The following is a 57,671-nucleotide window of genomic DNA, read 5'->3' as shown; positions in this document are numbered from 1 at the left end:
ATGGCTACGGCAACGGGACTTTATGCAGATATCAAAGGGCGCATGCCAGCGTTTGGTAGAAAGCCGGAGCATTTGAAAATCCTCCCGGCAGCCATGATCGTGATCGGCGACACTGTCGAGGAAGCCAAAGCCAAGCGCGCCAAACTCGACAGTCTGGTGCATTACGATAGCGCGATCGCCTCACTTTCGATTGCGCTTGGGCATGACGCATCCGGCTTTGATCCTGACGCCCCGCTACCGGAAATACCCGAGACCAATGCCAGCAAAACCGGGCAGGCCCAGGCGGTCCGTCTGGCGCGCGAAGAAAATCTGACGGTCCGTCAACTGGCCCAGCGATACGGCGGCTATGCCGGTCTCGCATTTGTTGGAACGCCACAAACCATTGCCGACGAGATGGAGACCTGGCTTGGTAACGCGGCATCGGACGGGTTCACGATCGTCTTTCCACATCTGCCTGCGGGCCTTGATGATGTGACGCAAAGGCTTGTTCCGGAACTGCAGCGACGCGGGTTATTCAGGCGAGATTACGAGGGCTCGACACTGCGCGAACATCTGGGACTTCCGCGGCCAGAAAACAGGTTTTTCGTTTAGGGCAAAACGATACTACGCCTCGCGCTATTCGGCTTCCTCTCGAACGTTGTTCACGACAACGATACCGTTGTGCTCTGGAAGTGGGGAGGGGTGTAGTAAAATCACTCGCCCCATCCATTTTTTGCTTGTAGCTCTAGTTACTAGAGGTCGTAAGGCTGGTCTCATGATGAGAAGGAGCGCCTTATGACTTTGCCGCTGAAGACCAAATTTCGGGTTGGGGGAATGGATTGCGCGTCTTGTGCCACCAAGATCGACACAGCTGTCCGCCGTATGCCGGGAGTGGAGGACGTGTCCGTTTCCGTCACGGCTGGCACGATGACGGTCAACCACCACGAAGGCAGTGATCTCTTGGCCATCGGCAGGAGGGTCAAAGGCCTCGGCTATGACGTCGTCGAGATTTCGGATGGTGAAGCACCGAAGCATCAAGATGATGCCGGTCATTGCTGTGGTGGTCACCACCACTCTCCTGCAGATCATCACCACAACTATTCGTCTGATGAAGCACCAAAGAACGTCAACACGGTCAAGGGGCTGCATGGTCACGACCACGGGCCCAGCACCGGGCCATGGTGGAGAAGTAAAAAGGGCCGGTTGACGATTGTCGCGGGTGCGGCGCTCCTCCTTGCTTATGGTATAGGGCACCTTTTCCCGGCTATCCAGCTTTACGCTTTCGCACTCGCCATGCTTGTCGGCCTCGTTCCGATTGCGCGACGGGCCATCATGGCCGCGTTTGCAGGAACGCCCTTTTCCATTGAAATGCTGATGACGATCGCTGCGATCGGAGCTCTCGTTATCAATGCGACGGAAGAGGCTGCGGCGGTGGTCTTTCTGTTTCTCGTCGGCGAATTGCTGGAAGGTGTCGCCGCAGGCAAAGCGCGCGACAGCATCACATCGCTTGCGGCACTTGTGCCGAAGACAGCCCTTGTCGAAGTCGATGGTGAGACCCGTGAAACTCCTGCGGAGAGACTGGTCGTCGGTTCTGTCATTCTCGTGCGTCCCGGTGACCGTGTTTCGGCGGATGGTGTCATTTTGTCCGGCGAAAGCGCGGTAGACGAAGCGCCCGTTACCGGCGAAAGCGTGCCGGTCACCAAGCGGGTGGATGACATCGTGTTTGCAGGCACCGTCAATGGTAACGCAGCACTGCGCGTGCGGGTCACGGCAGCGGCGCAGGACAACACCATTGCGCGTATCGTCAAGCTTGTGGAGGAAGCGCAGGAAAAGAAGGCGCCAACGGAGCGCTTCATCGACCGCTTTTCCCGGTACTACACCCCCGCCGTGGTTGTCGTGGCTGCGTTGGTGGCGATACTCCCGCCTGTCCTTTCCGGCGCGGACTGGAACGAGTGGATTTACAAAGGTCTTGCCATTCTGTTGATCGGCTGCCCTTGCGCGCTCGTGATTTCCACGCCTGCGGCCATTGCTGCTGCGCTTTCGGCTGGAGCCCGGCGTGGACTGTTGATGAAGGGTGGCGCCGTTCTGGAGGGGCTTGGACGTTTGACAGCAGTCGCCTTCGACAAGACCGGGACATTGACGGAGGGCAAGCCCAAGGTGACGGATATCGTCCCGCTCGCATTGTCAGAGGTGGATATCCTGCGATTGGCAGCAGCCCTTGAAACCGGATCGAGCCACCCTCTCGCCCTATCGATCCTTGCAAAGGCAAAGGAAACTGCCGTGGTCATTCCACTGGCGACCGAAGCCAAGGCGCTGGGTGGCAAGGGTGTTACCGCTATTGTGGAAGGGCAGGAGATTTTTCTGGGCTCACCGAAAGCCGCCGCAGACCGGATCACCATGCCAGAACACTATCTCAAGGCCATCGACGCGTTGAATGGTGAAGGCAAAACCGTGTCGGTTCTCATCGCAGGCAACACGCTTGCCGGTGCGATCGCCATGCGTGACGAGCCACGGGCTGACGCTGCACAGGGCCTTTTAACTCTCAAGCAGAGCGGCGTGAAAACCATCATGTTGACCGGTGATAATCGCCGGACGGCGGATGCGATCGGTCAGGCACTCGGCATCGAGGTGCGCGCCGAACTGATGCCCGAAGACAAGCAGCGCATCGTGCAGGATTTGAAAAGTCAGGGGCTCGTCGTCAGTAAGGTGGGAGACGGTATCAACGACGCGCCTGCTTTGGCTGCTGCCGATATCGGCATCGCGATGGGCGGCGGCACGGACGTGGCCCTGGAAACGGCGGATGCCGCCATTCTGCACGGGCGCGTCGGCGATGTCTTCAGAATGATCGAGCTTTCAAAACGAACGATGCGCAACATCTATCAGAACATCGCCATGTCACTCGGCTTGAAAGCTGTGTTCCTCGTTACGACCATCCTGGGCATAACCGGCCTGTGGCCTGCCATTCTGGCAGACACAGGGGCAACTGTTCTTGTGACGCTGAATGCCTTGAGGCTGTTGCGCGTCAAATCCGGTTGAACGCAGTGATCCGGTCCTGGCGGCTAGACGCTACGATGGCTGAAGGTTACGATCTTTCCTGCTTTCACCGGCACGCTCCAGCTCGAGCAGAAGTGCGCTTTCCGGTCTGAGCGTAGGCAAGGGCAGGCCGGCAATTCCAATGTCGGAAAGCGTAAATCCGACATCGCCAGCCAGAAGTTTCTTTTGCCCGTCGGAGATGCGAATGAATTCCGGCTTTGCTGGGAGTGTGTTGGTGATCGTCCATGCCCCACCGAGTCTTGCGACGCTCTCGGGCAATCGTAGCGGTGCGGGCTGTTCGCCAACCATCTGCGGTCCTTGAGCAATAATGAGCACGATCTTTTCTGGCGTGGCGGCACCCCACACATAGCGACCGTCGGTTGGTTGGAGATGGAAATTTGCGCCCGGGGCATGGAGAACGCCGCGCAGACGCTTGTAGGTTTCGATATAGAGCGCCAGTTCGGCGGTTTCTTCGCTCGTCAGTTCCAGTGGATTGAGTTCGACACCCAGATGATAGGCCATCGCCACCAGCGCCCGGAAAGCTAGACTGTGCTGTCGGCCCGTCTGGTGGTTTGGTGACGCGGAAATATGACTTCCGAGAATTTCCGGCGGGATAAATAGCGAGGCCCCACGCTGTATTTCCAGGCGTTCCAGCGCATCGGTGCAGTCCGATGTCCAGACGCGATGGGTGCGCTTCAAAACGCCGAAATCGATCCGCCCCCCGCCGGATGCGCAGCTTTCTATTTCCACGTTGGGATGGGCGGTGCGAACGCGGTCCATCAGAGCGTAGACAGCTCGGGTCTGTGCTGCGATCTTCGCCTTTCCATCGCGTCCGCCCGCATGTGTCAGGTCGCGGTTCATATCCCACTTGATGTAGGAAACATCGTGGTGGGCGAGAATGGTGTCGATTTTCGCAAACAGGTAGTCCGCAACATCCGCTTGCGTCAGATCAAGAACCAGTTGGGTTCGGGACTGGAGCAGCGGACGCCCTTCGACCTGCAGTGCCCAGTCGGGGTGAGTCTTGAACAGCTGGGACGTCGGGTTGACCATTTCAGGCTCGAACCATATGCCGAACTGCATCCCGAGTCCTGTAACGTGATCGACGAGCGGCGTCAGCCCTTGCGGATATTTGCGCGCATCGATATCCCAATCACCGAGGCTCGTGGTGTCGTCGTCACGCTTGCCGAACCAGCCGTCATCAAGGACAAAACGCTCGATGCCTATCTTGGCGGCGGCTGTTGCCTGCGCTTTCAGGGATGGCATTCGATGGTCGAAGTAATTGCCTTCCCACGTATTCAGCGTCACCGGTCTTGGTGACATGGCACCACCTGGCCAATCGAGAAGTTCCTCTCGGACGAAAGCGTGAAACGCTTCGGCGTCCGCTCCGGCATAGGCGACGGGGCTTTGATAGGTTTCTCCCGGGCCAAGAATGACTTCGCCCGGCTCAAACAGTTCTCCAAGATGAACCAGTCTGCGGCCATCGTCCGCGCGGTCGATGACCATCTGGTGATTACCGCTCCACCCGATCGTCACACCAAAACGTCGCCCGGCATTTTCGAGGAAGACAATCGGAAAACGGTCATGCGAGGTGCGGCCCCTGCGGCTTTCCTGTAACCAGATGCCGTTGCCGAGCGTTTCGCTGCGTGTCTGAAATTCACGCCCCCACATGCCGGTGAAGCTGGTCAACTCCGTTTGCCCCTCTGGAACGGGGAAGGTGGCGGCCATGCATCTGTCCAATTGGTACGGCGTCTCACTTTGATTGGTCAGCGCCGTGGACATGGAGACAAGACCAGGCCGATGGCTCGTCAGAGTGATCTCGATGCCGATCTTCGCTATGCCGTCGACGGCTCTCAGAACCGTCTTCTCCGTCGAACCCTCAACTGTCCATGCCCCGAACTGGAGTATGAAATCGCGCCCCTGACGATGTCCCACTATCGCTGGCCAGCCGAAAAAACCCATGCCGCCCGTTGGCAGCAGGACCGAGGCGGGAACGGCGACATCCATACCGTTCACGCGGCTGGAACGTTCGATGTCGAAAACTGCGCTTTGTGACACGGCCCGCGTCCCAAAGGAGAGTATCTCAGGCATTCCGAGCTCCGGGAGGCGGAGGTTGAGGGTAAAATCCCCTTGGCCGATCGTGAGTATCTGGCTCATTCGTAAGTCCTCCCAAACTTGCACGTCATCAAAATGTTTTATGAAAAAACGGTCGCGGCATGCGTCAATCAGCACGTTTCGCGACCAAAAGAAATCCAATAAACGAGGCGATCCGATGGCGGTGGCACCGCATAGTTTGTTGCTGGGAAAACATGGCAGCCGAAGTGATGTCAGTTTTGCTCGCTACGTCGCATCGGCATGCGATCTACGAGATCGAATATTTCGACATCGGTGACGATTTTCTCGCTACGAAGCTTCACGCCGCCGTCCTTGCCCACGAGAACGACATGGAAGCCATCGCCCTTGACGTCGACATCCTGTTTGAGGTTTTCGCCGTCCATGGCAGGCACGTCTCCGTACACCGTCTGAGCTGACTTTCCGGACACATGGATAACCACCATGTCCCGCTCTGCCAATTCCTCCTTCTGACGCTCCAGCAGCGAAATCTGTCTGGAGACAGTCTTGTCGCTGGCATCACCGAAGATTAGCACGACCCGGTTTTTCCAGTTCAGATCATATAGGCTGTCCATAGCAAACCCATGCGTTGCGGCTAGTGAAAGAAGAGATGTTAAAAGCACTCGTCTCATGCTTGGCCTCCTTCGTTCAAAAGATAACGCAGCTGTGGCACCATCGTTCATCCAATCACACAGCTTGTGATGACATTTCATTGAACTTGCGATGAAAGACATGACTTCTATTCGATCGCGGGCGTGCTTTCGAAGTCGTGCCGCTAAGACCACGTCTTTGGTGGCTTCCGACAAAATCCCTATGAGATTTTTATATCTTGGCTCGAGGCTCCGTCTCGAATTCCTATGTCATTTGTCGCCATATCGGTTCGTGCAGCATGCGTGACGTGGTGGTTACCACAACGCATGACCTGCCGATGTCCCAATTCAAAAGGAGACGAGACCGATGATGGATTTCCTTCTGCTCTTAATGGCGATGGCCTTCTTTGGCCTTTGCTTTGTCTATGTCCGCGCTTGCGAAACGTTGTGAGGCGCAAAATGTTTTTCGACTATGCGCTGAGCGGCGTCGTCACGGCTGGTCTCACCCTATACCTGATCTATGCGCTGGTTCGTCCAGAGCGGTTCTGAAACGAGCGCGCATGAACCTCACCACCGCTTCCGATAGCACCGGCAGCCCTTCGGGTTCCGGTATTTGAAAGTTTGCATCCATGACACTCAACGGATGGTTACAGATCTTTGCGTTCTGCGGAGTCCTGATTTTACTGGTCAAGCCGCTTGGCGCCTATATGACTCGTGTGTTTTCGGGAGAAAACACTTGGCTCTCTCCACTTCTCAAGCCGGTCGAACGGCGTCTCTACGCCTTGGCAGGCACATCCTCTGACGAGGAGCAGCACTGGGGCGGCTATGCTTTGGCAATGTTGGCCTTCAACCTCGCCGGCTTTTTGCTGTTGTACGGAATCCTCCGTTTCCAGAACATTTTGCCCTTCAATCCTGCTGGGATGGCTTCAGTCGCACCCGACCTGTCGTTCAACACGGCCATCAGTTTCGTCGCCAATACCAATTGGCAGAGCTACGGCGGCGAAAGCACGATGTCGTATTTTTCGCAGATGGCGGGCCTGGGGGTCCAGAATTTCGTATCCGCAGCAACCGGTATGGCGATAGCGATCGGCCTGATCCGCGCGTTTGCCCGGTCCTCCGGCAAGGCAATCGGCAATTTCTGGGTCGATATGACCCGCGCCACCCTCTACGTTCTGCTGCCGATCTGTATCGTGTTGACGATCGTCTACGTTGCTTTGGGTGTGCCGCAGACGCTGGGGCCGTATGTAACGGCGTCGACGCTGGAGGGTGCGCAGCAGACGATTGCTGTCGGTCCCGTGGCATCTCAGCTCGCCATCAAAATGCTGGGCACCAATGGCGGCGGCTTCTTCAACGCCAATTCGGCCCACCCGTTCGAAAACCCTGACAGCCTGTCGAACATGATCCAGATGCTTTCGATCTTCGCAATCGGAGCAGCTTTCACCAACGTCTTCGGACGCATGGTCGGTAATCAGCGCCAGGGTTGGGCGATCTTGTCGGCTATGGGCATTCTGTTCCTCGCTGGTGTGGCCATTGTCTACTGGGCCGAGGCTTCCGGCAATCCGATCATGCAGTCGCTCGGTCTTTCCGGTGGCAACATGGAAGGCAAGGAAGTGCGCTTCGGGGTCGTCTTGTCCTCTCTCTTCGCGGTCATTACCACTGCAGCATCATGTGGCGCGGTCAATGCGATGCATGGTTCGTTCACCGCGCTCGGCGGGCTCGTACCGCTGATCAACATGCAGCTCGGTGAGATCATCGTCGGCGGCGTGGGTGCGGGTTTCTACGGCATCATCATGTTCATCATCATCGCCATCTTCGTGGCTGGGCTGATGGTCGGTCGCACACCTGAATATCTCGGCAAGAAGATCGAGGCGAAAGAAATGAAGATGGCCGTGCTTGCGATCCTTTGCCTGCCGCTCGCCATGCTTGTTTTCACCGCCATCGCCAGCATTCTGCCCTCGGCAGTGGCGTCGGTGGGGACAGGTGGACCACATGGCTTCTCTGAAATCCTGTATGCCTACACGTCCGCCGCTGCCAATAACGGATCGGCCTTCGGAGGCCTGAGCGCCAACACCTCCTGGTACAATACGACCATCGGGATGGCGATGCTGATGGGCCGCTTCCTGGTCATCATTCCTGCTCTCGCCATTGCTGGGTCCCTTGCCGCGAAAAAGACCGTTCCGACGTCAGCCGGCACGTTGCCGACCGATGGTGGACTCTTCGTCGGCCTGCTCGTTGGATCGATCCTGATCATCGGTGGCCTGACGTTCCTGCCGTCGCTGGCGCTTGGCCCGATCGTCGAGCACTTCATGATGGCAGCGGGACAGACTTTCTAAGGTGAGCGAACGGGATATCCCGAGACCTGCCATGTCCACATCTTTACTTTCAATGTCCTACACGACCGACCCGATCTGCCAAAGCAGCCGTCGTCAGGTCATGCAGCTGGAGTCTCAATGATGAGCCAGTCTAGAATAATCTCTGCTCCCAAGTCCGTCGGCGTCAAGTCCGTTCCGATCTTGGATAGCAGCATCCTTCTTCCGGCATTGGGTGGTGCTTTTACAAAGCTCGATCCGAGGAAGCTGGTCAAGAACCCCGTCATGTTCGTGGTCGCCACCGTGTCGGTGCTCACGACCATCCTCTTCCTGCGCGATCTGGTGAAAGGAAGCGATAGTCTCGGCTTTTCCTTTCAGATCAACATCTGGCTCTGGTTCACGGTTCTTTTTGCGAACTTTGCCGAAGCGGTGGCCGAGGGTCGTGGCAAGGCGCAGGCAAACTCCCTACGAAAAACACGAACGGAGACACAGGCAAAACTCCTTTCAGGCCAGGACCGTAGCCAGTTTACGACCGTCCCGGGAACCAGCCTCAAGGTCAACGACATCGTCGTTGTGGAAGCTGGTGACATCATTCCTTCGGACGGAGAGGTGATAGAAGGCGTAGCCTCCGTCAATGAGGCTGCCATCACGGGGGAGTCCGCGCCTGTGATCCGGGAATCCGGTGGCGACCGGTCTGCCGTAACGGGTGGCACGCAGGTCTTGTCGGACTGGATTTGTGTACGCATCACCGCTGTTGCAGGCTCCACCTTCATCGATCGCATGATCGCGCTGGTCGAAGGAGCCGAACGCCAGAAGACCCCCAACGAAATCGCTCTCAACATACTGCTTGCGGGCATGACGCTGATCTTCGTTCTGGCTGTTGCGACCATACCGAGTTTCGCGTCTTATGCAGGGGGCTCTATCCCGATCATCGTGCTTGTCGCGTTGTTCGTAACACTCATTCCAACGACCATTGGTGCCCTCCTGTCCGCAATCGGCATTGCCGGCATGGACCGTCTGGTCCGTTTCAACGTGCTGGCGACATCGGGTCGTGCGGTGGAAGCAGCGGGCGATATCGACACCTTGCTTCTCGATAAGACCGGCACAATCACGCTCGGTAACCGTCAGGCTACGGAATTCCGTCCCGTTGGTGGCTTTACCGCAGAACAGCTTGCCGATGCCGCACAATTGGCCTCGCTTGCGGATGAGACGCCTGAAGGCCGCTCGATCGTCATCCTTGCTAAGGAAAAATACGGGATCCGCGCCCGCGACATGCAAAATCTGCATGCGACGTTCGTTCCCTTTACGGCACAGAGCCGAATGAGTGGGGTCGACCTCGACGGATCGTCGATCCGCAAAGGCGCGGTGGAGGCTATTCTCAACGATGTGCGTTTCGCACAGGACGGCGGTGTCAGTGCCCGGTCCGTCGAGGAAATACAAAACATCTCGCAGGAAATCTCCAAGCTCGGCGGCACCCCGCTTGCCGTGGCGCGAGACGGCAAGCTTCTCGGTGTTATCTATCTGAAGGATATCGTGAAAGGCGGAATTTTTGAGCGTTTCGCGGAATTGCGCAAGATGGGTATTCGTACCGTGATGATCACGGGCGACAACCCGATGACCGCCGCCGCAATCGCCGCAGAGGCGGGTGTGGACGATTTTCTCGCTCAGGCCACGCCGGAGATGAAGCTCGCCCTGATCCGTGAGGAGCAAGCCAAGGGCAAGCTGGTGGCCATGTGCGGAGACGGAACCAATGACGCGCCCGCTCTGGCCCAGTCGGACGTCGGCGTTGCCATGAACACCGGCACCGTGGCCGCCAGAGAAGCCGGGAATATGGTGGATCTGGATTCCGATCCCACCAAGCTCATCGAAATCGTTGAAATCGGCAAGCAGTTGCTGATGACCCGTGGCGCGCTGACGACGTTTTCGATCGCAAACGATATCGCCAAATATTTCGCAATCATTCCGGCGATGTTTCTGGCGTTCTATCCGCAGCTCAATGCATTGAACATCATGGGGCTTGCCACGCCGCAAAGCGCCATTCTGTCCGCGATCATCTTCAATGCGCTCATCATCATCGCACTCATCCCGCTGTCCTTGCGGGGCGTGAAATACCGCGCCGTGGGTGCGGGGTCGCTGCTGTCTCGCAACCTGCTCATCTACGGTCTGGGTGGCATCATCGTTCCGTTCATCGGGATCAAGGCCATCGACATGGCGATCACCGCTCTCGGTCTCGCTTAAGGAGTTCGAACATGTTCAAAATCATCCGCCCCGCTCTGGTCATGATCATCGCGACCACCGTCATAACCGGCCTGATCTATCCTCTCGCCATGACGGGCTTTGCTCAATTCGTTTTCCCATCGCAGGCCAATGGCAGCCTGATTGAGGCCAACGGCAAAGTCATCGGCTCCAGCTTGATCGGCCAAACTTTTACGGACGAGGGTCATTTCCACGGTCGACCTTCGGCGGCAGGGACTGGCTATGACGCGGCTGCGTCTTCCGGTTCCAACCTTGGGCCCACCAGCGCAAAGCTCATTGATCGCGTAAAGACCGATTTTGAGGTGGAAAAGGCGTCGAATCCGAATGTCCCGGTGCCGATAGAACTCGTGACGGCTTCCGGCAGCGGCCTTGATCCACATCTTTCTCCAGAGGCCGCGCTGTTTCAGGTGCCGCGTATCGCACGTGCCCGAAACATGGATGAAACCGTGCTGCGCGCTCTGGTGGAAGACCATGTCGAAGGACGCCATCTGGGCTTTCTGGGTGAGCCCGTCGTGAATGTGCTTTTGCTGAATATTGCGCTTGACGCCGCGCATCCATGAGGGCGATGACTGGGCTCGCCAACGAGTCCAGTCGTTCCATGAAGAGGTCACCTATGCCGGACGAGACTCGCGATAAGGAAACCAGGCCTTCACCGGACGCGCTTCTGGAGCATGCAGAGCGCGAGACGCGCGGACGGCTGAAGATTTTCCTTGGAGCGGCACCCGGTGTCGGCAAGACGTATGAAATGCTGCTGTCCGGTCACGCTCAAAAAGCGGACGGGCTGGATGTCGTCATCGGCGTGGTCGAAACCCATGGGCGCAAGGAAACGCAGGCGCTGGTCGAAGGGCTGGAAATCGTCCCGCGTTGCAAGACGGACTATCACGGGCATCTGCTGGACGAGATGGATCTAGACGGGATTATCGCTCGCCGGCCTGCATTGGTCCTTGTCGACGAGCTCGCCCATACGAATGCCATCGGCAGCCGCCATCCCAAGCGTTACATGGACGTGCAGGAAATCCTGTCCAAAGGTATCGATGTCTATTCGACCCTCAACATCCAGCACATCGAAAGTCTGAACGACGTCGTGGCGCAGATCACCAAGATCAGGGTTCGCGAGACTGTTCCCGATACGATCATCGACAAGGCGGATGATGTCGAGATCATCGACATCACACCGGACGATCTGATCAAGCGTCTCGCGGATGGCAAAATCTATGTGCCGACCACGGCCAAAAGCGCGCTTGAGAACTATTTCTCTCCCGGTAATCTGACAGCGCTGCGGGAGCTGGCCCTGCGCCGCACCGCCCAGCGGGTGGACGAGCAGTTGCTCAGCCACATGCAGGCCAATGCCATTTCCGGTCCCTGGGCGGCTGGCGATCGTGTTCTTGTCTGCCTCGATCATGGGCGCAACGGTGCAAGTCTCGTCCGCTACGCCCGGCGCCAAGCTGACCGCATGAAGTCTCCCTGGGCGGTTCTGCATCTGGAAATGCCGAGAACCGCGTTCCTGTCCGATCAGGAGAAGGATCGGCTTGCAGCCAATATGCGGCTTGCCCAGCAGCTTGGCGCCGAAACCGTGACCTTGCCTGCGCTTCACCCATCCAAGGAAATCATCGCCTACGCCAATTCCAAGAACTTCACGCATCTGGTTGTCGGTCGCCCGGAAAAACCGCGCTGGCGACAATGGTGGCAGGGATCGGTCACCCATGATCTGATCAATCACGCAGGCAATATCAGCGTTCACGTCATCTCCGGCGAAGACCGAAAGGACGAGCCGCAGTGGGCGGTCAAGACCGCAGCGCCGCCGACTCCGCTTAAACTCAAGCACTACATTCAAAGCGCGATCTTCGTAGGCCTGGCGGTCTGCGCCGGTATTGCGCTCGATCAGACGCTCGACGTGCGCAATCTGGCGCTGGTGTTCCTGATGTCCGTCATGGCATCTGCGGTTCGAGGCGGGCTTGGGCCAGGCCTCTTTGCCTCTTTCCTGGGGGCGGTATCTTTCAATTTCTTTTTTCTGGAGCCTCGCTACACGCTGACTGTCCGCGATCCCGAAAGTGTGGTCGCACTGTTTTTTTATCTTGGCATCGCCATCGTTGCATCGAACCTCACAGCCGCCGTTCAGCGTCAGGCTACTGCGGCGCGGCAGAGGGCTCGCACCACCGAAGACCTCTATCTGTTTTCCAAGAAGCTTGCGGGAACCGGCACGCTGGATGATGTTTTGTGGGTCACCGCATTTCAAATGGCGTCCATGCTCGGCGTGCGTGTCGTCATTCTCTTGCCGGAAAATGGAAACATCACGGTTAAGGCTGGGTATCCTCCTGACGATACACTTGTCGACGCCGACATCGTCGCGGCCAAATGGGCATGGGAGCATGATCGTCCGGCCGGTCGCGCCGCAGAAACCCTGCCAGGCGCGAAGAGGCTCTATTTGCCTTTGCGGACGGGTCGTGAAGCGGTCGGCGTCATTGGTCTCGACAACGATAAACAGGGTCCGCTGCTGACCCCGCAACAGCAGCGGCTGTTTGATGCATTGGCGGATCAGGCAGCACTCGCGATCGAGCGTGTCAGGCTCGTTTCGGATGTCGACAAGGCCAAACTGGCGGCGGAGACGGATAAATTACGTACCGCGCTGCTGACGTCGATCTCCCACGACCTGAAAACGCCGCTTGCCGCGATCATGGGATCGGCTGGAACCCTGCAGGATTTCGATGCGGAAATTTCACAAGAGGCCAAATCTGAACTGCTTGGCACGATCATCGACGAGTCCGAGAGGCTGAACCGCTTCATTGCCAATCTCCTCGACATGACCCGCATCGGCTCTGGCACGATGGAGCCGAACTACGCCCTGCATTTCGTCGGCGATATCGTCGGTACGGCGCTGGCCCGTGCGGCAAAGATCATGGCGGAGCACCGCCTGACAGTCGATATTCCCGACGATCTTCCGATGTTGAAGGTTGACCCCGTTCTGTTTGAACAGGTTCTTTTCAATCTTCTGGACAATGCTGCCAAATATGGTCCGCCGAAATCGGTGATCGGCATTCGCAGTTGGCATGATGATGGCTGGATTTTCGTATCGGTCTCCGACGAAGGCCCTGGCGTGCCGCCTGAGGACCTCGTTCGAATATTCGACAGCTTTTACAGAGCCAGGAAAACGGATTACGTTAGAGCCGGGACGGGTCTGGGGCTTGCTATCTGCCGCGGTTTCGTCGAGGCAATGGGCGGAACGATAAGCGCAAGAAATCGCAAGGATGATAGCGGAGCCATTTTCACCATCCGCATGCCCGCATCGTCTGCGCCACATTTGCCGAGAGAAAAAGAATGAGCACCACCGACGTCAGGGTCCTTGTTGTCGATGATGAGCCACCGATCAGGAAACTTCTCAATGTCGGGCTGTCCAGCCAGGGCTATGTCGTGAGCGAAGCGATGAATGCACGTGTCGCGATGCAGATGGTTGCAAACGAAAAGCCTGATCTCATCATTCTGGATCTGGGGTTGCCGGACATGTCTGGGCACGAGCTTCTCGCCAAGTGGCGGGAAATGGGAATAGACCTGCCGATCGTCATTCTTTCGAGCCGGACCGATGAAACCGGTATCGTTCAGGCGCTGGAACTCGGCGCTGACGATTACGTCACCAAGCCTTTCGGCATGAATGAACTCGTGGCGCGCCTGCGCGTCGCCCTTCGCCATCGACTTCAGGCACAGGGTGAGCGTCCGATTTTTCACAGCGGCGCACTCTCGGTCAATCTGGTGACGCGCACCGTCAAGGTGGCGGAGCAAGAGGTGAAGCTGACGCCTAAGGAATACGATATTCTGCGCCTTCTCGTTCAGTATTCGGGAAGGGTGCTGACGCACCGCTTTCTATTGGAACATGTCTGGGAAGGGATTGCCGATGTCCAGTATCTGAGGGTTTACGTGCGGCAGCTCCGCCAGAAGATCGAAGAAAGCCCGGACCAGCCCCGGTACATCCTGACCGAGACAGGTGTTGGATACAGGCTCGCAGAAATCACTTGAAGAGTTTATTTTTGTTTATTTGGTTCTGGTACTTACCGACATTTATTAAGACGTTGGTTCGTGAAATGGGCAGCGGTTGAACGTCGCCCGATATTCGGCAGAGTGACGGTATGTCTCTTTCCGTACCCTGTTGATGCTGCCCAACGGCTGGTGATCTGAAAGGCCCGTCCACACGCTGAAACGCATCTCCTCGTTCACCTGCTGCACCGTGTCGTCGCTCCAGCTATCCTGCGGCTGTGCAACGACCGTGGCGACGGTCACGAACGGGGAGTCGTCCTCTTTCCATTCGACCGTCGGGTCCTCGACTGGCTGTCTGTCCAGATCGCGACAGAGCTGAACCTGAAAATCCCATTCCCCGCGAGCCGTCTGCATTTCCGATTGGACAGTTTCGCGGATCGCATCTTCGCGGACGCTGACGTCAATCTCTTTGCCTGTGAGGCTGGTGAGATCGGGTGATGTCGGGACCAGTCTGAACTTTGCGATGTAGCAGCCATAGCGGAACGGGGTGACGGAAAAATAGGTCTCGCCTAGCGGATCAAGGTTCGGTGCGCCACCTAGAGCCTGGACAGTGGTACTGGAGACGCCTACGGCCTCCAGGCCTTTGTTGACCGTTTGAAGGACGCTGGACAGGACCGTTTTCGTCCCTTCCATCCTGTCGGTGGTTTTGGCGAGCAGCTTGAGGCTGGAAAGAAATTTCTTCGGGTTCGGTGCCTGGAACACCGGACCGTTCACCATCACGAAATCCTGCGTATCACCGTCGGCTCCTGAAAGTCTGTCGCCCTGCACACCCACGACCTTCAATGCGAGGCCTCTGGGAAGAGAAACGGCATCGGGGAGAATGTCGCCTGCATTTGTGGAAAGGCGCATGTAAACCGGATATTCTCCACCTTTGGAAAAGAGGCCCTGTGCCAGTTCTTCCGGCAAATTTTCCAGAACCGTCATCTTTCCCTTGATGATGCCATGGGCCTTTGCATGAACGGAGCGCACGGCGTGCCCATAGTCCTGCGATGTTTTTTCCAGAATGATATCAAACTGTTCGACCAGTCCCTTAACGGTCTCACCTTCGTCGGGTGCGATCTCTTCCAGGTCGGGGGCATAGCGGATTGGTGGGGCAATGTTCATTTTGCGCTCCTTGAACAGTGCGGGATTTAGTCGGTAAGGGCGATCAGTGAGGTTCGTGAGCTCACACCACTCCAGCTTCGGCGGCGCTGGTGCCAGCCAGATTTAGTCGTCCGTTGTCCTCTCCGTCCCAATATTCAATGGAACGTGCAGAGGCCTTGATGAGAACGATGCCGGGTGTTTCAATGCCGTCTGGAAACCATCGGTCGAGGTCTTTCACCCAATGCTTCTCGAATAGGGCCTTGTCCTGAACGAGGCTCGCCTCGCCGTCGACTGCGATGAAAATACCCGGCTTTCCCAACAGGCTTGGCGGTGCGGTGAAGGTCAGGGAAACGACATTATTGTCTCTGATTTCAGAGACTTTCTTTGTTTCTTCATAGGAGAAGAACCAGGAGTCTCCGTCGTACTCGACGTCTCCGTTATTGCTCATGGGCCGGCTGTTCAGCACTCCCGCCGCGGGGTTTGTCGTCAGCATGCAGAAGTCGATTTTGGCAAGCTTTTCTGAAAGGTCTTTTATCGTCATGGCCATGGTGTCTCTCCTGAAGCGAATGTAGAACCACAACCATCTGACGTGCTCAAAGTTCCTTGGAAGGCTCGAGTGTTCATGTGCTTGAACGCCTTTGATCTTCTCGAGATCAGTTTTCGGTAACGGCTTTAAAAGCTTGAGGAAATATGCGAGATTGTCACCTTGCTGAAACGGCCTTTGCCGGAGAGGATGATGATCGATGGATCAGCATGCCAGACCATCCACTCCCCTAGCCATATTGACCAAGGCTCTTGGCAAGGTCGCAAGGGCGCGAACCCGTGATGAAGTCGTAGCGACGATCCGTACGACGGCTCGTTCCTTGGTCGGATGCGAAGGCATCGCAATCATCCTTAAAGACGGCGATCTCTGCCACTATGTCGAGGAAGACGCCATCGGTCCGCTCTGGAAGGGGCAGCGCTTTCCGGCCTCCCTGTGCATAAGTGGTCTGGCGATGATGACCAGAGAGACAGTCGTTGTCCCCGATGTCACCAAAGACGAGCGTGTTCCGCAGGAATTCTATGCCGGAACATTCGTCCGCGCGATGGCGATGGTGCCCGTTCGTGTCGAGGAACCCTTCGCGGCGATCGGAGCCTATTGGTCGCAGCCCTATACGCCTGCCGGTTGGGAAGTGGAAACGCTGGAGGCTTTGGCGGACGCTGCCGCAACTGCCTTCGAGAATGCCGAGGTGATCGCGTCTCTGTCCAATCCCGTCGTGGCGATAGCGACACTGGCGACGGTGCCGGAACAATCCGATTTTGCGGCTGACATCGCTCGCGTTGGCGGTATATCGGCCGTACCGACGATACTCGACGTCGTCCTGCGCATGACCGGCATGGGCTTTGCGGCGGTCGCACGCGTGACCGATACGAGATGGGTTGCTTGCCAGGTTCTCGATCCTGTTCGCTTCGGTCTCAAGCCGGGCGACGAACTGCCGTTGGACAGCACGTTGTGCAACGAAATCCGGGGACATCGCCAGACGATCGTCTTTGACGATGCCGGGCAGGACCCGCAATATCGTGACCATCACACGCCCCGTATTTACGGCTTGAAGAGCTACATTTCCGAGCCGATCATTCTGGCGAACGGCTCGTTCTGGGGTACGCTGTGCGCGATTGATCCCAACCCAGCCAAGATCAAAAATCCGCAGGTGCTAGGGGCCTTCAAGCTATTTGCGGAGCTTATCGCTCATCATCTGGACGCCGATCTGAAGCTCAAGACCACGCAGGAGACGCTGGAGCGTGAAAAGGAGCTTTCAGAACTTCGCGAGCAATTCATCGCAGTTCTGGGTCACGACCTGCGCAATCCCATCGCGGCAATAGATGCAGGCGTCAACCGCCTGTTGAAAGAAGGCTGGACGGATAGAAGTCCACTCGTTCTGACCTTGATGAAGTCCAGCGTCACACGAATGTCCGGTCTGGTGGAAAACATCATGGACATGGCACGGGCAAGATTGGGTGGCGGCATAGGTCTGGCCTTGAACGAGGGCGATTTGTCCCAGACCATCTTGCATGTCGTGGACGAGTTGAGGGTCACTCACCCCGAGCGACAAATATCTGTCGAGTTGGATTTTCCGTTACCGCTGACTGTGGACCATCTGCGTATCGCACAGATGACCTCCAACCTTCTTGCCAACGCGATTACGCATGGCGACGCTTACCTACCCATAAAAATTTCCGGGTTCGTGGGCGGGGATGACCTGACGATATGCGTCATCAATGGTGGCCCATCCATCGGGTCAGAGCAGTTCGATAAACTGTTCCTACCGTTCCGGCGCGGCGATGGCAGGGCAGGTCGTCAAGGTCTTGGTCTCGGCCTTTATATTTCGTCCGAAATCGCCCAGGCCCATGGAGGACGCATCGACGTCCATTCGGAGAACGGCGAGACATCCTTTACCTTCAGGATGCCCCTCCGTTAACAGCCGATGACACGCCGATCTTACGCTGGTTCTATGCGCACTGGCACTGATTTTGCAGCTGGCGTCTTGCTCTCCTCGGCATATTGCCAGAGCGGGATCAATGCGTTGCATTCAGGATAATAGGCGGCGCAACTTCCGGACGGTATGTCGTAGTCGATGACTTCAAAGTTTGTCATGGTGCGAACGACGCCGTCATCAACCGCTGTCGTGATCCGTGCAAGGCCGTTTTTATTTATGCCGAAGCGGATACGGTCGTCAGCGTTCATCATGAGCACCATTCGCGATTTGTGGATCCCGCGCAGGCGGTCATCATAGCCATAGACTGTCGTGTTGAACTGGTCGTTCGACCGCAACGTGATCAGACGCAGAATAGCTCTGTCTTCACTCGCGGCAAAGCTGGAACAGAGGGACTTGGGCAGCTTGAAATTCGCTTTTTGCATCTCCGTTTCCCATTGTCTGTGACGTGCAGCGACCGGCCGAGGAAAGCCGCCGGGAATGTCCAACCGGCCATTGAAGTCATGGAACGGCTCGGGATAGGTCGCCGCAATGGCATCTCTGACCAGCGCGTAATCGCCCACCCAGTCATCCCATGGCACCTTGGGGTTCGGCGCAAGAGCGTGCTTGGCGATTTCCGCGACGATCTTCGGTTCTGAAAGCAGCATGTCGTGTGCCGGGCGATATTTCCCGCGCGATGCATGGATGCAAGTGGTTGAATCCTCCATCGTCACGATTTGCGGGCCGGAGAGTTGCTGGTCGATTTCGGACCGTACCAGCGTTGGGAGAATATAGGTCGTTCTGGCCGTGATGAGATGGCTGCGATTCAATTTGGTGGCGATTTGAACCGAAAGGTCCAGGTCACGCCACTTCAGTTCCATGAGATCCCGTTCAGGGATGGCGCGCACGAAATTTCCGCCAAGGCTGATGAAAGCCTTGACCGTTCCGTTCACAATTCCTTCACAGGCTTCGACGGTGTTCAATCCATCTTCCCGTGGCGGTTCGAAACCGTACAGCTCGGCAAGTTTATCCAGTGGCACGAGCTTCGTTTTCTCGGAAATGCCGACCGTTCGTTGACCCTGCACATTCGAATGCCCGCGCACGGGACAGATACCGGCTCCCGGCTTGCCGATATTCCCGCGCATCAACAGCAGGTTGATCAGCATCTGCACATTGCTCACGCCATAGCGGTGTTGTGTGAGACCCATGCCGTAAATTGCGATAACTGCGTTTGCCTTGGCATAGGTTTTTGCGGCGGCTTCGATGGCTGCATAGGACAGACCGGAGATTTCAAGGATTTCCGCCCAGTCTGCAGCCCGCACGGCAGCTTCGAATATATCGAAGCCATGGGTATGTTGCGCGATGAAGTCGACGTCCAAAACTCTTTTGGCTCCGGCAGTCTTCGCCTCGTCATCCCAGGTCAGCAGAAGCTTTGCCATTCCCATCATGACCGCGATATCGCCGCCCGCACTGACCTGATGATATTGAGTGGCGATCTGCGTCGCCTTGTTGGTCAACATCTGGCCCGGGCTTTGAGGATTGACGAATTCCTGCCACCCCCGTTCCTTCAGCGGATTGAAGACGACGACAGGCACGTCCCGCTGTCTCACCTCCTGAAGGCTGTGCAGCAGTCGCGGGGCATTGGTCCCCACGTTCTGACCGAAAGACAAGATGCAGTCGGTGTGGTCGTAATCTTCCAGAAGCACGGTGCCAACGGGCGTGCCGATGCTTTCAGGCAGGGCGACGGACGTCGTTTCGTGGCACATGTTGGAACTGTCGGGCAGGTTGTTGTTACCATAGAGCCGAGCCAGCAGCTGGTACATGTAGGACGTCTCCAGCGACGCTCTACCGGAGGCATAGAAAACGACCGAGGCTGGATCGTAGGACTTGAGGTGCTGGCCTATGTCGGCAAATGCCTGTTCCCAGGTCGTTGCTACGTATTTGTCGCTCGCGGCATCGTAGCGCATGGGATGCGTCAACCGGCCCTGATTTTCGAGGTCATAGTCCGGCCACTCCAAAAGTTCTCTCACCGTATGGCGGGAGAAAAAATCAGGCGTTGTCCGTTTCGACGTGATGTCCCAGAACGTCGCTTTGGCACCGTTCTCACAGAATTCGCCCAGATGCGGCTTGCCCGGCTTTGCCCATGCGCAGCTCGTGCACATGTAACCACCGACCTTGTTGTGATCTTTCAAAAGGCCCGGTGCTGTTTTAAGGGCACGCTGCTGGATGATATCCATCGCGACGGATTTCAGGGAACCCCAACCACCTGTCGGCATCGTGTAGTGCTTGTATCGAACTTTGTTTTCCACGCGCTTTTCACCTTGCTCTGTCACACAATGGAACCGCCCGCCTGATCATTGGTTCCATGGCGCAAGTTGTTGTGAACGCTCGCATCCTGTCTCCGACGGCTATGACGAAAACGTCATTCCGGTGCGCCGATCTGTGATCGGTTTGTGGCAGAGACCATGGAACCCCACCGGTGTCACTGCGTTCGGTTGCAAGGGACCGTGTGTGAGCAGCATGTGAAATGGGGGACGATTTGACGACGAAGCTAGATCCATATTGTGGTCCTGCGCCCATCCCGGAAAATGTTATATGGGCGTGGAATGGCGATGTCGTTCTCATGGCGATGATCGCAAGTGGCGTGGGGCTTCTTTACGTCGCTCAGTCTCCACGACAACCGGGACATATCGTTCTTTTAAGCGCTGTCCTAATCGTCGCTTTCATCTCTCCGCTCTGCGCTTTGTCGACTGCGTTATTTTCTGCCAGATCGGTGCACCATATTCTCGTCGGCACCGCCGCTGCGCCATTGATTGCATTGATGCTGCCGCAACTGGCGAAAAAGGCGTCGGCAGTCCCGCCCGAGTTGGTCTTTCTGCTTCACACTGCCGTTTATTGGGCATGGCACCTGCCACCCGGCTATTCCTTTGCCTTGGCTGGCACGCCTCAATATTGGCTCATGCAAAGCGCGTTCACTGCATCGTCGGTGTGGCTGTGGGCCATCCTGTTGTCGACCAACGCCACTGTCTTCACGTCCATGGGCCTTGCCGTCGGGACCATGGTCCAAATGGGCTTTCTCGGAGCCATTCTCACCTTCGCTCCGTCGCCCCTTTTCGAGGCGCATTTCTTCACCACACAGGCTTTTGGCATGACGCCGCTGTTCGATCAGCAGTTGGCAGGCATACTGATGTGGACACTCGGATTGCTGCCGTTCCTCGCTGCCGCGTTGTGGAGCATTCACACGCATCTGTCGCCGTCCACGCGGTACCAGGACAACAGACGATGATGGTGTTTGTAAAGTTCGCCCACATTGCGGCCATTTGCATCTGGGCCGCTGGACTTGTGAGCCTGCCCGGCCTTTACGTCCAGCGCGCCCATATCAAAGAGGATGACGACCTCTTTCGGCTTCAGAAAATCGTGCGGTTTTCCTATGTGAGGATTTTGTCACCTGCCGCCTTCATCGCGATCGCATCAGGCACAGGCTTGATCTTTCTTCAGGAGCCCTACAGCCCATGGTTCTCGCTGAAGCTGGTGTTGGTCGGCATCCTCGTGGTCCTGCACGTCATGACGGGGTTGGTTATCATCCGGTTGTTTGAAGATGGGGAGGTCTATCCCGTGTGGCGCTTCGTTGTCGTGACCGCGATAAGCAGTCTTCTGGTCGGCGGCATTCTCTTTGTCGTTCTTGCTCGACCGGACATTAATTTCAGCGTGCCGCCCGGTCTTTTCGAACCGGGCGGGCTGAAGACCCTCATCGCGGCAATCAGTCCTTGGGAGATACCATGAGGCCGATGCCGTGATCGAAGATAAGCTTACCCCCGTGCCAGCCCGCGAGACCCGTCAACACGGCTGCCAGCATCGAAAGCCCCAGACCGTGAGGAAGGGTCTGGATGGTCTCGGTGACGCGACCGCCCCAGTTCGCACCGGCCACACCGATCAGAGCCATGGCGGCAATTCCGTGAGCCCAGCTGGCGACACGGGCGCGAATTCCAGAAACGAACAGCAATTCCGCCGTTCCTATGAGACCTGCTGCCACACCGCTGAAGAACGCTCCGCCGGCGGACCACAATGCTGCTCGCTCCCAGAACGGGTCTCCGCTCCACCAGAACAATACGTCGGCTGCCAGGGTGGTGATCACCAAAGCAATGGGAAAGTGAACCGTCATGGCATGAAGAGGGTGCCCCGCAACGGCAACAGCCGAACTGGTGGTCTTCTCTTCAACCTTGGAAATCACCGGGTTGGAATTCTCAGTGCCTGTCATGCCGTACCTCCTGCTGGCGGGTCAACACGCAGGTCACCCCTCCGGTTCCTGCGGCTCCCGACGGTGTTATCGGTGTGCGTCGCGGTGTCGGGATGCTCAGGCGATCTCTCTGCTTTGGACCCTGCGGGGCCATCAGCCAGTGCAATCGCTATATTATGGTGGGCGATGCTGGCCGGTGCCGCCGGTATTTTCGGCCTTGTCATGGCGCTGTTTTGCATCGTGCTCTTTGCCCCGCGCTGGGTTGAGAATGTTCAACCCAGGCAATGGATCGTCTGGGGTGGGCTTGTCATGCCCATCCCCGTTCTCGTGGCGCTTTTGGGCTTCGCCTTCGTTCAGGGTGAAAAACTTTTTGGCGCGGCCACCTCTCAGCCGGACATCACGATTACCGCGACGTCGCGCATGTGGGGGTGGGAGTTTGCCTATGACCGTGATGGCGTGCGTGTACGCAGTCATGATGTGCTTCACATTCCGGTGGGCAAGGCGGTCAAGATCGATACGACAAGTGCTGATGTCATCCATAGTTTCTGGGTGCCGAGGCTGGGCGGCAAGATCGATTCCATTCCAGGGCAATTGAACAGCATGATCCTGCAGGCCGACATCGAAGGCTCCTTCGGCGGCATCTGCGCGGAATACTGTGGTGAAGGGCATAGCGCGATGAATTTTCGCGTGCTCGCCCACGATCTTCCAACATTTGAAAATACACTCAGGAATTTGAGCCCGTGACGGATCGAGAAAAGGTTTTACCAACACTGTCGCCTCTGGCCCTGCACAAACAGCTCGATGCTGTCTGGCGAACGGGCAAAGGCATGCAGCGGTTGGCTGCCGTCAATCATAACGTGATTGGCATCCGCTTCATGGTCACGGCTCTGGTATTTTTCGCCATTGGCGGTTTTCTGGGCATGCTGATCCGTACCCAGCTTGCGACAGCGTCCAATGCCTTCATGGACGCGGCGCAATATGCGCAGGTCTTCACCATGCATGGAACCGTGATGATGTTCCTGTTTGCAATTCCCTTTTTCGAGGGCTTGTCGATCTATCTTCTGCCCAAGCTTCTCGGTGCCAGAGATCTCGCTTTCCCGCGATTGTCTGCCTACGGCTATTGGTGTTACCTCTTCGGCGGGTCGATGCTGATCATTGCGCTGTTGGGTGGAGTGGCTCCGGATGGCGGCTGGTTCATGTACACGCCGCTCTCTTCGTCGAAATTCAGCTCCGGCATCAATGCCGATGTCTGGTTGCTTGGCATCACCTTCGTGGAAATATCGGCCATCAGCGCCGCCATTGAGATCATCGTCACCATCATCCGCATGCGTGCACCTGGCATGTCTCTGGTGAGAATGCCAATCTTTGCCTGGTACATGCTGGTCGTGGGCGGAATGATGCTGGTGGGTTTTCCTCCGCTCATTCTGGGCTCGATCCTGCTTGAAGCGGAACGCGCCTTCGATCTGCCGTTCTTCGACCCTGAAAGGGGAGGGGACCCGCTGTTGTGGCAGCATCTTTTCTGGCTGTTCGGGCACCCGGAGGTCTATATCATTTTCCTGCCTGCGGCGGGCGCTTTGTCCACCATAATCCCTGTTCTGGCCAGAACGAGATTGACCGGCTACCACATCATCATCGCCTCGTTGGTGGCCATGGCTTTTCTTTCCTTCGGGCTGTGGGTCCACCACATGTATACGGTCGGAATTCCGCATGTGGCGTTGTCCTTTTTCTCTGCCGCAAGCGCACTGGTCGCAATTCCAACAGCGATCCAGATATTTGCCTGGTTCGCAACCATTGCGCAGGGTCGTCCGCAGTTGAACGTCCCGATGATGCATGTCTTCGGGTTCTTCTTCGTTTTCGTGATCGGAGGCCTGACCGGCGTCATGCTGGCGATGGTTCCCTTTGACATGCAGGCCCACGATACGCATTTCGTGGTTGCCCATCTCCATTATGTTCTCGTGGGCGGCTTTCTCTTTCCGATGCTGGCCGGAATCTATTACTGGATACCGCACATCAGCGGCCGCCAGCCCGTACAGCACCTTTCTCGCGCGGCGTTCTGGATGATTTTTACGGGCTTCAACCTCACCTTTTTCATGATGCATCTGACCGGCCTGCTCGGCATGCCGCGCCGGACGTTCTCCTACCCCGAGGCTTCCCCATGGGAGTGGCTGAACCTTCTGTCATCATTCGGAAGTTTCATCATGGCCATGGGCTTCATGCTGGTGGCTCTGGATATCGTGCTGATATTCCTGTTCGGCAAAGCGTTCCGCCGAAACCCATGGAAAGCCGGTACGCTCGAATGGGCCATGCCGACACCGCCGCCCGCCTACAGCTTCGCCTCCATTCCCGAGATATCTTCCAGGGCAGACGACCTTCCCGTCGACACGCTGGGTGCAGAACTTGCCGCAGGAAAAGGCTATCTCGGATTTTCCCGTCATGGGTGGATGGAAACGATCGGTGTCGATGCCATTTCGGGCGAGGCCAACCAGATTATCCTCCTGCCGAAACCGACCTACCTGCCGCTCGCAACCGCAATCGCGACGGGTGGCGTCTTCGTTTGCCTGTTGTTCAAATTTTATGTCGCAGCACTGCTCTTTGCGCTGTTGACGCTGGGCATCTTCCTGGCCTGGACACGCAACGATGCGGCAAGGATCGACCGGGGACCTCTTCACGCGTCACAGGCGTCGTCGCTTCCGCTCCACTTTGAGAGCGCGGATGCGCCGAGCATTTTGGCCATGCGTCTCACACTTGTCGCCAACGCGACGCTGTTTTCATCCCTGCTGTTTGGTGGACTGTTTTTGTGGACGTCGACACCGCTCGGCTCTGATGTCGAGATCTCCGCGTCGCTGACAAAGGTGCTTCCTGCCATGGCGATAGCAGCTTTTGCGGCCATCGCCGGAGCGGTCGGCAGTTCCCGGGTGTCGAGACCGATGCCTCTTCTCGCGATCTCTTTCGCGGCCTACGGTGTGGCGGCGTGCATGTTCCTACTTGATCTTTCTGCGCGACCGGGCGCGACGGCGGCAGCCCTCGACGCCGTAGCATTCGCCGTGCACATCTATCTCTTCGTCCACCTCTCATTGGGCGCCGTCTTTTCGTGCTTCTGCGCGTGGCGAGTACGCAACGGATATGTGTCGGCGGTGCGTCGCAACGATGTGATGATCGCCAAGTTGTGGCACAGCTACTGCGGCTCCGTCGTCATTATCGTCGCCGGTTACTCCTATGTGCTTTCTGCATTGCAGTCGGGAGGGTAGTTCATGCGCTATCGGACCCTCTTCGCCATTGTTGGACCGCTCGTCCTGTGGGCTGCGTTCTTTACGCTGTTTTACTCGGTGCAGGCCGTTGGATGTCGGGCCGGTTGGGATGCGACACTTTTGGGCGGCGTGTCTTTCCTGCGTCTGGCGACGATTGTGCTGCTGGTGATATCAGTGATCGCAGCGGGTGCGCTTTACATTTACGCGCGGTCCTTGCCTGACAACGCTGGCGTCGCGTCTCTTGCACGATACAGCGCTCTGGCCGGGTTCTTATCGACGATCCTCGTTTTTTCCGGCGTCATCTGGCTTCAGCTTTGCTGAACATGGCAACGTCTAGTGTACAGCGTTCAGCCGCCTGCACCAGTCGGTGCGTCAGGTTGTAGATGTTCTGGATATTGTACGGTCTCGGCTGTGGCAACTTCGGGGTCGGGAGACAAAGCAAGCCGAACGCCGGGTCCTCCTGCTGCCGAGGTTTGCTCGTCGTCGATGAATTTGATCCCGGCTTGCTGAAGCGCGGCGATGACGGCACCGAATCTGTCCCCAGTCTCCTTGCCTTCTTCGACATTCTGGAGGTCGGAGGCTGATATATCCGCAAGCTGCGCAAGTTGTGCTTGATCGAGACCCACCAATGCACGGGCTGCAGCGATCTGCCGGCCTGTTACTTTCCTGATGTCGCTCATGTCCGTCCCTTCATGCTTCCTGAATTTCTAACACATTGAAGTCAACCCTGTTCCATCGTCTCGCCGCGCTAACATTTGCTTTGCGATCTAAGGCATGAGACAGGGACGGTTCGGTAGGTCATGTTGCACGACGCGTTATGGAGAAGATCCCTTGGTTCAAGAACCTCATACCACATTCGACGCCTTCCTTTTCGATATGGACGGCACGATCCTCGACTCGACTGCTGCATCCGAGCGTGTCTGGGGTGACTGGGCAAAGGAACACGGTATCCCTACACCGCCTTATCACGGCAGACGTGTCGAGGACACAATGGCTGATCTTACAGCGATTGGTATCGACGTTGAAAAAAGTGCCGCTGAGGTGAAGGCCCGCGAGCTTGTCGACCTCGATGGCGTGGTTGCCATTCCCGGTGCAATCGAGTTTCTGAAAATGCTCCCACGCGGAAGGTGGGCCGTGGTTACGTCCGCACCGAAGGAACTTGCGCTCGCCCGCATGCGTGCCGCCGGTATCCCCATTCCCGATGCCATCGTTGCGGCTGAAGACGTGCAGAACGGCAAACCGAAACCCGACCCGTTTCTTGCTGGAGCACGTCTGCTGTCTGTCGACCCTACTCGTTGCCTCGTTTTTGAGGATGCCGATGCCGGAATCCTGGCAGGCGAGGCCGCAGGCGCTTCCGTTGTCGTCATCAGCCACACAAGAGGCGCAACGCTGAAGGGCAGGGCGAGCGTCGAAGATTACCGCCAGCTATCGGTTACCACGGCCGATGGCGTGCTGGCACTCGGCTTCAAGGATGGCAAAGGTTTTGCCGCATCGTAAGGGGTTGTGGGTAACCTCTTCGTGATGAATGACAAAGCCCTGCAGGCAGATTATCAAAAGGTAGCAAACAGCAGCCTGCGCGCCTGGCGCAGGCGCCATGTCACATCTCGCCAGAAACGTCTCTGAGCGGGTCGCCGGGCCGCGTCAAGGGAGACGACAATGCGTGAAGGAAGAGGCTATTTTCCCCGCTGGACATTGAAGAGGCAGGGCGAGGTCATGCCGGACGAGCGTCTGCCGGCGGGACAGACCATCGTCCTTGGTATTCAGCATGTCGTGGCGATGTTCGGTTCGACGGTTCTTGCGCCCATCATCATGGGGTTTGATCCCAATGTGTCGATCCTGTTTTCCGGTATCTCGACGCTGATCTTCTTTATCGCCGTCGGCGGACGGGTGCCGAGCTACCTCGGCTCCTCCTTCGCATTCATCGGTCCTGTCCTCATTGCCACCGGGGCGGCGGCGGGGGCCGCTAATCCCAACATAGCCACGGCCTTGGGCGGGATTATCGGGGCGGGTATTCTCTACGCCATCGTCGGACTGGTCGTCATGGTGGCAGGACATCGCTGGATCGAAAGGCTGATGCCGCCGGTCCTGACAGGCGCGATCGTCGCGGCCATCGGTCTCGTGCTTGCTCCTGTCGCGATATCCAGCGCATCCGGCACCAGCCCGACGGATGCGGATGGCAGCCAGCTTTCACGCTGGATCGCCCTTTTGACGGTCGTTTCGGTCGGTGCTGTCGCGGTGTACGCACCGTCTATGGCGAGGCGACTGCCCATCCTGCTCGGTGGCGCCATTGCCTATGTCGTCTATCTCGTTGTTGCCAATGGCTTTGGTCTGGCGACGTCGGTAGATTTTTCCAGCGTTGCTGCGGCTGCGTGGTTCGGACTGCCCAAGTTCACGGCACCGGAATTTTCCGTGTCCTCTATCACGCTCATCGCGCCGGTCGTGGTCATTCTTGTCGCTGAAAATCTGGGACACATCAAAGCCATCGGTGCAATGACCGGTCGGTCGCTCGATCCCTATCTGGGTCGCGCATTCCTTGGCGATGGTATCGCAACCATTCTGTCCGGTGCGTTCGGCGGAACGGGCATGACGACCTATGCCGAGAACATGGGTGTCATGGCCATCACGCGCATCTTCTCGACACTGGTTTTCGTGGTCGCCGCTGCCGTCGCAATCCTGCTGGGATTTTCGCCGAAATTCGGAGCACTGATCCAGACCATTCCCGGGCCCGTCGTCGGTGGCCTCTCTATCGTCGTGTTCGGCCTGATTGCTGCCACCGCAGGCCGCATCTGGGTCGAAAATCGGGTCGATTTCTCACAACCCAGAAATCTGATCACAGTTGGTATCGCCCTCGTTCTTGGCGCGGGCAACTTTAAACTTCAATTGGGTGGCTTCACCCTTGATGGCATCGGCACGGCCACAATCGGGGCCATTGTCTTTTACCATCTCCTGGGGCTCCGCAGACATGATGTTGGCAGCGTTTGAGCAATGCTATCAACGTTCAGCGCTTTCCTGTGCGTGAGATGAGCCACAACAAATACGGCCCTCCGATGAGAGCGGCAAACACGCCGACGGGGACTTGATAGGGGTAAATCACGACGCGGGAGAGCCAGTCGGCACCGATGAGCATCGCCGCGCCGATCATCAGCGAGGCGAAGAGTTGCTGACGCGCTCCAAGCAGTCCGATGAATCTGGCGAGATGTGGGGCAACGAGCCCCGCAAGGCTGAGCGGTCCAACCAGAAAAGAGGCTGTGGCCGTCATCAGCGCAGCAAGTATTGCAAGCACCAGCCGGGACGATGTGAGGCCAACGCCGACACTTTTCGAAAAGACGGTGCCGAGCGGCAGGATGGTAAGCCAACGGCCCATGAAAAACAGCGGTGTCGCAAAGAGCACCACCGCAGTCAGCGCTGTCCACGCTTCGAACGACCCCGCACGATTGGTCGATCCCGCCATCCACATCAGGAGAATGAAGGCATTCATGTCACCCTGTGCGAGAACGATCGATACGATGGCCATGGAAAGAGCACTCATCGCTATGCCGGACAAGAGCAAGCGTTCGGCAGAAAGTTCACGGCGTGCGGTCATCGCAATCATGATGGAGAATACGATCACCGCGCCCAAGGCCATGCCGGTCAACATAACGGTGGGTGATGACGACCCGACGAGATAGAGCGTGGCGGCCAACCCGGCACCACCGCCAGCCGAAACCCCAAGGACCTCGGGGCTTGCAATCGGATTGCCCGTAACGCGTTGCATGATGAAACCCGCTGCGCCCAGAAGTGCGCCTGCACCACCGGCGGCAAGAATACGCGGCAGACGAAATGGTAGAAGTTCTGTCAGTGTCTCACCGAAAGAGAAGCGAAATCCAGTCGGCGAGGGTCCGATGGTCAGAGCGGCCATCACAAGGACGGCGATCAATACGGTCAGGGCGAGCATCCACAACTGCGGTCGGGCAAGCGGCTTTTCGATGAGCGCAGCGGCGGTTGCCACTGGAGAGATCGCATGCAGGCGCGGCAGAAGGAGGAGCAGAACGGGACCACCCATGAGTGCCGTTGCGGCACCTGCCGGTGCCAGATCAGAAAAGCCCGGTCCCAACAACTGGCTTGTGCTGTCCGTCATAAACAGCAGAGCTGCACCTGTCAGCGGCGCCGCGATGAGTATCTGCCCAGTCGTTCTGGCGCCGCAGAGCCTTGCGATTGCTGGAGCCGCAAGGCCGAGGAAGCCGATCACGCCGACCGTGGCGGTCACGGAGGCAGCGAGCCAGACGGCCAGCAAGAGGATCGCCAGGCGCAGCCACACAAGCGAAAGTCCAAGGCTTTTGGCATTTGCATCATCCAGCGCCATCACATTTAGCGGACGAACGAGAATATATGCCATCACGGCACCCAAGCAGAGACGGGGTGTCAAGGATAGAACGCCTTGCCAATCCTGCTGACTGAGCGACCCCGCACCCCAGATGCTGATGGACAGTGCATATTCGCCGCGTGCCAGGATGAGGGTAATCGTCAGTGAGGCCGCGATCATGCTGACGATGAGCCCCGATACGGCAACTGTTACAGGATCGAAGGATTGACGCCATGACAGGAGCAATACGAGGCAAACGGCCGTAAGGCCGCCCGAAAAAGCAACCAGCTCTCGCGATACGCCAGCAAGAAGCGGTGGAAAGCTGAGGCCCACGACAAGAGCCAGTTCGGCACCCGCTGCAATTCCCAGCGTGGACGCGTCGGCGATCGGGTTGCGAAGCACCCTTTGCAGCAACGCGCCTGCCATTCCTAGTGCCGCGCCAGCGACCAATGCGATGGCAGCGCGGGGAAGCAGGCTGTTCCACAGCAGAATATCGCTCAGCATTTCCGCTGTTGCAGCGTCTGCGGGAACCTTGGGCCGGGTTCCGATCAGGATCGCAAGCATTCCGAGGCACGCCGAGATGCCGAGGAGAATCGAGACCACGCCACGGCGATGATTGAGAGATCTGGGTGCCATGCTAACTCTTCCGCGCACTGATCAGACCTTTATGGAGTTCTTCGGCAAATCGAAGAGCGGCGGGTAGTGCTCCGTAGGGATTGATGGAGCCCAACGTCACGATCCGTTTTTCGCGTACGGCAGGAAGCGCATTCCAGAACGCGCTTCGATTGAGGGTGACCAACGCATCGAGTGGATGCGGCGGAATGAGAACGATCCAGGCATCCGGCATGGAAGCGAGGGTTTCGATGCCCATGGGAGCAGCGGCGGAATAAGCGGTCTGGCCTTTCCACGCATTTTCTATTCCAAGGCGGCGCAGCACGGAGCCGAACATGCTGTCACTGCCGAAGACGCGGTAGTGCCGCGCATCGCCCAGGTTGATCGGCAGGATGGGACGTCCGTCGCTCGTTGCAAATGCCTGTCGCAAGTTCTCCAGCCGCCGGGTCGTTTCACCAAGATAGGTGTCCGCACTCGACGTAATGGCGAGTTCTTTCGCGATGGTGACGGTTGCCCGTTCGGCCATCACATAGGGGTCTTCGCCGGAAAGATAGACTCCAAGATTATGCGTTGGCGCTATGCCTGAAAGCAGTGGATCCGCCCATGCGTAGAAATTGGAATTGAATATAACATCCGGCTTTGCAAACGACAGGGTCTCCAGATTGGGCAGGCCTCTCAGCCCGAGATCGACGATGGTGTCCGGCACCGCCGGTTCTACGGCCACATCGCGAAATTGTTGCAATTCGGGTGCCGCGACCACGTTGGAGCCCAGGGCCAGAAGTGTTTCGAGCAGTGCCCAATCCAGTGTGGCGGACCGCGTCGCGATGCTCGGTGAGTTTTGTGCCCATGAGGGACGGGAGATGGTCAGCGAGGCTGCGGCTGCAAGGAAGCTTCGGCGGGAAAACAGAAGACGGGAATTCAAATCTGCCTCCGGGCATCTGCAAGGGCGTGGCCCGGCGGGCCACCCCTATCATTTCATGCTTACCGCGTCCGTTACCAGCTTCTGCTAAGCTTGAGGCTCACCGTGCGCGCTTCGCCATATCCGCAGAAGGACATGGTGTTGCAGCCCGCGACATATTCCTTATCAAACACATTTGTGACGTTGAGCGAAGCTTTCCAGTCGTTCTTTTCGTATCGGATGGCGGCATCGAAAACGGTAGCGTCTGGCACACGAAGCGTGTTGCCGTCATCAGCCCAGGACTTGCCGCGATAACGAGCGCCCGCACCGAAGCCCAAACCTTCCAGCGGTCCATCGGTTACGGTGTAGTCCAGCCAAAGCGAGGCCTGCGCATTCGGCACGAGCAACGGTGTTTTGCCTTGCAGGACGGGATTGCTTGGGTTTTTCGTGAATTCCAGATCCGTGTAGGATGCCGAAGCGATCGCTTTCCAGTTCTCATCGAGATTGACTTTGCCTTCGACCTCGAAGCCCCTCGAACGCACCTCGCCGAGCTGTCTGCTGATAAAGCTTGGGGAGGGTGTGCTGACCGTATAGTTCTGCTTGTCGATCTGGAAGACTGACGTCGTAAGCGTACCATCGAGCCAGCTGGGCTCATATTTTATGCCCGCCTCATATTGCTCGCCTTCTTCCGGCTTCAGCGCACCATCTGCGCTCACGCCGACGAGAGGGCTGAAGAACGTCGAGATGCTGGCATAAGGTGTGAGACCATTGTCGAACTCATAGGCCAGTCCCGCACGCCCGCTCCAGGCGGAGTCGTTTCTCGCAAAATCACCCGTTCCGAGCCGATCATCCACCTCGCTGTCGAGATAATCGAAACGGCCGTTGAAGGTCGCGATCCAGCCATCACCGAATTTTATCTGGTCCTGTGCATAAACGCCAAGCTGCCGTATGGAGTAGACCTGATGGGTGGACGGTGTCAGGGGCGGCAGCGAATAATTATACGGCAGGTCGTCGGGGTTGATGGGTGTTGGATAGGCAAGATATGGCGTCGCCAGTTGGTCGTTGTCGAGGCGATACGACCGGTAGTCCAGACCGACCATGACCTTATGGCTTGCGCCCCCAACGTCAATCTCGTTTTCAAGACGATTGTCGACATTGAAGGAGCTTCCTTCGGAGCGAACGTCGTCGGCATACATCAGCACCGTTGGGTCGGTCTGGTCGAGGTAGTCGAACGGATAGAGCTGGCGTTCCCGCTTTTTCAGATAACCGTAACGCAGGTTTTGCGTGGCCTTCCACCCGTCTTCGAATTCGTGCGTGAACTCGTAGCCGGTCATCGCCTGTGTGAACTGCCCGATGTCGAAGTCAGAGCGCCCGAAATACGCGTCGCGATCGATCTTGCCGAAGAACGGGTTAGAGACCACCGTGCCGGAATATGGGAGAAGGCCATTGGATGTGTGGGTCTGATCGAGGCGGCTGATATAGGCCCATATATTGAGGCTTGTTGCATCTGTTGGCTGGAACGTCACCTGCGGCATGAAGATGCCCCTGATGTCGTCCTGTTCTTTCGAGTAGCCATTGCCGCCGGAAAGCTTGCCCGTTACGCGATAGTTCACTGCGTCGTTGCCAGGCATCGCATCCGAGAAGTCGAAACCAAGAAAGCCGTTCGCATTGCTGTCCACGCCGATCTCGGTATAGGAGTAGGGGCCTTCCGTGGGCCGTTTGCGCACCATGTTGATGACGCCGCCGGCATTGGCGCCGCCCAGCAGAACGGATGCCGGACCCTTGAGGACCTCGACACGTTCCAGCATGAACGGATCCACCTGGAAATTGCCGAAGGCGTGGCTGGTCAATGCCATATTGTCAAGAAACAGACCCGTCTGGCTGGCGTCGAAACCGCGGACATAAATCCAGTCGGTGTCGGGATCGGAGCCGAATGGCTGAGCAAACACGCCCGGTGTGTATAAAAGCGCCTGGTCCACCTTGTCGACGACACCACGATCAGACATTTCCGTCGTCCCCACGACGGAGACGGCCTGCGGAACTTCTTTCAAAGGCGTCTCTGTTTTCGATCCGGTTGTCGTCTCCTTGGCAACATAACCTCTCACAGGCCCTGTCCCGCCCTCTTCAGCGTTGCCCTGAACGATGATGGGGGCAAGCGTTGTGCCGGGGCCGGTCGTATTGGTGTCGGTACTCTGCGCCCAAGCCTCAGGCAGGAGGTTCAAGCCTATCGATGCCACGCCCGCCAGCAATGCGGTTTTTATCAAGGAAGATGTCATGTGTTTTTTCACGTTGCGCCCACTCACACCGCGCTCTCAGGCGGCTTTCGATAAATTGAGTGGTTAACTCAGATTTAATTTGTCTGCTTGTTTCGAGCGGCGGGAATTGAACGGATTTGGGCAAACTTCACGTCAAAAGAGATTTGCTCACCGTTTTATCACGTGTGATTTTTTCCATTGGGATGGCGTCAGCCCGACGTGCTTGCGGAACGAACGACTGAAATGAGCGTGATCGGCAAAGCCGGTTTCGGCCGCAATCGCCGTCAGCATGTGGTGCCCGGATCTGATCAGTTCTTTAGCCCGATCGATTCTGGCATTCATCTGCCATTCGTGCGGCGCCACACCTGTCGCGGCCTTGAAGGAGTGGCTGAAGTGCGATTGGGAAAGGCCGGTAAGAGCCGCTAGCTCTTCCAGCCGGATATTTCGCAGGCAATGTTCGTCGATGAAATCCTTGGCGCGTCGCAATTGCCAGGGTGCCAGCGTGCCACGCTTGCGGGGTGCAGTCTTGGAGATTTTGAGAACGTCGAGCAGCAATGACAATGCAAGCCCGTCGCCGTAGAGATCATGCAGCGGTTCGCCACTCTCGAGTTCGCTTGCGATGAGCCTCGCAAGGGTCACAGCCCTGATGTCGGCGAATGGCAGACGGGGTTCCCGTAGCAGCATCGGGTCCAGGTCATCCCCTAATCTGCGGCTTATCGCATCCACATCGAAATGGATGTCGAGATGGCGGATCGACCGGACATCCCTGATGTCCACCCACAAATCCATATCGGCGGGAACATAGGAGATCGGACTGAGGTCGCAATCCTGCGCCGTACCGGGCTCGATCGCCGTGCGCTTGACCGTAGGCCTGCCTTTTCCCTGATGATCGAGCAGAATAAACAGGCGCGGATCGCGCGCAACGTAATGACCGCCAGCGTATGCGCCGCAGGTAACATCCCAGAGATCGGCGGTGATGCCGTTCCAATAACGTCGACGAAGCCCTCCGACAACCGAAAAGCCCTCTATCTGGTTTTGCATTCTCGGTTGAAAGGTCATTCCCGAAACTCTATACCACAAGGATAAAAACTTTCGCGTGTTTATCAAGTTTTCAGGAGGCCTTCAATATCCAGTTTCGCCGTCCGTCGCGTGCAGGATGTTGACGGGTGTTTTGAACCGGGTGAAACGTGAAAGCCACGATTTAGCCAGAGCAGCCTTGCGGACATCCAGATGCCATTGAACAGACAATCAAATCCTGCAGATAGCGACACGCCGCTTTTGTCGCTCGACGATGTGACATTCGCGGTCGAAGATCGCGTCCTGCTGCACCCACTGACATTGACCTTGCATTCCGGCCGGTCCATTGCGCTGATCGGCCATAATGGTTCGGGCAAATCGACCCTCCTGAAACTCATCGGACGACAGCAGGAGCCGACGAGCGGTTCAATCGCGTTCGAAGGCAGATCGCTCGACACATGGGAAAATCGCGCTTTTGCCCGTCGCCTAGCCTACATGCCCCAGCGTACCCCACCAGCCCCGGGAATGCTGGTCAAGGAACTCGTCGCGCTCGGGCGCTATCCCTGGCACGGCGCCCTCGGACGCTTCGGGCAGGAGGACCAGCGGAAGGTAGAAGAGGCGATAGAACTCACCGGTATCGCCAAGTTTACCGATCGCATGGTGGATAGCTTGTCGGGCGGCGAGCGTCAGCGTGTCTGGCTTGCCATGTTGGTGGCGCAGGATGCCGCTTGTCTGCTGCTGGATGAGCCGATTTCCGCTCTCGATATTGGACATCAACTGGATGTTCTGGAGTTGACCTCCGATTTGTGCCGCCATAAAGGCATCAGCATCATCATGGTGTTGCACGACATCAACATGGCCGCACGCTATTGCGATGACATCGTCGCGCTTCATTCCGGCCGTCTTGTGGCCCATGGAACACCGGCAGAAATCATGGATGCTGACGAATTGCAGCGGATATATGAGGTGCCTATGGACATCATTCGCCAGCCCTCCAGCGGCAGGCTTGTCGCAATGCCTCGCTAAAACGTGGATTGCGCCTTCCTTCCCACTTGGGCGACGAGCCTTTGATGGTTCAGCCCATTTTTATTCGATTTCGGCTTGAAACCCGTTTGCTGAACGCTATCTCCATAACAACCGTGCAATGCATGAATATTATATAAAACTTATGGATGAGAAAGTCAGCAGTGGATATTATTGAAAATATACTTTCTGCCCGTTCGGCCCAGCCTTCGCAAATCCTCGACTGCTTCGACGCACTTCCAACCGCCGACGTCTCTCTTCTGACGGGACGGTGGCGCGGTTTCGAGATCAAGACCGGTCATCGTCTGGATGGACTGCTGGAGCCTAGTGGCTGGTATGGGAAGCTCTTCGTAAACCCGGAGGCCGTCCATCCGCTGCTGTTTTATTCACGCGACAAAACGGAACTCTATGCTGTCGATCCGATGCTTGTGCCTTTGACCGCGCCATTGCCGCGTTCTTCAGTGCTGGGCACCGCAATGACGGTTCTGCGCCCGATCCTTCAAACCAGATCGCCGAAAGCCCGATTGCGCATGATTGAATATCGCGGGCGCTCGACCGCGACTATGGCTTACGACAGCAAGGCCATATTCGACCACTTCGTCCGTATCGATGAAATACGTGTTCTTGGCATCATGGACCTCAAGGGCATGCCCGGCCCCTATGCTTTTTGCCTTGAGCGGGACGACACAGACATGAAAGTGAGGATATGACGATGACAGGCGTAACCCTTATTACCGGCGGCGCGAGCGGTATCGGTCGTCTCCACGCCTTGCGAGCCGCTGAAAAAGGCAAAGCGGTTGCGATCTTGGATTTGAATGATGAAGGTCTGGCCGAGGTGTCGGCCAAGCATGCCTCGATCCATCCTTTTCGGTGTGACGTGACAGATCACGCCGCGTTGAAACAGCTCGTTTCAGATATCGAGCAGCGTCTGGGCGAAGTCGACTGTCTTATCGTGTGTGCGGCAATCATGCCCGGTGGAGAGTTGGCGAAAGTGGATCCGGCCAAGACGGTCAAGGCCATGGAGATCAATTATGGCGGCATGGTCAACACCACGAGTATCCTACTGGACAGGATGTTGCCCCGTGGGCGCGGTGATATCGTCATCTATGGTTCGACTGCCGGCATCATCCCGATCGATCGCTTTGGTGCCTACGGGGCGACAAAAGCTGCGGTCAATCACTACGCCAAAGTGCTGATCAGCGAAAACCGCAACAAGGGCATCCGTTTCCAGCTCGTCTGCCCCCCCGCGGTCGATACCCCCTTGATATCCCAGGCCGCCGAGGGCGGGCCGGACTTTCTAAGGACCGGACGCACGTCGATTTCGCAAATGGTGACGCCAGACGTCGTCGTGGAGTCGGTCGAGCACGCCCTGGAGGCTGGTCGCGAAATAAATTACCCAGGCCGCGGAAAGCTGATCGAACTCGCATATCGTGCATTCCCGGGCATCACGCGGCGAATTTCGAACAATGCCGCACGCTGAAGGTCCCGTATCGGACGCGCTTTGATCTGCCGGGTCTGGAACATCTCCGATGCCGCAACGTTTTCGAACGCTTGCAAAAGGAGATTATGATGGCAGTGACCTATCACGTTGGCGAACACGATGGCGGATATGCGTACCGATTAGGCGATGTCTGGTCCGAGACCTTTCCAGACCACGACTCCGCATTGAAAGCGGCCAATGACGCCGCAAGGCGTCAGCAGATCGGTGGTGAGGAAGTCGATATTTCCTACCAGTTGGCGGACGGCCAATGGCAATCCCAACATGTGCGTGGTGGCGACCGGCCCGAGACCGACGTCGTGGATGATACGGCAGGAAAATAAACGCTCCAGCCCCGTGCGCGGTACCATTCGGTTTGCGTATGGGGCTTAACTCTGCGTGACTTTGACAATCGGGTTTTCTACCCGTGTTTTTTGACCTTATTGGCATCCAGGTCATCTCCACCGATCAACCGCCGGTGTTCTGCCTCAGGAATGCCATAGGAGTCACCCGCCGTCGCTTCAAGCACGGCACGATCTCTGATGGTTATCATCGCTCGCTCGGCTTTTATCGCCAGATTACCTTCCAGTTTGTGCAGTGCATCCGTCACGCTTGGGCGTCTTACGCCAAGCATCACCGCCAGAAAGTCGTGGGTCAGCGGTAATTCGTTACCAAGCCTGTCGTGACACATCAAAAGCCAACGGGCCAGTCGCTGCTCCACATCGTAACGACCATCTGCCAGCGCCGTCGCGGCAATCTGGATCATGAAGACGTGGGCGTACTTCTGCAGCATTGTCCGCAGCGTGCGGCTATCATCCATCAACGCACGAAGTTCTGGCGTTGGTATGCGCAACGCTGTGCCTCCAACTTGCATGAATGCCTTATGCGGGCTTTCGTCCACGCCCATCAAGACCGGGACACCCGAGCATCCCTCATGACCGATGCAGCCCACCTCGATGGATTTCGTCGCTACAATCACTTCCGACGACAGCCCGCTTTCGAAAAAATAGACGTGGCTGATCGGCTCGTAGCTTTCGAAAAGGACCTGTTCCTGCTCCAGCGTGACCTTTTCCAGAAGTGGTCTCAGCAGTGCGGCATCTTCTGACGAAAGTGTTTTAAGAAGGCCATTATTGGTCCAGGTCAAAGCGATCTCCTCCTGTTGGTCTTTTAGAGGCGCCTGAACGGTCTTCAACGATCCGTGCAGGCCACAAATAAGGATGTGATGAAACTTTAGCAACTGCCAGTGGTTCGATGGTGACACTGGAGATTTGCAATGCGATATTATTTTCACGTTCGTACCCACGACGGTCTGGCTCTGGACCCTGAGGGTGCGGAATTTGAAACACTTCAAGCAGCATGCGATGAGGCCTTTCAGGCTGCGCGTGAAATCCTAGCCGACCGGCTTCTGCGGGGCGAGGTGATTGATGGTGAGGTCTTCGAAATCACACTTGAAAACGGTGAAATCGCCAAAACCGTTCCCTTCAGAGACGTGGTGCGGTTCGATGAGGCCCCAAGGCTCTATCGTAAGTCCGAATAAATCGGTCTTTTCAAAGCGCGCAATGGCGTTTCCGGAGCCGCAGGACAAGGGTCCAAAAGATATTTCTGATATGAGTGTACGCTAACGTACCCCCATGGCTGAACCCGGAACGATGAGGCCAGCCACGACTTGATCTACCTCTAGCAAGGAGATTAAGCATGTCCTCAGACTTGAGTATCCAGCAAGAAGTCGTCGCCCTTATCCCAGCGCTCCACAGGTTTGGTTCGCGGTTTTATCGAAGCCAAACCGACGTTGAAGATCTTGTGCAGGAAACGTTGTTGAAAGCTCTGCGTGCGCTACCGTCTTTCACGCCCGGCACCAATTTGAAGTCGTGGATGTTTACGATCATGCGCAACGCCCACCATACGTCCTATCAGAAGAACAAGCGCATCACGGTTGGAACCGACAATCTCGAACACCTCATTCCCGCCGCCTCCTGTCCTCAGGAATGGGCGATCCGCAAGATCGAATATGATCGCGCTCTTGAAGCCATGCCGCCAATCTATCGCGATGTTTTTCACCTGGTGATAGAAGATGGGCAAGCCTACGATGCGGCAGCCAGCAAATGCCGGATTTCTGTCGGGACCGTCAAAAGCCGGGTCAACCGCGCAAAACATTTTCTCGCCAATCATATGGGCGATACGATGCAGACCGCCGCTGCCATATAACGTCCAGACCTTCAACGCTGCATCTCCATTGCTGAAACCCGGTAAACATCGTTTGCCGGGTTTGTCATGCGTGCATGCGTTTGCGCGGAAAAACGGTGGAACAACTCTGCGCCGCCGTAGTTCTGCCTCCTCTCCCCATTGGAGCTTCGCATGACAATCCCGACATCGACCTATCGCATTCAGTTTCGCAACGGCATGACATTCGACCGCGCGGTTGAGCTGGTTCCCTATCTGCAAAAGCTCGGCATCAGCCACCTCTATGCCTCTCCGATTTTTACGGCGACAACCGATTCCACCCACGGTTACGACGTGACGAACGCCAACGAAATCGATCCGGTCCTTGGCGGTCGGCAGGGCTTCGAGCGCCTGGTCAGTGCTCTGAAGGCGGCAGGTCTGGGTATTATTTTGGATATCGTGCCCAACCACATGGCCGCATCGCTCGAAAATGCGTGGTGGAAAGACGTCATCGAACATGGCGCTGCCAGTCGTTATGCCCGGCATTTCGATATCGATTGGTCCCGACGCCTGACACTGCCGTTTCTAGGGGATGATTTCGCGACGGTTCTGGCCAAGGGAGACATCTCTCTCCAGACAGATCCACAGAGCGGAAAACCATCTCTGTGCTGCTACGGCGCTTACTATCCGTTGAACCCGGCCACCTATTCGCAAAACGATGCCATTTTGTCAGAACCCCAGGACGCGGGCGCAATTTCCGACCTTCACGACAGACAGGCCTATCGGCTGACATCCTGGCGGGACGCTTGCCGCGACCTTTCCTACCGTCGTTTCTTCGAAGTCACCGGTTTGGTCGGTGTGAGGGTCGAAGATCGGGAAATTTTCGAAGACACGCATCGCCTCATCCTGGAGTTGGTTCGCAACGGTTTGGTCGATGGTCTTCGCGTCGACCATGTGGATGGTCTTGCAGATCCAAAAGCCTACCTTGAGCGGCTGCGCTCGGAAGCTGGTGCCGGGTGCTACATAACGGTCGAAAAAATTCTTGGCCCATCTGAGCAACTTTCGGCAGGCTGGCCCGTTTCAGGCACGACGGGATACGAGTTCATATCTGCTTTGAGCAACCTGTTTGTCGATAACGAAAAACTGGATGATGTCCGCAAGGCCTACGAAGAATGCGAAGGTCGGTCGATCGATATGCCGGCGGAGCTGAGAGCGGCTAAGCTGCTGATGGTGGATGTCAATTTCGCTGGCGAATTCGACAGGCTTCTGAACCTTGCCAAAAGCATATTGGCGACTGACATCACAACGCCCGAAGCGGACGCTGAAGGTTTGCGCGCTGCCCTTCGTGAACTCGTCGTGTCCTTCCCGGTCTACCGGACTTACGGAACAGCGGATGGGCTGCCGAGCGACAGCCAAGCTGTGTTGGCCGACGCGGTGGATCATATCCGCACCGGTCCTGATGCACCCGAGGTTTCGGCGCTTGCTGCCCTTCAAAACGTGTTGCGAAACAGTAAAGGTGCAAAGGCTGAAGAGTTCAGAACGCGCTTCCAGCAGCTGACAGGCCCCCTGATGGCAAAGTCGGTTGAAGATACGTTATTCTATCGTCAGAACGCGGTGATCGCCCTCAATGAAGTCGGCGCGGAGCCTCTTCAACGGACGTTCTCCGTGGATCAATTCCATGCCCACATGGCCGACCGCCTGATGCATCAGCCGGATGCGCTCTCGGCGACCTCGACGCATGATACGAAGCGGGGGGAAGACGCACGCGCACGCCTTTACGCCATCACCGAGGCACCCGACATTTGGGTTGCTGCCTTCAAGCGCTGGCAGGGCATGAACGGATGGTTCAAGACCACGCTTGACGATGGTTGCGCACCGGAGCCGGCGACAGAGTGGCTGTTGTATCAGGCTCTTGCAGGTGTCTGGCCAATCGACCTGCGAGCCGCCGACACGGAAGGCTTGAAGGAACTGGAAGAGCGTTTCATCTCCTACGTCGAAAAAGCGCTGAGGGAAGCCAAACTCCGGACGAATTGGGGTGACGGTAACGAAATCTACGAGAAAGCCGTGATCGGCTACGCACGCCGTCTGGTCTCGCCCGATAATTCCGATTTCCTGAGCGATTTCGTCGAGACGTTGCAGCGCTTTATCGAAGCGGGGTTGTCCAACAGCCTGTCCCAAACTCTGATCAAGCTGACGGCACCGGGCGTGCCTGACATCTATCAGGGCAGCGAAGCCCTCGACCTTAGCCTGGTCGATCCCGATAATCGTCGGATGCCTGACTACGAGACCCTGGCAGCTCGGCTGGAAAAGCGAGACGAGAGTGGCGGAAAAGATACGTCAGAGGGTGGGGTGCGGCTGAAGCAACATCTGATCGCCACGGTTCTACGCCTGCGGCAGGAAAAGCCTGATCTCTTCGTCAGCGGTACTTATATTCCGCTCACGTCGAAAGCGGGTGAGTCGGCACCAGTCGTCGCATTCGCTCGAGTGGCGGCTGATAATGTCCTGATTACCGTCGCCCCACGGCTTTCCATGACCCCGCGTCTCGCTGGCGATATCGCTCTGCCGCCGGAACTCGGCAACGCTACCTATGTCGATGTTTTGACGGGAGCAGCGTGGACATTCGGAGACGCTATCGATGTGGCGCAGGTTGCGGGAAAGCGCAAACTCGCACTGCTTGCACGGCAATAAATGCGACCGGTACTCCTAAAAATCAGGCTCTATTCAAGAGCCTGATTTCTGGATTCCGCATCGATCAGCCAAACACTGAAAGCTGCGATGACCAGCAGCCCGGAAATCAGCCCAAGCGCCAGTCCGAAATTCGATGTCATGAGCGGTGCGACGATGGAGGGGGCGAGCAAACCTCCAAAACGTGCCACCGCACCTGCCATGCCCATCCCGCTGGCACGCAGCGTCGTCGGGTAAAGTTCGGGTGTAAATGCATAAATCGCGCCCCATGTGCCCAAAAGTGAGAAGCTCAAAAGCAGGGTCGCCGCAACAGCCACTTCCGCGGATTGCCCCAGGCCATACGCCAGCGTTCCCACTGCGCTCAAAAGCAGAAATCCGATCAGCGTCGGCTTCCTGCCCCATGTCTCTACCCCGTAGGCGGCAAGGGCATAGCCCGGCAATTGCGCGACGGCCAGCACGACCAGAAAAACCTGACCGCGCATGAAGCCGAACCCGTCTGCTGCGAGCTTCACCGGCAAATAGACGAAGACGCCGTAATAGGACACGGAAATCAACATCCACGCCAGCATCAGGAATATCGTGCGTCGACGCAGGGTACTCGAAAAGAGGGCACTGATTTTCGTTCGCTGGGTGGCTTGCGGTGCAAGCGGCGGAATTTCGTTCGCGCTGCCATTGACCTCAGCGACGCGTTGCAGAACCTGTCGAGCCTCTTCCGAGCGTCCCTTCTGGTTGAGGTAAAAAGGAGATTCCGGCACGTAGAGGCGTAGAACGATGCCCACGAGGGCTGGCAAGCCGGTGACAAAAAAGATTGTGCGCCAGGCCTCACCGCCCTGTGTTCCCGCCACGAGTGCGAGCAGGGCAAGTGCAACGGTGCCGATGGCCCAGCAGCCTTCCAGAAGCACCAGCCAGCGACCGCGCCGGTCCGCAGGCAGAAACTCGGCCATCATAGCGTAATCGACAGGCAGGGTTCCGCCGACGCCGATCCCGGTCAGCAAACGCCCCACGAGAAGCCATTGCAGATCAGGGGCGAAAGCCGAGGCGACACCGCAGATTGCGTCGAGAATGATGGCTATAAACAGGACAGGCCTGCGACCGATCCTGTCTGCAAGTCGACCAAAGACAAAAGCGCCAATCAGCATTCCCAGGAAAAACATCGTTCCTGTCTGCAAAGCCTGTGGCACCGTTACGCCAAAGCTCTTCGCGATGGATGGAGCACTGAAACCGATAGCCAGAACCTGCATCGCATCCGCAGCCCATACCAGGCCGAAAATGACGAAAAGGCGCTTCTGAAAAACACCCACCCCAGCGGACTGAAGTCCACTCTCGACACTGACCGCTGCCTGCATGACTAAGCCCCCAATTCGCCCCAATGTCTCAACATGCGGCTGAAAGCTACCGTCCTCGTGCTCCCATCGCCTGGCGTCAGTTTGTGACACACACGCGGCGTCAATCAAAGACGGTAATAACATAAAATTTACCGCCTCTCGACAAGGGCGATTGCGCAGCGATAACGCTATAAAGAAGCTGCCGAGCCGGGTCCCGAACAAGACCGATGAGCATTTGGATTGAAAATGACACCTTCGATTAGTCCAGCAGGAAGTAGAATGACACCACTGGAATTAGAGCAAACCTACCGGTTTTCGGGCGCAACGCTCACCAATTACTCTGTATCTGATGGCGGTGAAATGCGGTTCGAGGCAGAGTTGATCGCTGCCAACCAGGTTGCAGCGCATCTTCGTGCGAAGGAAGATGATTTTATTCCTGTCGTCGTAGAGGTAGAGCAGTTCGACTTTTTAAGTTCCAGCCTGCCTTTTCAGTGCTTATCTAAAGATCAAGATGGGGAAATTTCACAGTTTGGGGTCAGGAAAATTGGCGATGATCAACAGCCGATTGCTGATCCCGACCCCTCTATCTGCGAACTGTCTTTCTTCCTGAATGACTTCAGCCAGCCTGATGCCGGCTTCGTTGATTTTATCGTCCTCAGCTTTAAAGCAAAAAGCATTACCGTCACGTTAGCATAAGACGTAGGGTGACGTCGCTGCCTGCTGACCAATAGCCTGGAAAGAAATGTTGCCCTACGATCGTGCGAAGTTTAAAAAGTATATTTTATATGCCTATTCGAATATGGCCGAGCCGGATTACCGTTTCGTCGTGGCTGCTTTGGGCAGTGCCCAATACTTAGAGATTGGAACAGAGTTTGAAGATAGGGGCTTCACGGTTCAGGATGACACCGAACCGAACACCGATGTATGTCGAACCCTGATCCTGTCTAAAGATGGTGGTCAAGCCTGCGTCAAGCTATCCTTCGTCGGCCCTTTCGCGGCTGTGTTCATTTTGAAGAGGGCACCGTCCATGCAAGGCATTTCACCTGCGCTGAACGCTCACGGTTTGGAAGTTTTATCGAACGACGTTCTGGTGCAGCCATTCGGTACAGATCCATTTGCTGGAGAGACTAACCCGGTATTGTATAACCTCTTGTTTTCGTGGGATTCGATGCCGATAGAAAACTGAAAGAATGGGCGCGACGCCCTTAATGAGGCTTGCGATTCAAAGGTAAGGCCAGGGGCTTTCCCTTGCTGAGGTTCATAATGGATTTTGATCGCTTCGGACTGAATAAAGAGTTCTGCGAAAAACGCGGTTTCAAGGTTTTTCTGGGGACCGATTGGCTTGATGACTCGGAATACAAAGCCTTGGAAAATCTGTCACGAGGCAGGAAATTATCTCTTTACATTATCGGTTCAGAAGCAGGACCGATTTCCGTTGGTTCTTTCCACGATGCCGTAAAGCTGGAAAGTCAGTTTGTTGACGTCGACAAGATCATAGAAATAGACGACTACGCAATTATATATGTCAGCGACGATCGCGATCTGTTTCTTGTCGCTGCGGACGAAGAGACTTTATCAGTGTTGGTGCAAGACATCGTCAGCGCGGGCGGGAAAACATATTCATCGCTCGTGCAGAGTGGTATCGTTGTGCCGCGGAAACAGGTCAAGTCTTTCTTTGACGAATGGACGGCCTTGAATCTCGAGATTGGGTAAATATTCCCATGCTTTCTTTCAATGGGCTGGTCCATTCAGCATTTGCCATGTCTCTAACAGCCATGCACTGAAGCATGTTAGAGTACTCTGACAAACGTTGGGTCAGAGTCGGACGATGTCGAGAACAAGCCGTTTATTCGAAATGCTCAGTGTGCTCCGCGCACGAAGAATACCAGTAACCGCCGTTGAACTGGCGCGTGAATTGGGCATCTCCAAACGGAGCGTCTACAGAGATATCGAGACGTTGCGGCTTCTCGGAGCACCGCTGGATGGACAGGCTGGTATCGGCTACGTGCTGAAAGACGGCTTCTTCCTTCCACATTTTGCCTTCTCGCCGGAGGAGATTGATGCCCTGATCCTCGGTCTGGGGTGGGTGCAGCAGCGGGCCGATCCTGCCTTGGTGCAAAGCAGTGATAGCGCTTTGGCGAAAATACTCTCAGCGCGGGTCGATGGCCCCACATCGGGAAATGAATTGCCCCCTCTCTTTACGGCTGCCTCCCTAACGGAACGGACTGACCCGCCGCTTGTCGCACCGCTCAGAGACGGCATCCGTCGGCAACGCAAAGTGACGATTGAGTATGAAGATGGCAGGGGCTTGGCGTCCAGCCGAACCATCTGGCCTATCGCCATCGTCTATTTCGATGATGTACGCGTACTGGCAGCCTGGTGCGAAGAAAGGTCGGCATTCCGTCACTTCCGTGTTGATCGCATCCGCGCAGCGATAACAACGGAGGAGCGCTATCCGGAACGGCGCCACTCCCTCATCAGGCGCTGGCGAGAGCAGGATAAAGACTGGCGTTCGCTGTTGCCAGTTTCTGGCACAGCGGTGAACTACAGTTGATTGGTGCAATCACTATCGATGCCCAATCAAAGGAAGATCATATGGTTTCGTTCTCACCCACCGCCTTCGCCGACTTCTTGAACGACAAAGACAATTCTCCCATCGTCATGCTGAACCTTCTCCGTTTTGTTCCCAATGGTGGCCGGGAAAAGCACCTGGAGTATCTTCGAATGGCCGAACCGATCCTGGCGCGCTTCGGCGCGAAAATATTGTTCCGTGGCGATGGCCTGCCAGTTCTGACCGAAGGGGACATACAGGGCTGGGATGCGGTTTTGCTGGTGCAGTACCCACATAGAGCAGCATTCAAGGATATGGTCGACGACGCGGAATATCAGGAGGCCTTCCAGGTCGGAAAGTCAGCCCTCGCTGATATCGTGTTGCAGCCCTTGAAGCATTCGGATGCGCTTGGATGAGCCTCGTGAATGCGAGAGCCGTTTCTGGTCCCATGGTGCGTCTTTCGTAAGGGGCGCCATGGGACGTGGGCGATACCGATGACAGGCGTTGCCTCTCAGCAGAATTGGCGCTCCGTGCTCTCGGCCATCGGTTATCCTTCATATCGGTCACTCGATCTGCTTTTATATTCCCCTTTAAGGCTCCGTTTGCTTACCCAGGCGTGCAGGATGAATTGGGCCGAGTTGCAGTCGGTCCGCTTTTGAGCGATCATTCGCAGAAAGAAAAAAGTGCCCAGAGGTGGCGAACGAATGATTATTGTAACTCTGTATGCCATCATCCGTCTTGCCTCAGGGACGCACCGTCCTTGACACGCCTTCGTCGTTCTTCAGATCATCTGGCCGAGCCAACCCTGCATCGTTTTGACCTCAATCCTCCAGATGTCGGTAGCTGTCTCTCGCAGCTCCAGGCAGCGTTCTCCTCTTACCGTCCGCGATGGGATTGGTGTCGCCAGTGCTTCACGGTCGAGGAGGAGGCAAAAACACGGGATGCGGGCGATCCGCGTCGCGCAAAGCTCGAAAGTTTTCGGCATATCTATTTCGAGCATCCGAACTGCTCCGGTGGCCGTGACACATTTCTTCATTGGTTTCCACGGGGGCTGGAATTGACATTCCTGAACTCCGACGATGATTACTTTCCGATGGAAGGCGCCATGCGACTTGGACTCTGGCGCTGGCCAAAAGAAGAACAGGATGCCCTGCGCGCCTTGTTCTGCCGCGTCGCGTTGAATTGGTTTCACGACGGCGGTGCCGTGCCATTTGAGCGTGTGATGCGCGAAACGGGCAGGGACATGGATACCTATGTCTCAGAATGCATTGTCGAAGCGCTTCTTATGCTGAGGGTAGATCCATTCAATCTGTTTGCTTGGCTGGCACGAGAGGGTTCGCCCCGCGCGCGGGACGTTCTGGTTGACCTCACAGCCCGACAGCATCTCGTTGATGAGGGTGTCTACTATGTTCTGGACGACGCCAACCACGAACCATTGCTGCGCGACGGCATTCGAGCTTTAGACCGGCTCGCCTTGGACTCTCTTCAGCGGATTGTCACTGATGAGCGCCTGGTGTGCCTGTGGACTTGGGCTGAACGAGAAGATTGGGTGTTAGCCCGGACCATCGAGGATACGGAACCGTTGCGGACGAAATACGCCCTTCGCTTGTCGGCAACGGAACGGCGAAGGGATCGCGCGATCGTTAAAGCCGCTATCGCCTGACGCCCCTGTCGCACTGGTGCGCCGTGCCCTGTAGAGCTGACATTTTCCACAAATGCATTGAAGCTTGGTGCTCGACGCCATACACCCTGCTGCAACGAGTTGTTACTGTTCGTCAGAGCCGTCCTTTCTGTGAGGGGGAGTTCGAGAACATGCCAGGAGGCTGACAAAGGAACGCAGATGTCGATTACCATAGAAAAAGTCATTCCCGCTGCGCGTATGCGCCAGTTTCATCAGATGGTTGATCGCTGGCTCAACGAGGGTCCGATCAGGCTCGCGACGAATGCCACGATCACCGCAATGGACAATGCCGGCATCCCGAAAGCTGAGCAGGCAGCGATCATCGAGGACCGGGATATCATCATGAAGCACAATATGCGTCTTGGTGTGATCAGCGAAGTCTTCGCACCAGCCATCGAAAAAACGGTAAATGCGTCCCGGTCTGGAAGTGACGCACAGGATGAGATCGCTCGGTTGATTGTGACTGCCGTCGGTATCCGTCAGGAAGACGATAGTGAAGTGGTGACATTCACCTTCCAGACTGAAGCTGAGGCAGACGCCTTCGATAAAGCTGTCTGAAAGGCATATTCTTGAGTGATTTTCAGCCTTATGACTTGGCAGGAACCCGCTGCTGTTGATGCGGTTCGCCTTCTGGTGTCAACAGGCAGGCGCTCCTGACTTTCACATGCGATTGCACTTAAGCTAAAGATCGAGGTTCTGATCCCTTTTCCTCAACCGGACTCGACAAAGGCGTAGACCCGCGAGAAATCGGCTCGCGCGGCGTCCTTTCGATGGACCATGAAAATGTAGTCGCCGTGGTCACCGAAGCTGAAATCTGCTTCGCCTCCGGATGCGAGCTTGACCAGAATAAACCAGCCATCTGGCGCGGATATGTCAGACCAGCCGTTTTGTGTTGCATGTTTCGCAGCCATTTTCTGGAGCGCAGAGAGCTCGCGAACGCCGGTTATTCCGAACATCTGGTGCTGCGGTCCATCTCCGATTTTAAAGCGGTCGCCAATCGCGATGGAAAAATCAGATGGGTCTTCTATGCCGAGATCAGCATAGACCTTCGGGTTGTTGTTCTCGCCGGGCTGGCCGAAGGGAGCACTCAAGGAGCGTTCGAAACGCAGGGTCTGGGCCGAGCGGCTGAACTCGTATTCGGAGGCGAAAGCCCTGACAGGTACGCCGTCTCGGGTGAATGTCATGCGGCCGGCCTCGTCCGTGCTGACCGATAGTCCGTCGACAGCCTGTCCGTTCGGTACAAACCGCTTGAGGTCGCTATCCCAGACGATCATCTGCGATGCCGAGATTGCCGTGTCCACCGCGTCTTCCGAAACTGTATGGGGGGTGAGAGTTGCGTCCGCCGGTGTGTAAAGGACGCGCCAATCCGTGTAGTCCGTTCCCGTGAAGAAGGAGATCAGCCCGGATGCCGGTAGCTCTTCCGGTCGATCCGGAACGTCAGCGAGATTGATCTGGGCAAGATAATTGAGGTGCAAGCCGTTGTCGTCGCGCGGCCAATCTACGTTGGCAGGCAGGTCAGGACCGCCGCCGATGCGGCTCAGTCCAGTGATGTCGCCGTTGGCGGCATTACGTTCAACCATGGCAACCGTCGGCATGACGATTTGGCGCAGGGCTTCTCGCTTATCCTGCAATCCAGCGTCAGCCAACGCCTCGTCGAAGCGCTCCTCGATACTGGCCAATGGTGCCTTCGCTGCCGCCGCGTTTGCGGCGCGCCGTTCTTCATGGCTTTGCTGGATACGGATGGCTGACACCTGCTCCATGTTGTCTTTCAGTCTTTCAAGGACGGCTGCCCGCTCGGCTTCGGCTACAGCTCTTGCTTCGTTCACCGCATCGCCTTCGAGCTTGAGGCGGATGGATCCCAGCAGACGCTCAAAATCCGTCTCGATCTCGACGAGCTCGGGTGCACTGACCATAGCGGTCGCGTGGTACCATGTGGAGCCATCGGCTGACACCAGAAGTGCACGCAGACGGTACCAGTCGCGCTTTTCCTTCGTCTCCCAATCCTCAAGCCGATCCTTTATCTTGCTCATCTCGCCCGTCATGCCAGCGAAGGTGACGGTCTTTCGCTCGACGATCTTGCCGCCGTCGTCTTTAAGGCGTTCGCCGAGCCATTTTTCGGGCGATTTTCTCTCACGCTTGGACGACCACACGCTCATCTGTGGCGAGAACGCCGTCTCCGGATGATGACGCAATCCGATTGATCCTGCAAAGACGCGGACATTTTCAAACATCGGATTTGCTTCAATCGAGAACTCCGGTGTTTCGACCAACTTCATATGAGACTCCCAGAACGGACGTGGCCACTTCGATACTCGACCTTATCAGAAACCACACATGCCGTGATCCGGTCGAGGCAGGTTCTGCCCAGGAACGGACATGACGTCACCAGTCCGGCGATACAAAGGCGAAAGAGCCTAACCGGATAGGAGCACACAGCGGTCGAATCGATTGCTTGCCAGATCCGCGACAGGGGCCATGATGACGAGATCGTCGGCGTCCCAAAATGTCCGTCCGGTGGCCGAGCCTGCCGGTAAACGCGCGAGGATACCCCAAGCCGTCGGATCACCCAGATCGCTCCAACCTCTGGACAAAGCATGCTCTGCAACCTCCACCCGGCAGTCATGGCCACCGCGGATCGTCGCGTAGCCCAGCATCTGGTGGACTTGAGGTTGACCTGCACCAGCCTGCCGACCCGCTTCCGCAAGCTCGAAATCCTCACAGGTCTCGATTAGATCGTCAATTGAACCCAGACCGGTGTCTTCCAGATGTATCTGCGCCGCCAGACGGTCGAATGTTCGCGTTAGGCGCGGCAGCAAACGTGCAGATGCCGCGGTTGCCCAGCGTTCGTCCGAGAGAGCCTCGAAGCCGCAGCCAGGTTCACCGACAGCCCAGACGGGATCGGATGTATGGGCGAACTTCAGAGTTCCGTCAGCCATGAGTTCTGCCGTCACCAGATCGCCTTCCGTGTGCGGCAACATTCCGACGGGGGTATCTGGATCGAGCTCCGCAACGATCCGCACCGCAGCGGACGATGCTTCAATGATGGCCTCCGTCATGTCATGACGAACAAGAGACGAACCGGATGGCGTATAGACGACGTTGACCAGCAAAGCGTCGTCGTGAACGAAAAACGACAATAGACCTTCATCCGGCAGAGGCCCGATCGTCCTGCAAGCCGCTTTCACCTCTGCAAGATTGATCTGCATCAGGAACGGATGGCGCATTCCGCGTGCGTTGCTCGGCCATGTCCCTGGCACGAGATCAGGACCACCACCGATACGGCTCGCGCCAAGAGACGCCGTCTCGCCGTATGGCTGCTCCTCCAGCGCTATTGTTTCTGCGAAGAACTGCGAAACACGCGACGTCTCGTTTTCGCCCAAGGCTGAAGCGAACCGCTCGTCCCACTCGCCGCTCGCCGCCCCATGCTTGATAGCCGTTCCGGAGGCCTCGTTTGCCGCTGTGGCCGAATGCCGCATCTTTTCCTGCTGCTGGAATTGCGACAGCAACATCTTTTCGCCAACCTCATCGACGCGCAATTGCAGTCCTTGCATCAGCGCGTCGAATCCCTTTTCGGTTTTATCCCTGTCACGAACTGACGAACGCCAGCCAAACACCCAGAGGCGGTTGCCTCGGCCGTTCACAAGCACGAGACCTGCCACCTCTTCGCCAGCCGCCGCAGATGATGGACGTCCTGTTGCTGATCGCCCTTCGCGTCCAAAGAGCTGAACCGTTGCCAGATTCCAGTCGGTCGAACTGTCTGTTCCAAAAAGATCAGCAGCAATGGACGGAAAGCGTTCGTCGAGTGGTGATGGCTGGCCCTGATCGCGGACCAGAACGAAAAGCGATGGATGTGCTTCTTCGCCAGTGTCTGGACGCAGGACAAAGCGTTGGGGTTCTATGGCAACAACGTGGGAGAAGGCTTGCGGAGCAGTGAAAACAAAGTCTTGCGTCATCCACCGCTGCAGTCGATAGGTCATGCAAATACCTCAAAAGAACATCTGACGAAAATAGCGTCGCACAGGTCTAGGTTGAATATAAATCATATTCATCTTGTGAGGACAACCGATGGCCGTTGTTGTCCTTTCCGAACAGCAGCGCTGCTTTCAACGCCTGAGCGTCCGCCTGTCACCCTTCACCCAACCATCGTGCCGCGGCTTCAGTGAACCCCTGATAGTTGGTGCGACCATCGCCGACCCATGCGACCACGCCGTCCGGTCGAATAAGCAGTGCCTCGAGGCCCAGTGGTTCCCGTACCTCGCTTTCGATGGAGATGAGCTGCCGGGCGAAAGATTGCGTGAGGTCGCGGAGGGGTGAGGCCGTTTTGAAATTCAACAACAGACCTTTGCCCGATTGCAGATGTTCGCCAAGTTTCGACCCATCAGAAAACTCGAAGTCAGGCGCACTGCGGCCGATCAGCGGATGGCTTCCGCCGAGATCATAACCCCAGGAGACGCCCCATACGCGCTCTGCAAAATAGGTTGCGCCATCCTGCGTGTCGATGAGGTCACGGATGATACCTGCGAGTGCGCGCGAGCTTCGGCTGGGCCGCATGATCGCCACCTGAGCCCGCGACCAGTCCAGAATCTGCGCGCCGACCGGATGTCTCTCAGTCGTATAGGTGTCCAGCAAACCGACCGGGGCCTCTCCGTGAACGGTAGCGGCCAGTTTCCAGCCCAAGTTCATTGCGTCTCCAAGACCAAGATTAAGGCCCTGACCACCCAAAGGCGAGTGGATATGCGCCGCGTCACCAGCGAGCAGCACCCTGCCATTGCGGTAGGTCGTTGCCTGAAATGCGCGGTCGGTCCAGGTCGTCGCAAGGTGAAGAGCCGTCACCCTTACATGCGTTTCAGAAATGCGACGTAAGACCTGCTGCACATGGTCAAGAGTTGGCGCAGTACGATGAAAAGCACCCCCATCGAAATCGACCATCGCCACAATGCCGGGCTTTTGATAGGTGAACATGCCCGTTGTGGTGTAATGGCGACCTGTCGGCAACTGATCCGGATCCGCCATCTCGATCTGGACGGAATAGCCCGTGAACTCGGGATCGGTTCCGACGAAGTCGAAGCCTCCAACCTTCCGCACCGTGCTGCGACCACCATCGCAACCGACAAGCCAGTGTGCCCTGACCATTGAGCCCCCCGCATGGACGGTCACACCTTCGCTCGACTGTTCGAAATCCCGGATACGCACGCCGCGCCTTATGTCGACGCCCATCGCGACTGCCCGAGCGGTTAGCACGGCTTCAACATGCTCCATTGTACTGACCATGTTGGTCGCAACCGGACTTGGCAAACGATACGCCCAGCTCTTTGTATCGATCTTGTCGTGGAAGAACTGGATACCCGCGAAATGGCCGCCGGGGCGACGTGGCTGATGCATCCAGTATGCAGTGGCCGAAGCGCCGCCGCTACTTGATTGCAGTTCCGTCAGCCTCGGCCCGCTCATCTCGTCCAGCATGCCCCTGCGATAGAAAGCCTCGATGGTTGGAGAGGAAAGACCACGCATGCCGAAGGGAAGTTGTTTTAATGAAGTGTGCGGGTCTTCCGCCTGTTCCAGGACAAGAACTGACAAGGCTCTTAGCCGAAGCTCGCATGCCAGAAACAGACCCACAGGTCCGGCACCGGCAATCACCACGTCATAAGTTGAATGAGGATCATCCATAAACTGCTCCTTGATGGTCGTTCGACCGGAGCGGTTCGTCGTTTTGACAACCACACGGACGAACAATGAAACGCCAAACAGCGTTTGTTGCTCGTCGTGGGACTCATGCTTTACGCAAGGACAGAGCTTCCGTTTTCGGAAGGATTTGGGCTAGACCACACCAAATCTGCCTTTTTCGACAGCCGCATCATAACGTCTGCGAAAACGGTCTGCAATAGCACTCATGCGCGACACCATGTCCGCTGCTGGCGCGGTCCTGCTGGAGCGGCTTATGCCGTGCCATGGCTTGTCGAAAGCTGCGAGGTCCCGCAGATATTCTTTGTGCGCAGCGCAGTCATCGTTCTGATCACCGGCATACTGGCACATCGCTACCGCCACCCTCCATCCTAAAGAGCAAATATCGCGGCACCATCGTTCTTCGCGCAACACTCATGCTTACCGTATGGATGCTGTTCTACAGCTCAGCGCGATATCTGGGGCTGGCGGAACTCACCACGCTTTATTTCTCCGCGCCCATCATGGTCATGGTCCTCTCAATCTTCGTGCTGAAGGAGAAAGTCGGCGCAGGCCGGTGGATAGCCTGCGCGGTGGGCTTCGTCGGTGTCGTCGTGGCTGCCAATCCGGCCAACTCCCCAGCCTGGCTACCAGCAACACTCTGCATCATCGCAGGCTTCTGCTGGGCACGGAGCACCATCCTCATTCGCCTCATCAGCAAAAGCGAAACGACATTGACGCAGATGTATGCCACCAGCGCACTTTTTGGCATTGCCTGCGCACTGTCCTTGCCCTGGCTCTGGAAAAACCCGGATGCGCAGGGCTGGCTTCTTATGATCGCGGTCGGGCTGGTCTCAACGTCAGGGCAATATCTTCTCTACGAAGGCTTCAGACACGCGCCCGCATCATCGCTCGCACCAGTGGAATATACCGGCCTCAACTGGGCCTTCATCTATGGTTACGCCATCTGGACGGAAATACCGGCAATCAACGTCTTCATCGGCGCAGTTCTCATCGTCGCGGCAAGTTTAGTGCTTGTCGGTTGGGAACGGCGGAGCATGAGGACTGCGAAAGAGCGGATCGGTTGATTGCTTTTGCAAATGCGGCAACTTCGTCGGAGAGGTAGCTTATCAGAAATGGATTGCTTCGAGTTGGGATGCCAGTAGTACTGCAACAGTAAATTTCAAATCCAACATCGATATTGATTCATTGCTATGTAAAAATCTGACATCCGAGAGTGGTGATAGCTGATAATATCAGCTGTAGATTTTTCTGAAGTGGACTTAGCAGCAATCAAACGAGGTACTTTATGGTTGTATTTTTTGGGGATTATTTCTTCTAGGACTATTATACTACACGGTGTTTTTATAAAATTACAGAGTTTTGATGAGTCTAGGAGAGCGCCATTGTCAGAAAATCTCCGATTAGTTCGTGTCTTCATAGGTTCACCTGGCGGGCTCGATGAAGAGCGCGAAGCAGCGCGAGATGCTGTAGAAACAGTGAATAGAGCTCACTCTGATAAATGGGGTATCCTGTTCAAATTGGTAGGTTGGGAATTTACCATTCCAGGATACACGCGCCCGCAATCCAAAATTAATGATGATCTTGACAAGTGCGAATACTTCCTTGGACTTTTGTGGAACAAGTGGGGAAGTAGGCCTACAACGGATTCTGCTGGACCGACGTCCGGGTTTGAGGAAGAATATCTCAGGGCGGAAGATCATATGAAATCAGGGAAGATGAAAGACATCGCCCTGTATTTTAAGAACGTTCAGGTGCCCGAAGGCTTTCAACCATCTGTTGATTTAAAAAAAGTTATCGATTTTAAAGAAAAATGCATTGCAGAGAAAAAAATATTCTTCAAACCCTTCAATTCTGTGAGTGACTTCAAAGAGGCCGTAGTCGAGAAACTACAAGAAATAGGCTGGGCTGAAACTGCTATTTTAAAGGCAGCAGCTGATGAGGTTAGTGTCTCTGAACAAAAGCCACAAATTCCGCAAGCGGATGGAGAAGCACCAGCTTCAGACGATGATGACTATCTTCTCGGTACTCAAGCGCGAAATTTTTTAAGAGGATTTTTGAACAAGCCCGATACTTGGGATGTAGTGAAGCCTGAAGAAGTGGCAAGGTTCCGTCTACTCGCATCTTCGGTCCGAGGCCAAGGAAATGACGATGCTTATCTTGGAAATCACGATGCAAACATCATTTTCCGAAAGCTAAAAAATGCATCATTTTCTGGTCGGGAGATTTTGGCCTTAATAGACTGCGGTGTGAATGGCTTCCAGCATCAGAATGTTCCTCTCTGGTGTTGGCTTACTAAGCCCACGCGTGCGGACGGGATAGCTAGGATCGCCACGTTAAGTCTTGCCGGGACAAACACTGAAAAGCAAAACGCGCTTGAGCTTTTCAAGCTAGTTGGCTACTCACTACCTTTTGCTGACAACGACTTAGCTCTGAGAACTGCGCTCGATACTTGGTTGATAGAATCGACAAATAAAGTCTTTGAGGCTGCAGTATCTTACTTGAGTGCGATAGGGAAAAAGGAGCTAATTCCGTTTCTTGAGAAGTTTACTCCTAACTCCTCACGATTCGATACGATCCAGACTGTTATCGTAAGTATTTTGTCTCGGACAGATAAAGCTGCGGCGCTTAAGTGGATACTTGAGAAAAGCGTAGACAAGGTCGATAAAACGCTCATTGAGGAGCTGTTTAGTGATGCGTCATTACTGAACACCGAGTTGATCAAAGCGTGCTTGGATACCAAACCGGACTTGCTTCGCCTACGCGCAGCCGAGACTCTACATAGTAGGAACGAGCTTGACATTGATACGGCTTCTACGCTCCTAACTGATACTAACTATGACATACGCATCATTGCGATTGAGGTGCTGCGTGTATCGAGTATTACGTTTGATGAGAAAATTGTATCCGCTAGCCTGAAAATTGAGAGGCCAGGTTTTGGTCTTCTGAAGTCTACTGACGATACTTTTTACAGAAAATATAAAGAAAAGCGCCTTGATGAGCTCAGTTACACTGAATTGAAAGCGCTTACTGAAAGTTCTTCGCCGTACACCTATCAGGAGAAGGCTCTTTTGTACTCGAAGTACACGAAAAAGTGCCTCGATGAAATTAGAACTAATCTGGAAGACGGCTTTGAGAGTTATGTCTTAAATCGTATGCAGTCTGCTGGCATTGATGCGTCTAAGCTTGGCGAGGTTGAACATATGGTACAAATGCGCATATTAAATATAGCACTTAATGCGTTATGTAATATCGCGGATGCCGCAGACATACGGCTAGTTAGACGTGTTCTGAGGGCTAATGACGTGGAAGCAACCTCAAGCGTTCTTTCTTATCTTAGTCAATGTGGTAATTGGTCGGATGTAGAATTGATTAAGGAGTTGGGTCAGAATAGCAGGAAGTCGAGCTTGTTAAGTTTTTCCACTATCTCAATTCCTCAAGAGCGAGCGGAAGCGATTTTAGCACTTGGGCGAAACAGAATCGCAGATATATTTGCGCTTGATGTCGACAATGTTGTGAAAGTTTGGATCGCTAAATTGCTTCCAAAGAAAGTCGTTGAACAACTCAGTGATGAAGTAATCATCAAAGAACTTCAGCAGCCTCACGGCGATTATCGAGTGATGTTCGCTCTGAAATGCCTCGCGTCATTGAAAAAGAGCAGATTTGATAATATTTTAACTGGGTACTTGGACGGCGAACGTAGGTTTTACAATGCCATACATTGGCTCGACTTGGGCGTCTCCTATCCTTCGTCTGAAGTTAAAAAAATTGCAACTCGACAGATGGCTTCGCTTTAGTTTTGCTGGCTCTTTTTGGTTATCGTTGGAGGGTTTCTGAGGTTTAAGCTTTTTTAGAAAACCGATACTGCCCACGCCCCAGCTTTTTTTCTTTGCAATATGTGTAGTCGTGCACCAGCGCATCTTTACTATGTTTTTAATAGGAAAATATTCACATTTTGATTTACAGCGAGAGATTTTTCCTTTATAGTGTTTAAAGTTGCGTTCTCGTGCTGGCAGCGCCAGGCGAAGAAGGTGGCGGGTTTTGTTTTGATGGTACTCAGTCATCGGATCGGAACTCGGTAATTGAAATGCCGGCTGTGCAGGCGGAACAACCTGTTGGTGACCCTAAGGGCAGAACGGGCTTCTTATTGCGCGTCGATGTATTTCGAGCATGGCTGAGTTTGGAATGCGGATAGTGGCAGAGAAATAGGAAGACGAGGAAGATTAGATTTCAGCCTAGCGTGCGGGCCCGAATGCTGGCTGGAAATGCGGTGTGATAATTGGGGGCGCTGAGAGGTGCCACACATATACCGTTACGAGGTAGCTTTCAGCGCCCCGTTGAAATGGCTGGTTTAGCTTATGGTTAGACGAGCAATGAATTTTGATGACGCGAGCTCTATGAGTTGCGTGAACGGATAGGTGTTTTTTATTGCGGGAAAGGGGTGAAATCAAAAGATAAAGCATAAAGATATAAAATCACTAAATTCACGATGCTGCATATATAGAAATATATATTTGCAGATCGGATTGGCGCGTTAATATATAAATTATCTGCAGTCGAACATGCGGATGATCTAGATAGGCGCACGTGTTTTTGGACGGAAACCAGCCAGAAAGCTCGGAATCGACTGCAAATGAAGGGAT

The 57,671-nt window shown here is 56.1% G+C and carries 47 protein-coding genes and 1 pseudogene (1 of these 48 running past the window's edge); 32 read left to right on the top strand and 16 right to left on the bottom strand.

From position 1 onward, the window contains the following. Both ASF29_RS21355 and ASF29_RS21350 read left to right on the top strand, forming a co-directional pair. Positions 1-591 carry the 3' portion of an LLM class flavin-dependent oxidoreductase gene (locus ASF29_RS21355; RefSeq protein ID WP_062452694.1) on the top strand. It extends 729 nt beyond the left edge of the window, so 591 of the gene's 1,320 nt are visible here — the last part of the coding sequence; its start codon lies beyond the left edge, outside the window; its stop codon occupies positions 589-591. Between the two features lie 183 nt (positions 592-774). Further along, on the top strand, positions 775-3,015 hold the full coding sequence (locus ASF29_RS21350) for a heavy metal translocating P-type ATPase (protein ID WP_062452693.1): 2,241 nt from the start codon (positions 775-777) through the stop codon (positions 3,013-3,015). A 30-nt stretch (positions 3,016-3,045) separates the two neighbouring features. On the opposite strand, the gene ASF29_RS21345 is transcribed toward ASF29_RS21350, so the two are convergent. Then, positions 3,046-5,166: an alpha-galactosidase gene (locus tag ASF29_RS21345; protein WP_062452692.1), complete on the bottom strand. Its 2,121-nt coding sequence runs from the start codon at positions 5,164-5,166 to the stop codon at positions 3,046-3,048. A 170-nt stretch (positions 5,167-5,336) separates the two neighbouring features. Beyond that, entirely contained in the window at positions 5,337-5,753 is a 417-nt protein-coding gene (locus tag ASF29_RS21340) for a DUF4174 domain-containing protein (protein WP_162237927.1), read from the bottom strand. 417 nt (positions 5,754-6,170) lie between these two features. Here ASF29_RS21340 and ASF29_RS21335 point away from each other — a divergent pair, with 417 nt between their 5' ends. From ASF29_RS21335 to ASF29_RS21310, 6 genes are all read left to right on the top strand, one after another. Then, entirely contained in the window at positions 6,171-6,260 is a 90-nt protein-coding gene (locus ASF29_RS21335) for a K(+)-transporting ATPase subunit F (RefSeq protein WP_062452690.1), read from the top strand. Positions 6,261-6,340: 80 nt separating this feature from the next. Continuing rightward, on the top strand, positions 6,341-8,044 hold the full coding sequence (gene kdpA / locus ASF29_RS21330; protein ID WP_062452689.1) for a potassium-transporting ATPase subunit KdpA: 1,704 nt from the start codon (positions 6,341-6,343) through the stop codon (positions 8,042-8,044). Positions 8,045-8,164: 120 nt separating this feature from the next. Next, complete coding sequence (kdpB, locus tag ASF29_RS21325) at positions 8,165-10,258, top strand: potassium-transporting ATPase subunit KdpB (RefSeq protein ID WP_062452688.1); 2,094 nt, start codon at positions 8,165-8,167, stop codon at positions 10,256-10,258. Positions 10,259-10,269: 11 nt separating this feature from the next. Then, complete coding sequence (gene kdpC / locus ASF29_RS21320; RefSeq protein ID WP_062452687.1) at positions 10,270-10,836, top strand: potassium-transporting ATPase subunit KdpC; 567 nt, start codon at positions 10,270-10,272, stop codon at positions 10,834-10,836. A gap of 53 nt (positions 10,837-10,889) precedes the next feature. Then, the gene (locus tag ASF29_RS21315) at positions 10,890-13,595 is read left to right on the top strand and encodes a sensor histidine kinase KdpD (RefSeq protein ID WP_062452686.1); all 2,706 of its coding nucleotides are present in this window, start codon (positions 10,890-10,892) and stop codon (positions 13,593-13,595) included. Beyond that, a complete protein-coding gene (locus ASF29_RS21310; protein WP_062452685.1) occupies positions 13,592-14,284 on the top strand; it encodes a response regulator transcription factor in 693 nt (230 codons plus the stop codon). Before ASF29_RS21315 ends, ASF29_RS21310 begins: the two co-directional genes overlap by 4 nt. A gap of 45 nt (positions 14,285-14,329) precedes the next feature. On the opposite strand, the gene ASF29_RS21305 is transcribed toward ASF29_RS21310, so the two are convergent. Together ASF29_RS21305 and ASF29_RS21300 are read right to left on the bottom strand one after the other, a co-directional pair. Further along, complete coding sequence (locus tag ASF29_RS21305) at positions 14,330-15,406, bottom strand: catalase family protein (protein WP_062452684.1); 1,077 nt, start codon at positions 15,404-15,406, stop codon at positions 14,330-14,332. 61 nt (positions 15,407-15,467) lie between these two features. Next, positions 15,468-15,932 carry a pyridoxamine 5'-phosphate oxidase family protein gene (locus ASF29_RS21300; protein WP_062452683.1) on the bottom strand — a complete coding sequence of 155 codons (465 nt, stop codon included), beginning with the start codon at positions 15,930-15,932 and terminating at the stop codon, positions 15,468-15,470. Between the two features lie 196 nt (positions 15,933-16,128). Here ASF29_RS21300 and ASF29_RS25125 point away from each other — a divergent pair, with 196 nt between their 5' ends. Beyond that, on the top strand, positions 16,129-17,844 hold the full coding sequence (locus ASF29_RS25125; RefSeq protein ID WP_062452682.1) for a GAF domain-containing protein: 1,716 nt from the start codon (positions 16,129-16,131) through the stop codon (positions 17,842-17,844). Between the two features lie 20 nt (positions 17,845-17,864). On the opposite strand, the gene ASF29_RS21290 is transcribed toward ASF29_RS25125, so the two are convergent. Next, positions 17,865-20,147: an FdhF/YdeP family oxidoreductase gene (locus ASF29_RS21290; RefSeq protein WP_156462782.1), complete on the bottom strand. Its 2,283-nt coding sequence runs from the start codon at positions 20,145-20,147 to the stop codon at positions 17,865-17,867. Positions 20,148-20,377: 230 nt separating this feature from the next. Between ASF29_RS21290 and ASF29_RS21285 the strand changes: the two genes are divergently transcribed. Continuing rightward, positions 20,378-21,124, top strand: a complete 747-nt coding sequence (locus ASF29_RS21285; protein ID WP_244473621.1) for a cytochrome c oxidase assembly protein — start codon at positions 20,378-20,380, stop codon at positions 21,122-21,124. Beyond that, on the top strand, positions 21,121-21,621 hold the full coding sequence (locus tag ASF29_RS21280; RefSeq protein WP_062452679.1) for a CopD family protein: 501 nt from the start codon (positions 21,121-21,123) through the stop codon (positions 21,619-21,621). The genes ASF29_RS21285 and ASF29_RS21280 overlap by 4 nt, the downstream gene beginning before the upstream one ends. Here ASF29_RS21280 and ASF29_RS21275 read toward each other — a convergent pair. Continuing rightward, on the bottom strand, positions 21,599-22,096 hold the full coding sequence (locus tag ASF29_RS21275) for a DUF2231 domain-containing protein (RefSeq protein ID WP_062452678.1): 498 nt from the start codon (positions 22,094-22,096) through the stop codon (positions 21,599-21,601). The two genes, ASF29_RS21280 and ASF29_RS21275, sit on opposite strands and share 23 nt — an antisense overlap. Between ASF29_RS21275 and coxB the strand changes: the two genes are divergently transcribed. The 3 genes from coxB to ASF29_RS21260 are packed head-to-tail and all read left to right on the top strand — an operon-like array spanning position 22,004 to position 25,644. Then, the gene (coxB, locus tag ASF29_RS21270; protein ID WP_082453693.1) at positions 22,004-22,819 is read left to right on the top strand and encodes a cytochrome c oxidase subunit II; all 816 of its coding nucleotides are present in this window, start codon (positions 22,004-22,006) and stop codon (positions 22,817-22,819) included. The genes ASF29_RS21275 and coxB overlap by 93 nt on opposite strands. Continuing rightward, complete coding sequence (gene ctaD, locus ASF29_RS21265) at positions 22,816-25,323, top strand: cytochrome c oxidase subunit I (RefSeq protein WP_062452677.1); 2,508 nt, start codon at positions 22,816-22,818, stop codon at positions 25,321-25,323. The genes coxB and ctaD overlap by 4 nt, the downstream gene beginning before the upstream one ends. 3 nt (positions 25,324-25,326) lie before the next feature. Further along, the gene (locus tag ASF29_RS21260; protein ID WP_062452676.1) at positions 25,327-25,644 is read left to right on the top strand and encodes a hypothetical protein; all 318 of its coding nucleotides are present in this window, start codon (positions 25,327-25,329) and stop codon (positions 25,642-25,644) included. 26 nt (positions 25,645-25,670) lie between these two features. Here ASF29_RS21260 and ASF29_RS21255 read toward each other — a convergent pair whose 3' ends face one another. Next, positions 25,671-26,003 carry a helix-turn-helix transcriptional regulator gene (locus tag ASF29_RS21255; RefSeq protein WP_062452675.1) on the bottom strand — a complete coding sequence of 111 codons (333 nt, stop codon included), beginning with the start codon at positions 26,001-26,003 and terminating at the stop codon, positions 25,671-25,673. Between the two features lie 151 nt (positions 26,004-26,154). Between ASF29_RS21255 and ASF29_RS21250 the strand changes: the two genes are divergently transcribed. Continuing rightward, positions 26,155-26,820 (top strand): HAD-IA family hydrolase, encoded by a 666-nt coding sequence (locus ASF29_RS21250; protein WP_280136438.1) that lies wholly within the window; start codon positions 26,155-26,157, stop codon positions 26,818-26,820. A 159-nt stretch (positions 26,821-26,979) separates the two neighbouring features. Next, a complete protein-coding gene (locus ASF29_RS21245; protein ID WP_062452674.1) occupies positions 26,980-28,305 on the top strand; it encodes a solute carrier family 23 protein in 1,326 nt (441 codons plus the stop codon). A 16-nt stretch (positions 28,306-28,321) separates the two neighbouring features. On the opposite strand, the gene fhuB is transcribed toward ASF29_RS21245, so the two are convergent. The 4 genes from fhuB to ASF29_RS21225 all read right to left on the bottom strand — a co-directional run bounded on the left by fhuB (position 28,322) and on the right by ASF29_RS21225 (position 34,489). Then, positions 28,322-30,301, bottom strand: coding sequence for a Fe(3+)-hydroxamate ABC transporter permease FhuB (gene fhuB / locus ASF29_RS21240; protein WP_062452673.1), 1,980 nt, complete (start codon positions 30,299-30,301; stop codon positions 28,322-28,324). Between the two features lies 1 nt (position 30,302). Then, the gene (locus ASF29_RS21235; protein ID WP_062452672.1) at positions 30,303-31,199 is read right to left on the bottom strand and encodes an ABC transporter substrate-binding protein; all 897 of its coding nucleotides are present in this window, start codon (positions 31,197-31,199) and stop codon (positions 30,303-30,305) included. A gap of 71 nt (positions 31,200-31,270) precedes the next feature. Then, positions 31,271-33,451 carry a TonB-dependent siderophore receptor gene (locus tag ASF29_RS21230; protein WP_082453662.1) on the bottom strand — a complete coding sequence of 727 codons (2,181 nt, stop codon included), beginning with the start codon at positions 33,449-33,451 and terminating at the stop codon, positions 31,271-31,273. A gap of 147 nt (positions 33,452-33,598) precedes the next feature. Beyond that, positions 33,599-34,489 (bottom strand): AraC family transcriptional regulator, encoded by an 891-nt coding sequence (locus tag ASF29_RS21225; RefSeq protein ID WP_062452671.1) that lies wholly within the window; start codon positions 34,487-34,489, stop codon positions 33,599-33,601. A 171-nt stretch (positions 34,490-34,660) separates the two neighbouring features. On the opposite strand from ASF29_RS21225, the gene ASF29_RS21220 reads away from it, so the two are divergent. The 4 genes from ASF29_RS21220 (at position 34,661) to ASF29_RS21205 (ending at position 37,291) form a co-directional block, all read left to right on the top strand. Then, on the top strand, positions 34,661-35,473 hold the full coding sequence (locus ASF29_RS21220; RefSeq protein ID WP_062452670.1) for an ATP-binding cassette domain-containing protein: 813 nt from the start codon (positions 34,661-34,663) through the stop codon (positions 35,471-35,473). A gap of 161 nt (positions 35,474-35,634) precedes the next feature. After that, entirely contained in the window at positions 35,635-36,180 is a 546-nt protein-coding gene (locus tag ASF29_RS21215; protein ID WP_062452669.1) for a DUF4334 domain-containing protein, read from the top strand. A 2-nt stretch (positions 36,181-36,182) separates the two neighbouring features. Next, on the top strand, positions 36,183-36,950 hold the full coding sequence (locus ASF29_RS21210) for an SDR family oxidoreductase (RefSeq protein ID WP_162237925.1): 768 nt from the start codon (positions 36,183-36,185) through the stop codon (positions 36,948-36,950). A gap of 86 nt (positions 36,951-37,036) precedes the next feature. Further along, a complete protein-coding gene (locus ASF29_RS21205) occupies positions 37,037-37,291 on the top strand; it encodes a DUF2188 domain-containing protein (RefSeq protein WP_200925565.1) in 255 nt (84 codons plus the stop codon). 77 nt (positions 37,292-37,368) lie between these two features. Here ASF29_RS21205 and ASF29_RS21200 read toward each other — a convergent pair whose 3' ends face one another. Beyond that, positions 37,369-38,091, bottom strand: a complete 723-nt coding sequence (locus ASF29_RS21200; protein WP_062452666.1) for a Crp/Fnr family transcriptional regulator — start codon at positions 38,089-38,091, stop codon at positions 37,369-37,371. A gap of 129 nt (positions 38,092-38,220) precedes the next feature. Between ASF29_RS21200 and ASF29_RS21195 the strand changes: the two genes are divergently transcribed. From ASF29_RS21195 to treY, 3 genes are all read left to right on the top strand, one after another. Then, positions 38,221-38,484, top strand: coding sequence for a hypothetical protein (locus ASF29_RS21195; RefSeq protein ID WP_062452665.1), 264 nt, complete (start codon positions 38,221-38,223; stop codon positions 38,482-38,484). A gap of 158 nt (positions 38,485-38,642) precedes the next feature. Continuing rightward, a complete protein-coding gene (locus tag ASF29_RS21190) occupies positions 38,643-39,152 on the top strand; it encodes an RNA polymerase sigma factor (RefSeq protein ID WP_062452664.1) in 510 nt (169 codons plus the stop codon). A 150-nt stretch (positions 39,153-39,302) separates the two neighbouring features. Then, positions 39,303-41,795, top strand: a complete 2,493-nt coding sequence (gene treY / locus ASF29_RS21185) for a malto-oligosyltrehalose synthase (RefSeq protein WP_062452663.1) — start codon at positions 39,303-39,305, stop codon at positions 41,793-41,795. A 29-nt stretch (positions 41,796-41,824) separates the two neighbouring features. Here treY and ASF29_RS21180 read toward each other — a convergent pair whose 3' ends face one another. Further along, complete coding sequence (locus ASF29_RS21180; RefSeq protein ID WP_062452662.1) at positions 41,825-43,138, bottom strand: MFS transporter; 1,314 nt, start codon at positions 43,136-43,138, stop codon at positions 41,825-41,827. A gap of 258 nt (positions 43,139-43,396) precedes the next feature. Between ASF29_RS21180 and ASF29_RS21175 the strand changes: the two genes are divergently transcribed. The 7 genes from ASF29_RS21175 to ASF29_RS21140 all read left to right on the top strand — a co-directional run bounded on the left by ASF29_RS21175 (position 43,397) and on the right by ASF29_RS21140 (position 47,907). Next, positions 43,397-43,813, top strand: coding sequence for a hypothetical protein (locus ASF29_RS21175; RefSeq protein WP_062452661.1), 417 nt, complete (start codon positions 43,397-43,399; stop codon positions 43,811-43,813). Positions 43,814-43,859: 46 nt separating this feature from the next. Continuing rightward, complete coding sequence (locus ASF29_RS21170; protein WP_062452660.1) at positions 43,860-44,303, top strand: hypothetical protein; 444 nt, start codon at positions 43,860-43,862, stop codon at positions 44,301-44,303. Between the two features lie 77 nt (positions 44,304-44,380). Continuing rightward, positions 44,381-44,830, top strand: a complete 450-nt coding sequence (locus tag ASF29_RS21165) for a hypothetical protein (RefSeq protein WP_062452659.1) — start codon at positions 44,381-44,383, stop codon at positions 44,828-44,830. 115 nt (positions 44,831-44,945) lie between these two features. Beyond that, positions 44,946-45,671: a YafY family protein gene (locus ASF29_RS21160; protein WP_062452658.1), complete on the top strand. Its 726-nt coding sequence runs from the start codon at positions 44,946-44,948 to the stop codon at positions 45,669-45,671. 41 nt (positions 45,672-45,712) lie between these two features. Then, positions 45,713-46,084: a DUF1330 domain-containing protein gene (locus tag ASF29_RS21155; RefSeq protein ID WP_062452657.1), complete on the top strand. Its 372-nt coding sequence runs from the start codon at positions 45,713-45,715 to the stop codon at positions 46,082-46,084. A gap of 344 nt (positions 46,085-46,428) precedes the next feature. Further along, entirely contained in the window at positions 46,429-47,331 is a 903-nt protein-coding gene (locus tag ASF29_RS24560) for a hypothetical protein (protein ID WP_156462780.1), read from the top strand. Positions 47,332-47,508: 177 nt separating this feature from the next. Further along, entirely contained in the window at positions 47,509-47,907 is a 399-nt protein-coding gene (locus tag ASF29_RS21140; RefSeq protein WP_062452654.1) for a hypothetical protein, read from the top strand. 152 nt (positions 47,908-48,059) lie between these two features. Here the strand turns inward: ASF29_RS21140 and ASF29_RS21135 are convergent, their stop codons facing one another. The 3 genes from ASF29_RS21135 to ASF29_RS21125 form a co-directional block, all read right to left on the bottom strand. Further along, entirely contained in the window at positions 48,060-49,625 is a 1,566-nt protein-coding gene (locus ASF29_RS21135) for a DUF1963 domain-containing protein (RefSeq protein WP_062452653.1), read from the bottom strand. A gap of 138 nt (positions 49,626-49,763) precedes the next feature. Next, positions 49,764-51,326 (bottom strand): DUF1963 domain-containing protein, encoded by a 1,563-nt coding sequence (locus tag ASF29_RS21130; RefSeq protein WP_062452652.1) that lies wholly within the window; start codon positions 51,324-51,326, stop codon positions 49,764-49,766. A 148-nt stretch (positions 51,327-51,474) separates the two neighbouring features. Next, a complete protein-coding gene (locus ASF29_RS21125) occupies positions 51,475-53,013 on the bottom strand; it encodes an FAD-dependent monooxygenase (protein ID WP_062452839.1) in 1,539 nt (512 codons plus the stop codon). Positions 53,014-53,289: 276 nt separating this feature from the next. Between ASF29_RS21125 and ASF29_RS21120 the strand changes: the two are divergent. Beyond that, positions 53,290-54,095 (top strand): annotated as a pseudogene (locus ASF29_RS21120) (DMT family transporter); the annotation flags it as partial. Between the two features lie 318 nt (positions 54,096-54,413). Beyond that, the gene (locus ASF29_RS21115) at positions 54,414-56,825 is read left to right on the top strand and encodes a DUF4062 domain-containing protein (RefSeq protein WP_062452651.1); all 2,412 of its coding nucleotides are present in this window, start codon (positions 54,414-54,416) and stop codon (positions 56,823-56,825) included. Positions 56,826-57,671: the final 846 nt, after the last annotated feature.

The sequence above is a fragment of the Rhizobium sp. Leaf262 genome (genome assembly GCF_001422245.1).
GTDB lineage: Bacteria > Pseudomonadota > Alphaproteobacteria > Rhizobiales > Rhizobiaceae > Agrobacterium.
The sequence above is the reverse complement of the archived record's forward strand: the minus strand, read 5'-3'. Positions and strand labels throughout refer to the sequence as shown.

What these genes read in the sequence shown, in the direction of transcription:
- ASF29_RS21280 (WP_062452679.1), top strand. Translation starts at nt 21,121, where the DNA reads ATGATGGTGTTTGTAAAGTTCGCCCACATTGCGGCCATTTGCATCTGG.
- ASF29_RS25125 (WP_062452682.1), top strand. Translation starts at nt 16,129, where the DNA reads ATGGATCAGCATGCCAGACCATCCACTCCCCTAGCCATATTGACCAAG.
- ASF29_RS21210 (WP_162237925.1), top strand. Translation starts at nt 36,183, where the DNA reads ATGACAGGCGTAACCCTTATTACCGGCGGCGCGAGCGGTATCGGTCGT.
- ASF29_RS21195 (WP_062452665.1), top strand. Translation starts at nt 38,221, where the DNA reads ATGCGATATTATTTTCACGTTCGTACCCACGACGGTCTGGCTCTGGAC.
- kdpC (WP_062452687.1), top strand. Translation starts at nt 10,270, where the DNA reads ATGTTCAAAATCATCCGCCCCGCTCTGGTCATGATCATCGCGACCACC.
- ASF29_RS21130 (WP_062452652.1), bottom strand. Translation starts at nt 51,326, where the DNA reads ATGACCTATCGACTGCAGCGGTGGATGACGCAAGACTTTGTTTTCACT.
- ASF29_RS21260 (WP_062452676.1), top strand. Translation starts at nt 25,327, where the DNA reads ATGCGCTATCGGACCCTCTTCGCCATTGTTGGACCGCTCGTCCTGTGG.
- ASF29_RS21140 (WP_062452654.1), top strand. Translation starts at nt 47,509, where the DNA reads ATGTCGATTACCATAGAAAAAGTCATTCCCGCTGCGCGTATGCGCCAG.
- ASF29_RS21255 (WP_062452675.1), bottom strand. Translation starts at nt 26,003, where the DNA reads ATGAGCGACATCAGGAAAGTAACAGGCCGGCAGATCGCTGCAGCCCGT.
- kdpB (WP_062452688.1), top strand. Translation starts at nt 8,165, where the DNA reads ATGAGCCAGTCTAGAATAATCTCTGCTCCCAAGTCCGTCGGCGTCAAG.
- ASF29_RS21175 (WP_062452661.1), top strand. Translation starts at nt 43,397, where the DNA reads ATGACACCACTGGAATTAGAGCAAACCTACCGGTTTTCGGGCGCAACG.
- treY (WP_062452663.1), top strand. Translation starts at nt 39,303, where the DNA reads ATGACAATCCCGACATCGACCTATCGCATTCAGTTTCGCAACGGCATG.
- ASF29_RS21305 (WP_062452684.1), bottom strand. Translation starts at nt 15,406, where the DNA reads ATGAACATTGCCCCACCAATCCGCTATGCCCCCGACCTGGAAGAGATC.
- ASF29_RS21125 (WP_062452839.1), bottom strand. Translation starts at nt 53,013, where the DNA reads ATGGATGATCCTCATTCAACTTATGACGTGGTGATTGCCGGTGCCGGA.
- ASF29_RS21300 (WP_062452683.1), bottom strand. Translation starts at nt 15,932, where the DNA reads ATGGCCATGACGATAAAAGACCTTTCAGAAAAGCTTGCCAAAATCGAC.
- ASF29_RS21230 (WP_082453662.1), bottom strand. Translation starts at nt 33,451, where the DNA reads ATGACATCTTCCTTGATAAAAACCGCATTGCTGGCGGGCGTGGCATCG.
- ASF29_RS21315 (WP_062452686.1), top strand. Translation starts at nt 10,890, where the DNA reads ATGCCGGACGAGACTCGCGATAAGGAAACCAGGCCTTCACCGGACGCG.
- ASF29_RS21180 (WP_062452662.1), bottom strand. Translation starts at nt 43,138, where the DNA reads ATGCAGGCAGCGGTCAGTGTCGAGAGTGGACTTCAGTCCGCTGGGGTG.
- kdpA (WP_062452689.1), top strand. Translation starts at nt 6,341, where the DNA reads ATGACACTCAACGGATGGTTACAGATCTTTGCGTTCTGCGGAGTCCTG.
- ASF29_RS21275 (WP_062452678.1), bottom strand. Translation starts at nt 22,096, where the DNA reads ATGACAGGCACTGAGAATTCCAACCCGGTGATTTCCAAGGTTGAAGAG.
- coxB (WP_082453693.1), top strand. Translation starts at nt 22,004, where the DNA reads ATGAAGAGGGTGCCCCGCAACGGCAACAGCCGAACTGGTGGTCTTCTC.
- ASF29_RS21205 (WP_200925565.1), top strand. Translation starts at nt 37,037, where the DNA reads ATGATGGCAGTGACCTATCACGTTGGCGAACACGATGGCGGATATGCG.
- ASF29_RS21165 (WP_062452659.1), top strand. Translation starts at nt 44,381, where the DNA reads ATGGATTTTGATCGCTTCGGACTGAATAAAGAGTTCTGCGAAAAACGC.
- ASF29_RS21160 (WP_062452658.1), top strand. Translation starts at nt 44,946, where the DNA reads ATGTCGAGAACAAGCCGTTTATTCGAAATGCTCAGTGTGCTCCGCGCA.
- ASF29_RS21340 (WP_162237927.1), bottom strand. Translation starts at nt 5,753, where the DNA reads ATGAGACGAGTGCTTTTAACATCTCTTCTTTCACTAGCCGCAACGCAT.
- ASF29_RS21350 (WP_062452693.1), top strand. Translation starts at nt 775, where the DNA reads ATGACTTTGCCGCTGAAGACCAAATTTCGGGTTGGGGGAATGGATTGC.
- ASF29_RS21170 (WP_062452660.1), top strand. Translation starts at nt 43,860, where the DNA reads ATGTTGCCCTACGATCGTGCGAAGTTTAAAAAGTATATTTTATATGCC.
- ASF29_RS21245 (WP_062452674.1), top strand. Translation starts at nt 26,980, where the DNA reads ATGCGTGAAGGAAGAGGCTATTTTCCCCGCTGGACATTGAAGAGGCAG.
- ASF29_RS21135 (WP_062452653.1), bottom strand. Translation starts at nt 49,625, where the DNA reads ATGAAGTTGGTCGAAACACCGGAGTTCTCGATTGAAGCAAATCCGATG.
- ASF29_RS21190 (WP_062452664.1), top strand. Translation starts at nt 38,643, where the DNA reads ATGTCCTCAGACTTGAGTATCCAGCAAGAAGTCGTCGCCCTTATCCCA.
- ASF29_RS21345 (WP_062452692.1), bottom strand. Translation starts at nt 5,166, where the DNA reads ATGAGCCAGATACTCACGATCGGCCAAGGGGATTTTACCCTCAACCTC.
- ASF29_RS21335 (WP_062452690.1), top strand. Translation starts at nt 6,171, where the DNA reads ATGTTTTTCGACTATGCGCTGAGCGGCGTCGTCACGGCTGGTCTCACC.
- ASF29_RS21155 (WP_062452657.1), top strand. Translation starts at nt 45,713, where the DNA reads ATGGTTTCGTTCTCACCCACCGCCTTCGCCGACTTCTTGAACGACAAA.
- ASF29_RS21220 (WP_062452670.1), top strand. Translation starts at nt 34,661, where the DNA reads ATGCCATTGAACAGACAATCAAATCCTGCAGATAGCGACACGCCGCTT.
- ASF29_RS21225 (WP_062452671.1), bottom strand. Translation starts at nt 34,489, where the DNA reads ATGACCTTTCAACCGAGAATGCAAAACCAGATAGAGGGCTTTTCGGTT.
- fhuB (WP_062452673.1), bottom strand. Translation starts at nt 30,301, where the DNA reads ATGGCACCCAGATCTCTCAATCATCGCCGTGGCGTGGTCTCGATTCTC.
- ASF29_RS21310 (WP_062452685.1), top strand. Translation starts at nt 13,592, where the DNA reads ATGAGCACCACCGACGTCAGGGTCCTTGTTGTCGATGATGAGCCACCG.